Consider the following 55,942-nt stretch of genomic DNA (forward strand, 5'->3'; position numbering starts at 1 on the left):
CACCGACTGGTTTTCCGAGTTGCCGGTGGTGAAGTGGTTGAAGATCAGGTTCAGCAGGATGGCCATGATCGCCGCCGAACTGATGCCGGAGTGGAAGATGGTTTCGAACCAGCTCGGGAAGTTGTGGTAGAAGGTCGGCGCCGCGATCGGGATCATGCCGAAGCCCAGCGAGGCAGCGACGATGATCAGGTTGACGTTGTTCTTGTAGTTGACCTTGGACAGGGTGCGGATGCCGCTGGCCGCCACGGTGCCGAACAGCACGATGCCCGCGCCGCCGAGGACCGGGGTCGGTACCGCAGCGATGACCCGGCCCATGATCGGCAGCAGGCCCAGCACCACCAGGATTACCCCGCCGGTGGCCACCACATAGCGGCTCTTCACCCCGGTCACGGCCACCAGGCCGACGTTCTGGGCAAAGGCGCTCTGGGTGAACGAGCCGAAGATCGGCGCCAGGATGCTCGACGCCATGTCGGCGCGCAGGCCATTGCCCAGGCGCTTGGAGTCGACCTTGGTGTCGATGATCTCACCCACGGCGAGGATGTCAGCCGAGGTTTCCACCAGGGTCACCATGATCACGATGCACATCGACAGGATCGCGGCGATATGGAAGGTCGGCATGCCGAAGTGGAACGGCGTGGGGAAGGCGAAGATCGGGCCTTCGGTGACCTTGCTGAAGTCGGTCATGCCCAGCGCCCAGGCAATCAGGGTGCCGGCGACCATGGCCAGGAGGATCGACAGGCGCGAGATGCTCGCGCTGCCCAGCTTGCTCAGCAGCAGGACGATGGCGAAGGTCAGGGCCGCCAGGCCGATGTTGGCCACGCTGCCGAACTCCGGCGAGGCGCTGTTGCCGCCCATCACCCAGCGTGCGGCCACGGGCATCAGGGTCAGGCCGATGGTGGTGATGACGATGCCGGTGACCAGCGGCGGGAAGAACTTGGTGATGCGCGAGAACACCGGGGTGATCAGGAAACCGATGAGCGAGGCCGCCATCACCGCGCCCAGCACCGAAGGCAAGCCGCCACCGCTCTGGCTGCCGAGGATCGCGCCCATGGTCGCCACGCCGGCGAACGACACGCCCTGCACCAGCGGCAGCTGGCAGCCGAAGAACGGCAGGCCAAGGGTCTGCAGCAATGTCGCCAGGCCCCCGGCGAACAGCGAGGCAGCGATCAACAGGCCGATTTCCGCCGGGGCCAGGCCGGCGGCCTGGCCGAGGATCAGGGGTACGGCGACAATCCCTCCATACATGGTCAGGACATGCTGCAGCCCGTAGGCCAGGTTGGCGCCAAGGCCGAGGTTCTCGTCCTCGGGGCGCGGGGCGGGAGACGTGCTGGGGGACGTGGTCATTGGAGCAGGCTCTCTGTTTATTGTTGTGTCGCTACTGTAGACAACTAGCACAAAAAATTGCCACAAAAATTGTATACAAAGTTTTGATCGTAGCGACGGAACTGGTGCGTCCAGGGTGCCTGAAACCTGGATGCAGGTTGCGTTCCAACTTGCAGGATGCTGTTCCAGAGGGGTGTGTACAAAGAGCTTTGCAGGCGTATGAAAGCTGTCTGGCTGGACAGGAAAGCCGTCACAGCCAGATAGATAGCAAGCTAAGAGATATCAATCTTCGATGAGTTCGCGCAGCTCGCGCATCATTTCGGTGCTGTCGGCCAGGTTCAATTCCACAAGACGGTGCAGGTGGGTCATTGAATCGATGTCGATGTGCAGGCAGATGAAGCCCAGGCGGCTCGGCTCCTCGTGGCGCAGTTCGACCTGCATCAGCACTCGGGTTTTCTTGTCGTTGAGGTGGATGATTGCTTCGAAGTCCTGGGTAAGGTCGGCATCCCAGGGGTGGGGGCGTTCGATCAGCAAGCCCTTGAGCGACAGGTCGAGTAGTTTCACAGGCCAGCGACGCTCGCCCTGGCGCAGTTCGGTAGGGGCATCGAAGGCGATGCGCTGGAAACGGCGGCGGTCGTCTTGGGAGCTGGTCATGGCTGGATCCTCGTCAGATCTTCTGACTATAGCCCAGCCATGGCCGTCCCTTTCGGAGGATCAACCGGAGGCTATTTGCCGCCGACGATATTCACATCACTGCAATTGTAGAAGCCTTCGCCAGCCGGATCCACGCGCTGCCAGCGGCTGTAAATGACACGCTTGCCGCTGTGGTTCTTGAGATCGACCTCCAGCTCGTAGTACCCATTTACAGGTGGCACGTCGCCGATTTCCTGCACCAGTTCCAGGTCGTCCCACTTCAGCGCGCGCTCTGCGGGGTTGTAGCCAGGCTTGGACACATAGATCTCCCAGTAACTGGGATTGTGCACGGCCTGGATCTTGTAACGCATGTGCACTTTGTTGTTGGCGTCCTTGCGTAGTTCCTGAGTGGCCCACTCGGCGGGTTGATCCAGGCCGCTCTTGTCGTTGGCGAGGACCAACAGCTGCTTGTTGGGTGCGGAACGGTTGACCTCGCCCTGAGCCTTGCGTACCTCGGCAGCGTCCACGACATTGCCCGCCGAGCACAACTGGCCGTCGTGGATAGCTTTCTTGACTGCTTCGATATTCCGGTAGTCGGTTACGTTCTTCGACACTTCGTGCCACTGGTTGAACTGATAGACCGCCTGTTGAGCGTTGTTGTTGAACTTGCGGTAAACGTGCTGGTAAGCCGCTTTGCAGCCGGGACTCTTGATACCTGAGCCATCTTCTGGCCAGTTAAAATCCTGTGCGTTGTAGCAAGCCAGTTGGCGTGCCACGGGTACTTCCATGGCTCCATGCATTGGCGCTATGGGGGCGGCATCGGCGTGTATCGCCGCAGAGGCGAGCAGGCCGATGAACGAGGTGTGAAGCAGGCAATTGATCTTCATTGTGAACATCCTTGTGTATTCAAGACCTGTTCAAGATGCAACTGCGGTAGTGGTTTGACAACTGACAGAAATACCAGGGGAGTTGCGTTGGTGCCGCTCTAAGTCGGAGCACGTGGTGTAGGGATGCCGCTCATCTGGATATGGTAATGGAGGCGAGCAGGCCCTAGACTCAGAGGGCTGTCTATTCCAACCACTCAAGCTGGAAGCATGCCATGAACAACAATAACAGCCTGCTACGCCATATCCCGTGGCTGGCGCTGGCAGTCATAGGGGCCTGCGCGCTGGGTGTGGTCGCCCTGCGTCGCGGTGAGGCCATCAACGCCTTGTGGATCGTGGTCGCGGCAGTGGCCCTTTACCTGGTCGCCTACCGTTACTACAGCCTGTTCATCGCCACCAAGGTGATGCAGCTCGACCCCCGCCGGGCCACGCCCGCGGTGCTCAACAACGATGGCCTGGACTACGTCCCGACCAACAAGCACATTCTCTTCGGCCACCACTTCGCCGCCATCGCCGGCGCCGGCCCGCTCGTCGGCCCGGTGCTCGCCGCGCAGATGGGCTACCTGCCCGGCACGCTGTGGCTGATCGCCGGCGTGGTGCTGGCCGGCGCGGTGCAGGACTTCATGGTCCTGTTCCTCTCCACCCGCCGCAACGGCCGCTCGCTGGGCGACATGGTCCGCGAGGAAATGGGCCGCATCCCAGGCACCATTGCCCTGTTCGGCTGCTTCCTGATCATGATCATCATCCTCGCGGTGCTGGCACTGATCGTGGTCAAGGCCCTGGCCGAGAGTCCGTGGGGCATGTTCACGGTGATGGCGACCATCCCGATCGCGATGTTCATGGGCATCTACATGCGCTACATCCGCCCGGGCCGCATCGGCGAGATCTCGGTCATCGGCGTGATCCTGCTGCTGCTGTCGATCTGGCTGGGGGGCCAGATCGCCGCGGATCCGGTATGGGGCCCGGCGTTCACCTTCACCGGCGTGCAGATCACCTGGATGCTGGTCGGCTACGGTTTCGTCGCTGCCGTGCTGCCGGTTTGGCTGGTGCTGGCGCCGCGTGACTACCTGTCGACCTTCCTCAAGATCGGCACCATCGTCGGCCTTGCCATCGGCATCCTGATCATCGCGCCCGAACTGAAGATGCCGGCGCTGACCCAGTTCACCGACGGCACGGGCCCGGTGTGGAAGGGCACCCTGTTCCCGTTCCTGTTCATCACCATCGCCTGCGGCGCGGTGTCCGGCTTCCACGCGCTGATCTCCTCGGGGACCACGCCCAAGCTGCTGGACAACGAAACAAACGCCCGCTACATCGGCTACGGCGGCATGCTGATGGAGTCGTTCGTCGCCATCATGGCCATGGTCGCCGCCTCGGTGATCGAGCCGGGGGTGTACTTCGCCATGAACAGCCCGGCCGCGGTGGTCGGTGCCGACGTCGTCTCGGTAGCGCAAACTGTGAGCAGCTGGGGCTTCATGATCACCCCCGAGCAGCTCGAGGCCACCGCCCGTGATATCGGCGAGCACACCATCCTGGCCCGTGCCGGTGGTGCACCGACCCTGGCGGTGGGCATTGCGCAGATCCTGCACCAGGTATTGCCGGGTGAGAACACCATGGCGTTCTGGTACCACTTCGCGATTCTGTTCGAGGCGCTGTTCATCCTCACTGCGGTAGACGCCGGTACCCGTGCCGGTCGCTTCATGCTGCAGGACTTGCTGGGCAGCTTCGTGCCGGCACTGAAGCGCACCGAGTCATGGACCGCCAACCTGATCGGCACCGCTGGTTGCGTGGCGTTGTGGGGCTACCTGCTGTACCAGGGCGTGATCGACCCTCTGGGTGGCATCAACACCCTGTGGCCGCTGTTCGGCATCTCCAACCAGATGCTCGCCGGTATCGCATTGATGCTGGGCACCGTTGTGCTGATCAAGATGAAGCGCCAGCGCTACGTCTGGGTCACCCTGCTGCCGGCCGTGTGGCTGCTGATCTGCACCACCACCGCGGGCCTGATCAAGCTGTTCGACCCGAACCCGGCGGTCGGCTTCCTGGCCCTGGCCAAGAAGTACAGCACCGCGCTGGATGCCGGCCAAGTGCTGGCCCCGGCCAAGGACATCGGCCAGATGCAGCACGTGATCTTCAACGCCTACACCAACGCCGGCCTGACCGTGCTGTTCCTGGTGGTGGTGTTCAGCGTGCTGTTCTTCGCCGTCAAGGTCGGCCTCGCCGCCCTGGGGCGCAAGGAGCGCACCGACAAGGAAACCCCGTTCCAGGCCCTGCCTGACGCTTGAGAGGATCGCCGCGATGTTCAACGACCTGGGTCGACTGGGTAAGTACCTGGGGCAGGCCGCCCGCCTGATGGTCGGCATGCCCGACTACGACAACTATGTCGAGCACATGCGCAAGAAGCACCCGGACAAGCCGGTGATGAGCTACGAAGAGTTCTTCCGCGAGCGCCAGGAAGCGCGCTATGGTGGCAAGTCCGGGCCCAAGTGCTGTTGAACCCGCGACACGCGTGAACCAGTGGGAGCCCGGGCAACCGGGCTCCCACTTTCATTTTCAGCTGCAGGAGACAACCGCGTGCAAACGCCGATTCCCGTTACCGTGCTGACCGGCTTCCTTGGCGCCGGCAAGACCACATTGCTCAAGCATATGCTCAGGGCCGAGCATGGCCTGAAGCTCGCCGTGATCGAAAACGAATTCAGCGAGGCCGGCATCGACAGCCAGCTGCTGGGCGATGAACCGGTGCAGGTCATGACCCTGGCCAACGGCTGCGTGTGCTGCAGCATCCATGGCGACCTGACCCGGGCCCTGTACCTGTTGCTCGAGCGGCTGGATGCCGGTGAAATCGCCTTCGATCGCCTGGTCATCGAGTGCACCGGCCTTGCCGATCCGGCGCCGGTGGCGCAGACCTTCTTCATCGATGAAGAGCTGCGCGAGCGCTATATCCTCGACGGCATTATCACCCTGGTCGACACCGCCCATGCCGAGCTGCACCTGACCCAGGCCATCGCCCAGGCCCAGGTTGGCTTCGCCGACCGCCTGCTGCTGAGCAAGACCGACCTGGTCGAGCCACAGGTGGTCGACGCCCTGCGCGAGCGTCTGGCGCGTATCAATGGCCGGGCGGCAATCAGCGTGGTCGAGCACGGCCGCATCGACCTGGCCGAGCTGCTCGATGTGCGCGGCTTCAACCTCAACCCGGACCTGGGCATCAGCCTCAAGCCCACTTTGCGCCCGCTGCTCAAGCCGGCCACCCCTGACCGCATCTCGACGCTGGTGCTGCGCACCGAAACGCCGTTGGACATCGATCGGCTCAGCGACTTCATGAACGAGCTGCTGGAAGAGCACGGCAAGCAATTGCTGCGCTACAAGGGGGTGCTGAACATTGCCGGCGAGGACCGCCGCCTGGTGTTCCAGGGGGTGCTGAAGCTCTACGGCTTCGACTGGGATACCGAGTGGAAGGAGGGTGAGACGCGCGAAAGCGTGATGGTGTTTATCGCCGATGAGCTGCCGGAGGAGAAGATTCGTATAGGATTTGAGGCGTTGAGTTACTAGGAAGTCAGAAGTATCTGACTTGCTAATGCCGCCTTATGGCGGCATTTTTTACCTTTAATTACTCGTGCTGGGGCGAGTCGCCAACCAGGCGAGCGACGCCAATCCAGCGCAAATAATAACCAGCACAGTAGGGCTCGTGCCCATGGAGCTGGATATCAAGTTCGTCAGGGCAGCCAGCAGTTGGTGAACAAGAGCGATCAGTGCCATGGCAGGAGAGGCAGCGCCTGTTGACTGTCTGCTTGCCAGTGACAGACTCACTGGGTAGGCCATTCCCTGAGCTACAAGCATCAGGCAATAGGGTAGCCAGATCGCGTAAGCCGAATTTTTCAACAGTGATGATGCAATAAGCATGATGAGTGCGCCAAGTAACAGCAAAGCACCCGAAAATCGAAGCATCCTTACTTCGTTATGACCGGTTGCAAGGGCGCTCGCCAGACGAGTACCAAGCAGATAGGCAATGCTGATTGGCCACCCCAGTAGCCCATATTCCCACATGGACCAGTTGAAGGACTGCTGGAGAAGCACGGGCGCTGTACTGCTAAATACGACGATGATGGAGTACCCAAAACCTCCAGCAAGCACAGGCAGAATGAAGCGTGGTTGCACAATGAGCTTATGGAAACGGGCACTCTCACCTGTCCGGTGCGGAAGAACTATGTGCTGAGCTGCGATATTCCAGCCCTTCAGTGTTGCCATGAGTACACAGGGCATCGCGACGAGCAGCATCGCAATTCGCCAGTTCGTGAGCGTAGCAATCATCGCCCCGATAAACTGGGAGGCCCCGAGTGAGAGCACGAAGCAAAGTGAAAGGCTGCTATAGGCGCGTGTCAGATCCTTGCCATCATACTGCTCGACCAGCAACGCACGAGCGGCAACTGATATACCGCCTGCCAGGGCTCCCTGAAGCAGGCGTAGAACAAGAAATGCCCAGGCAACGGGTGATACTGCGAGCAGAAATGTACAGCAGCCGTAGAGGAGTAGCGTCCAGGTCAGCATACGGCTTGAACCGAGAGTGGCGCCCAACCGACCCCACAGCATTACGCAGGCCCCCATTGCTCCGAGAAACAGGCTCAGGCTGAGTGCAGCGAATTCATCTGTTGCATTCAGATCGTCAGCAATGGCCGGGAGCATGGGTAGGTAGAAGGTTATACCCGACTGGCACAACAGTACGGCTAAGCAACTGAAGTAGAGAATTCGCCGCTTGGTCATGGCCGAGTGTTCAGTAAATGGGCGATGGCAGGGTTGCTGTCCAGGTACTCAGCGAGACTCCGGCAGAAGCTCTCGATTTCACCAGGCTGCATATCTGCTCTGAGCGTAATGCGCAATGCTGCAGCATTCTTGGGGACGACAGGAAAGAAGACGGCTGAGGTGAGGAACCCGTTGTTGGCCAGGAAGGTCGACGCAGCAATGGCATCTTCAGCCTCTCCAAGCGGTATTAGCCTGATGGGAGATGTTGATCCAGCATGAGGTGTGGGCAAAAGCCTGTCGAACAGTTCGATGTTGTTTCTCAACGCTTGCTGCAGCGTATTCAGTAGAGGGCTGGAGTGAAGTCGGGCGGAGGCCCGGCCTGCACCTATAGCTGCGGCATTGAGACTTTGGGACCAGTTGGTAGGACCGCCATATCTTTGTACAAGACGTTTCTGTTGGGTATTTGCCAGCATGACCAAGCCACCGCTTGCGGCAAATGCTTTTCCCAAGGACGCTACAATGATGACCCCTTCATCCAGCTCCTGTAGTTGCCCTCTGACAAAGCCCTGCCCAAAAACACCTTCCGTAGAAAGGGCATGTGAGTCGTCCAAGTATAAGAACAGACCGTAGCGCTCCTTGAGATACAGCAAGGCGTCCATGTGTGCCGTCCCGCCCATGCTGTAGTAGCCGTCTGTGACATAGGCAACCCTTCCATGTTGCCTGCAGATGCTCTCGAGCTGGTCCATATCGTCATGGGGAAGCGTCTGGACCTCGGTCTCATCCGCACAAGCTGCTTTGATATGGTTCAGGGAGTAGTGGGCAAACTTGTCGAACACCATATGGGGCGACATTCCATCGGTGAAAATGCCTGCGGCAACAAGAGGCAATACTCCAGAGCTTGCTGCGCTGCATGACAATGTGGCCAGAGACGCGCATCCAAACAGTTCGGACAGTTCAGCCTCATATTGGTCTAGCACTTGAAGCTGGCAGCGATTGCGCGAGTTGGCGATACGCAGGGTGCGCGAATTTTCCAACTCTTCGATCGCCCCTTGGAGGATATCCGGGTGGTAGTCCAGCCCAAGATAGGAGGTCGTACAGAAGTGTTGCAGCGTCCTGCCGTGTTGGTCCTGAAGTAGATTTCTGGCAATGGGCTGCACCTGCAATCCGGAAAGATGCTTGGCATACGATGTCTGCCAGTCCGCCTCGGACTTCTGAATCATGCTCCTGTAATTGGTGAATCGATTTCGAGTGACTGCCATGTCAAACACTTCCTGCAATGGTTTGGAGCAGGCAGTGTGCATCGCAGGAAAGGGTCGGTATGTCCGAAGTCGGGTGTTTTGGCCGAGGTAATTCTCCGAGAAAAATGTCGGAGATACCTTGGAGTGTCGTGGAGGATTAAACACTCACGTTCAAGGTTTTGTAGGGCCTGCATGCGTCCAGAGCACAAGACACAAAAAAGCCCGGCACATGGCCGGGCTTTTTCACATCAGGCGTCTGCCAATCAGTTGCCGTACACCGGCAGCTTCTTGCAGATGGCCTTGACCTTCTCACGCACGGCGTCGATCACCGCTTCGTTGTTCAGGTCAGCCAGGATGTCGCAGATCCAGCCGGCCAGTTCGCGGCACTCGGCTTCCTTGAAGCCACGGGTGGTGACGGCAGGGGTGCCGAAACGCAGGCCCGAGGTGACGAACGGCGAACGTGGATCGTTCGGGACCGAGTTCTTGTTGACGGTGATGAAAGCCTTGCCCAGGGCGGCGTCGGCGTCCTTACCGGAGATTTCCTGCTTGATCAGCGACAGCAGGAACAGGTGGTTCTGGGTGCCGCCGGAAACGACGTCGAAACCACGCTCGATGAACACTTCGGCCATGGCCTGGGCGTTCTTTACCACTTGCTGCTGGTAGGCCTTGAACTCAGGCTGCAGCGCTTCCTTGAAGCAGATCGCCTTGGCGGCGATGACGTGCTCCAGCGGGCCGCCTTGGGCGCCCGGGAAGACCGCGGAGTTCAGCTTCTTCTCGATGTCGGCGTTGGCGCGGGCCAGGATCAGGCCGCCACGCGGACCGCGCAGGGTCTTGTGGGTGGTGGTGGTGACCACGTCGGCGAACGGAACAGGGTTCGGGTACACGCCGGCGGCGACCAGGCCAGCCACGTGGGCCATGTCGACGAACAGGTAGGCACCGACCTTGTCGGCGATTTCACGGAAGCGTGGGAAGTCCAGGACCTGCGAGTAGGCCGAGAAGCCGGCGACGATCATCTTCGGCTTGTGCTCCAGGGCCAGGGCTTCGACTTCGTCGTAGTTGATCAGGCCGTTGGCGTCGATGCCGTACTGGATGGCGTTGTACAGCTTGCCCGAGGAGGAGACGCTGGCGCCGTGGGTCAGGTGACCGCCGTGGGCCAGGCTCATGCCCAGGATGGTGTCACCGGCCGACAGCAGGGCCAGGTAGACGGCGGCGTTGGCCTGGGAGCCGGCGTGCGGCTGGACGTTGGCGTAGTCGGCGCCGAACAGCTCCTTGGCGCGGTCGATGGCCAGCTGCTCGACGACGTCGACGTACTCGCAACCACCATAGTAGCGCTTGCCTGGGTAGCCTTCGGCGTACTTGTTGGTCAGAACCGAACCCTGGGCCTCCATGACCGCCGGGCTGGTGTAGTTTTCCGAAGCGATCAGCTCGATATGCTCTTCCTGGCGCAGGGCTTCTTGCTGCATGGCTTCGAAGAGCTCGGCGTCGTACTTGGCAATGGTCAAATCACGGCTGAACATGGCGGTCCTCAAGGATCGGGCAGAATTGGGGGGGCATTCTAACCGATTGATTCGCCGCTGGCATATGAAGTGGCATCAAGTCGCGGACCAATGGCCCTCATGTTGCAGCCCGCGCCGTTTCTGGGCTGGAGTTGACTTTTGGGTCCGTTTTTCAAGGCTTGGCGCCGTGCACTGTGGGAGCGGCCTTGCGTCGCGAAAGGGCCGCAAAGCGGCCCCGGCGATCTTTGCGTTAACACTTAGGTCCTGGGGCTGCTGCGCAGCCCTTTCGCGACGCAAGGCCGCTCCCACGGAAACCGTCTCGTGTCACCGTCGTCACTGGAACATGAACAACGTCTCGTTGCTGAACTGCGCCTCGAACTGGTTGGCCGGCATCGGCCTGCCGAACAGGTAGCCCTGCACCTCGTCGCAGCCGTGCTCGCGCAGGAACTCCAACTGCTCGTGGGTCTCCACGCCCTCGGCGATCACCGCCAGGTTGAGGCTGTGGGCCATGGCGATGATCGCCCGGGCGATCTGCGCGTCCTGCTCGCCCTCGGGCAGGCCGTCGACGAAGGTGCGGTCGATCTTGAGCACGTCGATGGGGAATTGCTTGAGGTAGTTGAGCGACGAGTAGCCGGTGCCGAAGTCGTCGACCGCGATGCTCAGGCCGAGATTCTTCAGGCTGTCGAGGATCTGCATGGCCTCGTTGACCTCGCGCATCAGGATGCTTTCGGTCAGCTCAAGCTCCAGGCAGGCCGGGGGCAGCCCGGTTTCCTCGAGGATGGTGGCGATGCGCGTACCCAGTTGGCCGTCGGAGAACTGCCGGGCGGAAATGTTCACTGACACCTTCGGTACCCGCACCTTCTCCTTGTGCCAGGCCTTGAGCTGGCGGCACGCCTCGCGCAGCACCCAGTCGCCGACGTCGACCACCAGGCCCAGCTCTTCGATCACCGGGATGAAGTCGCCCGGCGGCACCAGGCCGCGGGTCGGATGGCGCCAGCGCAGCAGCGCCTCGGCTCCGGTCAGGCGCTTGCCGTCGCCGCTGAACTGCGGCTGGTAGTAGAGGATGAACTCGTTTTGCTCCAGGGCATGGCGCAGGTCGCTCTCCAGCTCCAGGCGCTCCAGGGCGCTGGCGTTCATGTCTGCCTGGTAGAACTGGAAGTTGTTCTTGCCGCGCTCCTTGGCGTGGTACATCGCCGTGTCGGCGTTCTTCATCAGTTGGCTGAGCTCGCTGCCGTCCTGCGGGCTCAGGGCGATGCCGATACTGGCGGTGACGAAGAACTCGCGGTTTTCCAGGACGAACGGCGTAACCAGCCCGTCGAGGATGTGCTCGGCGACATGGATCGCCCGGTTGAGCGCCTGCTCGCGGGTGGCCTTGGGCTGCAGCAACAGGGTGAACTCGTCGCCGCCCATGCGCGCCACGGTGTCGTCGTCGTCGACGCAGGCCAGCAGGCGCTCGGCCATGTCCTTGAGCATGCGATCACCCGCGGCGTGGCCGAGGGAGTCGTTGATCGGCTTGAAGCGGTCGAGGTCGAGGAACATCAACACCACCCAGGCCTTCTGCCGTTCGGCCTGCTGCAGGGCGGTGTACAGGCGGTCCTGGAACAACGTGCGGTTGGGCAGGTGGGTCAGGGCGTCGTAGTAGGCCAGGCGGTGGATGCGCTGTTCGCTGGCCTTGCGCTCGCTGATGTCGGTAAAGAAGCACACGTAGCTGGCCAGGTCGCCCTCGTCGTCGAGCACTGCGGTGATGCCCACCCACGCCGGGTAGTGCTCGCCGTTGCGGCGCTTGAGCCAGACCTCGCCTTCCCAGGTACCGCGCTGGCTCAGCTGCTTGAGCACGTAGCCCAGCTGGGCGCTCTGTTGCTGTTCGACGGTGAGCATGCCGGGCAACTGGTCGAGCACTTCGGCCACGGCATAGCCGCTGACCCGGCTGAAGGCCTCGTTGGCCTGGACGATATAGCCGGCCGGGTCGGTGATGAGGATCGCCGAGGTGGAGTGTTCGAACACCGTCGCTGCCATGCGCAGGTCTTTCTCGGCCCGGCGCTGTTGGCTGATGTCGCGTCCCACGCCGAGCACGCCTTCGAAGCGCTCGTGTTCGTCCCACACCAGCACCAGGCGCAGCTCGATGGGGATCTTGCGGCCATCGGCGCGCAGGCAGTCGAACAGGAACAGCTGGGTGGGCAGGGTGCTGCGCAACTGGGCCAACTGCTCACTGTCGCCCAGCACCTTGCTGACCCGCTCCAACAGGTTGTAGACGCCGCTGAGCTGGGCGGGGTTGGCGACGATCGACTGCCAGCCGTTGGCGAAGATCCAGTCGGCCTGGTAGCCCAGCACCGCCTGCACCGAGGGGCTGACGTAGTTGAGCTGCAACTGGCTGTCGGTGGAGAAGATCACGTCGCTGATGCTCTCGGCGAGCATGCGGTAGCGCTGCTCGCTGTCGCGCAGGGACTCGCTGGCCTCGATCTGCACGGTGACGTCCTTGCCCACGCCGATGATGCGGGTGACCTGGCCCTCGCTGTCGCGGGTCAGCACCTGCTCGCGGATGTCGTAGCAGCGCCAGCCGCCGTCACGGTGGCGGAAACGCAGCTGGCAGTGCAGCGACTCGCCGTGGCCGGTGTCGCGCTGTTGCTGGCGCAGGGCGCGGTAGTGCTCGGCGTCGCCGGGGTGCAGGAGCATTTCCCAGAAGCGGTCGCCCATCTGCGCCAGCTCCACGCGGTCGTAGCCCAGGGTCTGGCCGAGGTGGCGGTTGCTGAAGATCATGCGCTGGCTGTTGACGTCCTGCACGTAGAGCTGGTCGGGCACGGTGCGCACCACATCCGACCAGAAGCCTTCGCGTTCGAGCAGCGACAGCTCCACCTGCTTGCGGCTGGTGATGTCGCTGATGCTCAGGATCACCGCCTGGTAGTCGCGGCGCTGCTGGGGCAGGCGGGCCATCAGCCACAGGTGCAGTTCGCCACCCAGCGGGGCGGGCAGGCGCACCTCCAGTTCAAGCTGCTGGCGCTCTTCGATCAGCGCGTCGATCAGCTGCATGCCGATACTGTCGCGGCTGTCGCCGCTGCCCTCGATCAGGCGCTGCCAGGCGCCTTCGTGGCAGTCGACGTTGAGCAACTGGCGCGCCACCTGGTTGATCTCGGTGATCTTCAGTTCCGCCAGCAGCGCGCGGCGCAGCCTGGTGTCCAGCGCCAGGCTCTGCTTGAGCGCGGCGCGGTTGCGCAGGTGGTAACGGTCGAGCTGGCCGGGCAGGCTGGACAGGTCGAGCACGCACAGGGCCACGCCAGTGCCCTCGAAAATTTCCTGGTAGCGTCTGCGATCTTCCTGCAGGGCGCGCTGGCGGCGACGCATGTTGATCAGCGCCAGCACCGGCAGCAGGGCGCAGAACAGCACCAGTACACACTTGCCGATCAGCGCCGGCAGCAGTTTGTCGCGGGCCATGCCTGCGTCGAACAGGCCGCGCAGTTGCCAGGTGCTGTTGTCGATGAACGCGAGCATCACGCTTTGCAGCGGTTCGTCGCTGGCCTGGCGGTGGTCATGGTGCTGGATGATCTCGCCGCTGCGGCTGTTTTCCAGCAGCCACAGGGGGTGGGTGGGGCCGTCCAGGTGGCGGGTCAGCTCCTGATAGTAGTCCGGGCTCAGGCGCAGCAGCCAGTAGCCGCGGTCCTGCTCGGCCGGCTGGCGCAGCAGCAGGTACACCCGCTGGTTGTCGGTGCCGTTGCCATAGTAGAAGGCGCGGCCTTGGTTCAGTTGCAGTAGCTCGTCAATCAACTGACGGTCCGGCGTGCCGTCGAGGCTGTCGCTGCGTACCTGCCCGGCGGCGTCCAGCCAGGCCAGGTCGCGCAGGGCCGGCAGGCGCGCCTGCAAGGTGGTGAGCAGGCTCGGCAGGGCGGCGGGCGCCGGTGGATTGACGTAAGGCTGGACCAGGTTCAGCGATTGCTGGGCCTTCAGCGCCATGTTCAGGCTCAGGTGGTCGGCCAATTCGGCGCTGGCCGCCAGGCTGTGCTGGCGCAGGTCGGCCTGGGTATGGCGGAACTGGGCGAACAGTTGCCACAACAGCAAACCCAGCAAAACCAGGGCGAGCAGGGCCAGCGCCCCCTTGAGCGAGCCACGCAGGTGTGTGCCGGCCGAGGTGTCGGCAGGCCGCAGGGATGACGGTTGCGTGAGATTGGTCAAGCGTTGGGTCCTGCGATTTGGCTGGCGATGGCAGGGGTTGCGTCCTCGCAGCATGCACGGCGCGTGCCGTGGTCGCTGGGCGCACTATAAGGCGCACGCGAGAAGCCGACTAGCATGCCCGCAAACATGGCAAAGTGCCAGTCCGTATGTCCGCGTACCGCCCGGCAGCCGGTCATGTCGGTTCGGCAAGCCCCTGCAACCTGTGCGAGAATGCCGCCCGCTTCATAGTCAACGCAACGGAGATGTACGGTTTTGGTTACCCACTATTCCACCAATGGCCTCGATTCCGCCTGTGGGCGCAGCAGTCAGACCCTGGTCAGCACTGCCGTGACCGAGGACGTATCCTGCAAGACCTGCCAGCGTTCGCTGGCCAAGCCGGACACGGCTGCCGCCAGTGGCAACAAGACGCCGTCGCTGGCCGAACTGCGCAAGCAGGCCAAGCCTGCGGTCGAGGCCGTCACCCCGGCGCCCGGCAAGCCTGTTGCCGCGCCCGCCAAGGCCGCGAGCAAGCCCGCCGCCAAGGCTGCGGAAAAACCTGCCCGCAGTGGCGGCTTCAGTGTCAAGGCCGCCTGGGCCGCGCGCCTGGCCGAGCAGTCGGACCGTTGCCGCCTGCCGCGCGGCAAGGTCAAGCAAGCGCACGTCTGAGCCAGCGTCACCTCGATCGCGGGTCAAGTCCGCTCCCACGCAACAACACCGTGGCGTGGGAGCGGGCTTGACCCGCGATAGCCGCCGAACGGCGCCGCCATCTACCCATCTGTGCAACGTCGCGAGTTGGCGTAGAATGGCCCACTTTGTTCAACGACACCCCGTAATCACATCCCCCTGGCCCATGCCGGGGCGCGTGTCTTTACCTATCTGATAGAGGGCTTGGTTTTGGCTCAATACGTCTACACCATGCATCGGCTGAGCAAGGTCGTGCCGCCGAAGCGGGAAATTCTCAAGAACATTTCCCTGTCGTTCTTCCCTGGCGCCAAGATCGGCGTGCTGGGCCTGAACGGCGCGGGTAAATCGACCCTGCTGCGGATCATGGCGGGCGTCGACAAGGAATTCGACGGCGAAGCCCGTCCGATGCCCGACATCAACGTCGGCTACCTGCCCCAGGAGCCGCAGCTGGATCCGACCAAGACCGTGCGTGAAGTGGTCGAGGAAGCGGTCAGCGTGATCAAGGACGCCCAGGCCCGCCTGGACGAGGTCTACGCCGCCTACGCCGACCCCGACGCCGACTTCGACAAGCTGGCCGCCGAGCAGGCCAAGCTCGAGGCCATCCTGCAGGCCGCCGACGGCCACAACCTGGAGCGTCAGCTGGACGTCGCCGCCGACGCCTTGCGCCTGCCGGCCTGGGACGCCAGGATCGAGCACCTGTCCGGTGGCGAGAAGCGCCGCGTGGCCCTGTGCCGCCTGCTGCTGTCGGCTCCCGACATGCTGCTGCTGGACGAACCGACCAACCACCTGGACGCCGACTCGGTGGCCTGGCTTGAGCGTTTCCTCCACGACTTCCCCGGCACCGTGGTGGCGATCACCCACGACCGTTACTTCCTCGACAACGTTGCCGGCTGGATCCTCGAACTGGACCGCGGCGCCGGCATCCCGTACGAAGGCAACTACTCGGGCTGGCTGGAGGCCAAGTCGGAGCGTCTGGCCCAGGAATCCAAGCAGCAGAGCGCCCACGAGAAGGCCATGAAAGAGGAACTGGAGTGGGTGCGCAAAGGCGCGAAAGCCCGCCAGTCCAAGTCCAAGGCCCGTCTGCAGCGCTTTGAAGAGATGCAGTCGCAGGAATTCCAGAAGCGCAGCGAGACCAACGAGATCTACATCCCGGCCGGTCCGCGCCTGGGCGACAAGGTCATCGAGTTCAAGAACGTCACCAAGGGCTACGGTGATCGCGTGCTGATCGACAACCTGTCGTTCGCCATGCCCAAGGGCGCCATCGTCGGCGTGATCGGCGGCAACGGTGCCGGTAAGTCGACCCTGTTCCGCATGCTGATGGGCAAGGAGCAGCCGGACTCGGGCAGCATCGAGATCGGTGAAACCGTGCAGCTGGCCTGCGTCGACCAGAGCCGCGAGGACCTGGACGGCAGCAAGACCGTGTTCCAGCAGATCTCCGACGGTTCCGACCAGATCCGCATCGGCAGCTACGAGATTCCGTCGCGCACCTACGTCGGCCGCTTCAACTTCAAGGGTGGCGACCAGCAGAAGTTCGTCAAGGACCTCTCCGGTGGTGAGCGTGGCCGCCTGCACCTGGCCCTGACCCTGAAGGAGGGCGGCAACGTCCTGCTGCTCGACGAACCGTCCAACGACCTCGACGTCGAAACCCTGCGTTCCCTGGAAGAAGCCCTGCTGGACTTCCCGGGCGCCGCCATCGTGATTTCCCACGACCGTTGGTTCCTGGACCGTGTGGCCACGCACATCCTGGCGTACGAAGACGACTCGAGCGTGGTGTTCTTCGAGGGCAACTACACCGAGTACGAAGCCGACCGCAAGAAGCGCCTGGGCGACGCCGCTGCCCAGCCGCACCGTGTGCGTCACAAGAAACTGGCCCAGTAAGCCGGATTTCGCTGCACAGCCATGGGGCCCTTCGGGGCCCCATTTTTGTGCCTGGCATTCGAGCATCGGAGGGGCAAGGTGGAAGCGGGCTTGCCCCGCGATAGCCCGGTTCAAGCCGATCAGCCAAGCAAGATCCTGTGCCTCGAATTTTGTATACACTTATAGAAAACGCACCAAATAATTTCATAAAAACGACATTGCGCCCTGTTCCAGTGCGATTGGTTCTTGGTACATTCGGGAAAAAACCAAAAACAATCCCTCTTGGTGAGATGTCTACCATGATCGAATCTGTCGACGATTTCCTGGCCCGCCTGCAACAGCGCGACCCGGCCCAGCCCGAGTTCCACCAGGCCGTGGAAGAAGTGCTACGCAGCCTGTGGCCGTTCCTCGAACAAAACCCTCACTACCTCAAGGCCGGCATCCTCGAGCGCATGGTCGAGCCCGAGCGCGCGGTGCTGTTCCGCGTGTCGTGGGTCGATGACCAGGGCAAGGTGCAGGTCAACCGCGGCTACCGCATCCAGATGAGCAGCGCCATCGGCCCGTACAAGGGTGGTCTGCGCTTCCACCCGTCGGTGAACCTGGGCGTGCTCAAGTTCCTGGCCTTCGAGCAGGTGTTCAAGAACTCGCTGACCTCGCTGCCCATGGGCGGTGGCAAGGGCGGTTCGGACTTCGATCCGAAGGGCAAGAGCGACGCCGAGGTGATGCGTTTCTGCCAGGCGTTCATGAGCGAGCTGTACCGTCATATCGGTGCCGACCTCGATGTACCGGCCGGTGATATCGGCGTCGGCGCCCGTGAGATCGGCTTCCTGTTCGGCCAGTACAAGCGCCTGGCCAACCAGTTCACCTCGGTGCTGACCGGCAAGGGCATGACCTACGGCGGCAGCCTGATTCGCCCGGAGGCCACCGGCTACGGTTGCGTGTACTTCGCCGAAGAGATGCTCAAGCGTCAGGACAAACGCATCGACGGTCGCCGCGTGGCGATCTCAGGCTCCGGCAACGTCGCCCAGTACGCTGCGCGCAAGGTCATGGACCTGGGCGGCAAGGTGATCTCGCTGTCCGACTCCGAAGGCACCCTGTTCTGCGAAGCCGGCCTGAACGACGCGCAATGGGATGCGCTGATGGAACTGAAGAACGTCAAGCGCGGCCGCCTCAGCGAGCTGGCCGGCTCGTTCGGCCTGGAGTTCCGCAAGGGCCAGACGCCGTGGTCCCTGCCGTGCGACATCGCCCTGCCGTGCGCCACCCAGAACGAACTGAACGCCGAGGACGCCCGTACCCTGCTGCGCAACGGCTGCATCTGTGTGGCCGAGGGCGCCAACATGCCGACCACCCTGGAGGCTGTGGATATCTTCATCGAGGCCGGCATCCTCTATGCGCCGGGCAAGGCTTCCAATGCCGGTGGCGTGGCCGTGTCGGGCCTGGAGATGTCGCAGAATGCCATGCGCCTGTTGTGGACCGCGGGCGAGGTGGACAGCAAGCTGCACCACATCATGCAGTCGATCCACCATGCGTGCGTGCACTATGGCGAAGAGGCCAATGGCAGCATCAACTACGTCAAGGGCGCCAACATTGCTGGCTTCGTCAAGGTCGCCGATGCGATGTTGGCGCAGGGCGTGGTTTGATTCGAGGTCTTGGGGGCTGAAGTCTTGGCAAGACCGCTCCGTAGTCGCTTGTGCTAATGACTTAGCACTAATACTTGCGTCAGCAGGCTTCGTCTACTGGATGAAATCAGTTTGAGTTCATAGGTTTGCACAGCGCCCGCCGCCCTCTACCACAGGTACTAACACCAAGTTGTGAACTACCTGTTTCTACCTCCTCGGCTTTCACTGCTGGTTGTGAGTACAACAACCAGCAGCGGGAGTCTTCCCATGAACACTCAAGCGTGGATCAGGGCCGCAACGGCGCTGACGATGGTCATGTCCCTGGGCCTCACCGGTTGCAGCAGTGGCGGAGGTGGGCATCACAGTGAGGTCGATGGTTCCTCGGCCGACGGCGGTACGGGCGCGGGCACCGGTGCGGGTGCTGGAGACTCGGGCGGCGGGGCCGGTGGCGGTGGCACGGGCACCGGTGGTGGCAGCACCCCGGGCGATGGCAGCGCAGGCACGGGTGGGGGCGGTGGCGGCGGCACCACGCCCGGCGGCGGTGATGGCGGCACGGGCGGTGGCACCACCCCTACCGCCCTGGTCACCGGCCAGGTGGTCGATCAACTGGGCACCACCGTCTCCGGTGTCGGTGACGGCATGAGCAACCTGGGCCAGGTGATCGGTTCGCTGCCCATCGCCGGCGATACCTCGCTGACCGGCGGTGTGGGTGCGCTGGTGTCGTCCGCCGGCAACGCGGTGGACAGTGTCGGCAGCGGCTTGAGCGACGGCCTGGGGCAACTGGGCACCGGCAACAATGCCGTGGGTACCACGGTCGGCGTGGTCGGCGCGGCCACCGCCGACCTGGGCACGGGCGTCTCCGGCCTTGGCCAGGGCGTGACCGGACTGGCCAGCAACGGGCCGGTCGAGCAGGTGCCGGTGGTCAACCAGCTGGTCGCCGGGGCCGGGCAGGGTGTCGACCGGGTCGGCCAGGCGGTGACCATGCTTGGCAACACGCTCTCGCCGGTCGGCACCAGCGGCCCGCTGGCCGGTGCGACCCAAGGCGCGAGCGATGCCCTGGTGCCGGTGGTCTCGCTGGTGGAAAACACCACGGCCAACGTCACCCGGCAGACCGGGCTCGCCGGCCCGCTCAACCAGGCGTTGAATCAAACCGGCACGGTCCTGAACCAGGCCGGCGGGCAACTGGCGGGCTCGGGCAATCCACTGGGCACCACCCTCGGGCAGGCAGTCGCCAATACCGGCACCACCGTAAGCACCGCCAGCGGGCTGGCGCCGGTCACCGGCGGCGCGCGCACCGGGCTGCTGGAAACCGCTGGTGGGGTGGTGGCAGGTGCCGGTAGTGGCTTGGCCGCGAGCATTGGCAGCCCGACGGTTGGCGGTATCGGCGGCAGCATGGTGCAGGCGGGCAACAGCGTCGCCAGCCTGGGCCCGGTGCTCGGCGGCAACGGCGTGACCAACACGGCGGCAGGTGCTCCTGCCGCGGCACTCACCCAGCAGGTGGGCAGCGGACTCAGTCCGGTGGTCGCCGGTGTGTCCAGCGTGACCCAGCAGATCGGTGCCAGCACGGGCGCGGGAGCGCCGGTGGCCGGGTTGCTGAACCAGGTGGGTGGCGCGGTGGGTACCGTCGGCACGCAATTGACCGGCGCCACGGCCAACCCGACGGTCAGCCAGCTGGGTGCGACGGTGACAGCGGTGGGCGCAACGGTCGGCCAGGCCGGCACCCTGGTCAACGCCAATGGCGCACAGGGCAGCGGTCTCGGCGGCGCGCTGAGCGGCGTGACCGGCGCCCTGGCAGGCGGGCAGCGCTGACGCGACGGGCTACGCTCAAGGTGAGTGAGGCCGACCGGCGCGACATGCGCCGGCCGGTCACCCTGTCACCCTTGGATCATGGAGTGTCCGAATGCGCCGATTGCTGGTGACGATGCTGGCGCTGTCCGTGGCCAGCCTGGCCCGGGCCGAACCCCTGCCGAGTTTTCTCAACAGCAACGAGACCGAGCGCCGCCTGCCCACGCCGAACCTGCCGGTGGATGCCTATCGCCCCGGCCCCGCCGGCCTGCACGTGCCCACCGTGGACAGCGCGCGCCAATCGCCGCTGTTGATGAGCACGCAGGTGGCGGTGCGCAAGGTGCGCTTTGAAGGCGGCACCGTCTATCCATTGAGCGACCTGCGCGAGCATTTCCAGCCGTTGATTGGCCGTGAGGTGACACTCGCCGAGCTGATCGAGTTCACCCGTCGCCTGACCCAACGCTACCAGCAAGACGGGTACTTGCTTTCGTACGCCTACCTGCCGCCCCAGGACTTCGCCGATGGTCGGGTGCGGGTGGTTTTGGTGGAAGGCTACATCCACGACTATCAGGTACAGGGCGATATCGGCGCGGCGCGCGCCTACCTGGAGCAGTTGATGGACCGCCTCAAGGCCGAGCGTCCGCTGACCCGTGAGAGCTTCGAGCGCTACACCAGCCTGGCCGGGCGCATCCCCGGGGTGACCTTCCAGGCCCAGGTGCCGCCCCCGGCCACCACCGATGGCGCGACCCGGCTCCTGGCCGAGGTCTCGCGCAAACCGATCACTACCACCCTGAGCCTCAACGACGGCAGCCGCGACGACCTGCAGGCGTTGATCGGCGCCAGCAGCAACGCGCAAACGCGTTTTGCCGAGCAACTGAGCGCCAGCGTGCTGGTGCCGCCCGGCGAGGACAAGGAGCATTACTACCGCCTCGACTACAGCCAGTTCCTCGATGCCGAGGGCTCGAAGCTGCTGCTGTCGGCCTCGCGCTATCGCAGCGACCCCAAGGCGCGCATCCGCCTGGACAACGGCATCGACCTGACCCAGCACCGCGAGAACGATCGCTACTCGATGGGCATCAGCCAGACATTGATCGCCTCGCCCAGCGAATGGTTGGAGGTGGTCGGGCGCTTCTACGTGGTCAACGACCGCATCGACTACCAGGTGGTGGGCTTTCCGTTGCGGCTGGACAGCGAGACCGACATTCGCGCGCTGTCCTTCGAAGGCGACTGGCGCAAGGCCGAGGCGCGGCGCCTGCGCATCCTCAGTGCCGGGGTCTACCAGGGCCTCGACCGCCTGGGGGCGAACACCAATGCCGACTATGACCTGGATTTTTTGCGGTTGCGGGTATCGGGCGTGCAGAGCGACAACTTCACCGACAACTGGCAGGGCGTGGCGTCAGCGGCCGTCTACTGGAGCAACGACAGCCTGCCCGACAGCGAACGAGCGGTGTTCGGCGGGCAGAACTTCGGGCGCGGTTACCCCAGTGACCAGGGCTCGGGCGACAAAGGCTGGGGGCTGGCCTACGAGGTCAACTACAGCTTCCACCGCGACGGTGGATGGCTCAAGGTCGTGCAGCCGTATGTGGCGCTCGACACGGCGCGGGCCTGGTTCAACGAGCTGGACGTGAAGGACACGAAGATGTCATCGGCGGCGCTGGGGGTGCGGTTTGGCGATATGCGCTACTACAACATCGCGGTCGAGGTGGCCAAGCCGATGTCGGACATCGCCCTGGACAGCTTCAACCGGCGGCCACGGCTGAACCTGAGTTTCAGTTATCAGTTGTAGGAGCGCGCAAGCTATTTGACGGCCTGTATCAACGGCTTGGGAAACAGGTTCTCCAGCGTCTCAAGCAGGCGCGCGTGGTAGATCGGCTTGCGGAACAGGTCGAGCACCTGCAGCCGCAGCAGGTCGCTGACATCGTCCATGTCGGCATGCCCGGACATGACGATCACCGGCAGGTGCTGGCGCGCGGTGTGCTCACGCAGGCGCTGCACCAGGCCCAGGCCGCTTTCCTCGGGCATGCGCAGGTCGGTGATTACCAGGGCGACGTCGGGGTGGCGGGTCAGTTGCTGCAGGGCGCCGCGCACCGAGGTGGCGGTGTGGCAACAGAAGCCCTCGTTCTCCAGCAGCTCGGCCAGTTCCAGCAGGGCCTCTTCCTCGTCGTCCACCAGCAGGATCTGTTGACGCAAGGAAGAGGTCGGCATGGTCGGCTCCAGGCAGTGGGAATACACGTCATGCAGGTGCAGCGTCACTGGGTGATCGCGGTCTTGATGGTGGTCATGATGGCCGATACCTCGGTTGAGATCGGCGTGACGAAGCCGGCCAGCACCACCGCCACCATGGCCGCGATCACGGCGTATTCGATACCGGAGGCGCCGTCCTTGCGCTGGAGGAAAGCCTTTACATGGATGAGGATCTGTTGCAGCAGCATGGCACTACTCCTTGCGCTCGATGGCGCCGGTCGGCGGGGCTTGATAAGTGATACCCCTTTGCCATCAGAGCATTGCCAAGCTGTGGCGACCTGCAAATGTAAGAAAGCATTAATCCAAAAGTATTGGTTGTAATTAGCGATGCTAAGTTTTTGTTTTGCCGACGCGTCAATTTCATGGCTCTAAAAATGCGGTGCAGGTAATGGCGAAAGATGGCGGCTCAGCTACCGTCCAATAGCGAAATAGTTACCTTTTGCCATCATTGGTCCCAGGCGTGGGGGGAGAGCGCACATGAGCAGTCGCCTGACCATGATCCTCGCCGGCCTGTTCCTGATCGCGGCCTTGCTCGCCGGGTACTGGGGCCTGCGTTTGAGCCGCCCGGCCGAGCCCGCGCCAGCGCCATTGGCGCCTCCGAGCGAAGCGGCGATCCCCGCCGCGCCCGTCCCCGTCGCCCCTCCCGAGCCGCCGCGTTCGCCGATCGTGGTGTTGCGCAGGGCGGTGCCGGCCAACACCCCCTTGAGCGAGGACGATGTGCTGGTTGAACGCCTGCAGGTGGTGCCGGCCGGCGCCTTCCAGCAACTCGACCAGGTGCTCGGGCGCTTCAGCACCCGGCCCCTGGCGGCAGGCAGTTGGCTGGACGAGTCGAGCTTCCAGGCCGGCGGGCCGTTGGCGCGGATGATCCGCCCCCACGAGCGCGCCGTGGCGGTGGCCGTCGACGATGTGATCGGCGTCGCCGGGCAGTTGCGCCCGGGTGACTTCGTCGACGTGCTGCTGTTTCTGCGCGAGGAGAACAACAACCCGCAGTCCTCCGCCCAGGTGGTGCTGCCGGCCCTGCGCGTGCTCAGCGTCGACCAGCAGACCGGCCTGGCCAACGACGGGCGTCCGGCGCAGACGGCCGAAGAGCAGAAGGCCCGTCGCGACCAGCAATCGCTGAACAGCAACACCACCCGCACCGTGGGCCTGGCCGTGCCAGAAGCCCTGGCCAGCCGGCTGATGCTGGCGGCCCAGGCCGGGACCTTGCGCCTGGCGGTGCGCAGCGCCGACGAGCCACTGCTGGCGGCCTACTGGTCCGGCCAGGACGCCAGCCCGCAGTTGCAGAGCGCCAATCGCGACCTCTATCGCTTCAGCCAGCTGTCCCAGGTGCCCCTGGCCAGCCAGACGGCCGCTGCCGTGGCCGGCGCGCCGGCGATGCAGATCATTCGCGGCGCCCGGAGCGGCGATAACAACAAGACTCCCTGAACCGGCAAGGATGCGATCCATGCGTAGTTCTTTGCGTGTTACTCCACGAGGCGGATGGCTGGCCCCGGCGCTGCTGGCCCTGGCCCTGCTCGCACCCACGGCGCAGGCGGCGGCCAAGGGGTGCGCCGCGTTCGGCCAGTTGCCGTCGGTGATCGAGATGGACCAGGGCCTGCAGCAGGAACTGCGCCTGCCGGTGGCCATCACCCGGGCGGCGGTGGGCGAGCCCAAGGTGGCCGATGTGCAGCCCAGCGGCGAGCGCGCCGTGCTGCTGACGGCGGTGGGGCAGGGCACCACCAGCATCATGCTGTGGACCGACTGCGCCGTGCAGCCGCACCGGGCCATGCTGTTCGTCAAGGGCCGTGCCAGCGCCGACATGGCGGAAACGGCGCAGTTGCCTTCCGCCCAGGAGGACCTGCCGGTGCAGGTGCAGGCTGATATCCGCTTCGTCGAAGTGCGCCGCCTCAAGTACAAGGAGGCCGGGGCGCGGTTGTTCTTCAAGGGCTCGAACAACAGCCTGATCGGCTCGCCCGGCACCGTGCCCGACACGGTGGTGCGCCCGGGCTACGTGCCGAGTACCACCACTGCTCCGGGCTCGACCAACTACGCCGACGCGCGCCCCGGCATCCCCCTCGACAACAGCGTCTTCAACATCGTCTGGGGCGGTGGCAGCAGCCGCTTCCTGGCAATGATCAACGCCCTGGAGAACAGCGGCTTCGCCTATACCCTGGCGCGCCCCAGCCTCACCGTGCTGAGCGGCCTGACCGCAAGTTTCCTGGCTGGTGGCGAGATCCCCATCCCGGTGCCCAGCAGCGGCAGCGACAACGTGTCGATCGAGTACAAGGAGTTCGGCGTGCGCCTGGCGCTGACCCCTACCGTGGTCAGCCGCAACCGCATCACCCTGAAGGTCGCCCCCGAGGTCAGCGAGCTGGACTTCAACAATTCGGTGGTCATCGCCGGCACCCGGGTGCCGGGGCTCAGCGTGCGGCGTACCGATACCAGCATTTCCCTGGCCGATGGCGAGAGCTTCATCATCAGTGGCCTGATCAGCAGCAACGTGCGTTCGAACGTGGACAAGATGCCGGGCCTGGGCAACCTGCCGATCATCGGTGCGTTCTTCCGCCAGTCGGCGCTCAATCGCGAGGAGACCGAGCTGTTGATGATCGTCACCCCGCACCTGGTCCAGCCGCTGGCCGCCAATGCGCGCCTGCCGGAACTGCCGGGCGAGGCGCTGCGCACCTACGACCCCAGCTGGGGCCGTCTGTTCTTCATGGAAAACGGCAACTTCGAAGGCCGTGGCGGGTTGTCCCAATGAACGAAAGCCTGAACCAGACCTACCTGGCCCTGACCCGCACCGACGAGGACCTGCACTGGCTGCAGGGCGCGCTGGCGCCGCTGGGGCAGGTGATCGGCGCCAGCAGCCCGAACCTCGACGAGCTGCTGGCACTGGTCGACATGACCTTCAGCAACCTGGTGTTCATCGGCCTGGACCGCGAGCAGTTGATCGGCCAGTGCGCGCTGATCGAGGGCATGCTCGAAGCCAAGCCGATGCTGGCCATCGTCGCCCTCGGCGACGGCATGGACAACCAGTTGGTGCTGCACGCCATGCGCGCCGGCGCCCGTGACTTCGTCGCCTATGGTTCGCGGGCCAGCGAGGTGGCGGGGTTGGTGCGGCGCCTGGGCAAGCGCCTGCCGACGGCCACCAGCAACCCCAGCCTGGGCGGCCTGACCGTGCTCTTCGGCACCCAGCGCGGCGCCGACGGCGCGCTGCTCACCACGCACCTGGCGCGGGTGGTGCAGGAGAGCGGCCAGCAGACCCTGCTGCTCGACCTCGGCCTGCCCCGGGGCGACAGCCTCGCCCTGTTGGGCCTGGAGGCCTCGTTTCATTTCGGCGACGCCCTGCGTCACCTGCGTCGGCTCGACGCGACCCTGATCGACAGCGCCTTCACCCGCGACAAGGGCGGCCTGCGCATCCTGGCCTATGCCGACAACGACGAAGCCCTGGCACAGTCCAGCGCTGCCGAGCTGTACATGCTGCTCAGCGCCTTGCGCCAGCACTTCCAGCACATCGTCGTGAACCTCACCGGCCAGGCCGACAGCGAGGCCCTGCGCACCATCGTCAGCCACTGCGACAAGCTGATCGTCTACACCGACCAGAACATCATCGACTGCCGGCGCAACCTGGACGTGCTCGAACAGTGGCGCGACCGCGGCATCAAGCTCGAACACGCCAGCCTGCTGGTGGACCGCTACCTGCGCCATGTGGCGCCGGATGCCGACGCCCTGGCCAAACGCTACGGGCTGGCCTTGCTCAAGGTCATGCCCTACAGCCCGGAGGTGCGCCTGAACGCCAAGAACCAGGGCTTGAGCCTGTTCGAGCTGGCTCCGCGCGAAGGCCTGACCCAGGCCCTGCGCGGCCTGGGCGAGCGCCTGGCGCAGCGCTCGGAAAACCTGGCGCCGGCAGGCCAGGGCTGGCTCAACCGGCTGTGGGGCAACCGATGAGCAACGAAGAACCCTTTGGCGGGCCGCGCCATGCGGCCAGCGATCCGCAGGTGCTCAAGCGCGCCCTGCACCGGCACGTCATCGACGCCATCGAGGACAGCGGCCGCAACCTGCTCGAAGGGGCGCGACCGGTGCTGGCGCAGTTCGTCCTGGAACAGGTGGGCGACTATGTGGCGCGCCTGCGCCTGGCCCTGTCGCGCTACGAGATGGAGCGCCTGGCCGAGGAGATCGTCGACGAGCTGACCGGCTACGGCCCGCTGGAGGTGCTGCTGCGCGATCCGAGCGTCACCGAGATCCTGGTCAACGGCCCGTACCGGGTGTTTGTCGAGCGGGCGGGGCTGTTGCAACAAACCGACTTGCGCTTCATCGACGCGCATCATGTCGAGCGGGTGATGCAGCGCATCCTTGCGCCCCTCGGGCGGCGCCTGGACGAGTCGTCGCCGATGGTCGACGCGCGCATGCCCGACGGCAGCCGGGTCAACGCGATCATCCCGCCGGTGGCCCTGGACGGGCCATGCCTGTCGATCCGCAAGTTCCGCCAGGACATGCTCAAGAGCGCCGACCTGCTGGCCACCCGGGCCATCGACCAGCCGATCTACGACTTCCTCGAACGCGCCGTGGGCCGGCGCTGCAACATCCTGGTCAGCGGCGGCACCGGCACCGGCAAGACCACGTTGCTCAACATCCTCAGCCAGATGATCGCGCCCCAGGAGCGCCTGGTGACCATCGAGGACGTGGCCGAGCTGCAACTGCATCACCCGCATGTGGTACGCCTGGAGACCCGCCCGCCAAATGCCGAGGGCCATGGCGAGATCAAGGCCAGCGAGCTGATCCGCAACGCCCTGCGCATGCGCCCCGACCGCATCATCCTCGGCGAGATCCGCGGCGCCGAGGTGCTCGATGTGATGACCGCGATGAACACCGGTCACGACGGTTCGATGAGCACGGTGCACGCCAATACCGCCCAGGACGCGCTGCTGCGCCTGGAGACGCTGGTCGGCCTGACGGGGCGGCAGGTGGCCGAGAAGACACTGCGGCAGATGATCTGCGCGGCGCTGGACGTGGTGATCCAGCTGACCCGCCTGGCCGATGGCCGGCGCTGCGTCAGCGAGGTGCTGGAAGTGGTCGGCGTGCGCGATGATGTGTATGTGACGAACACCCTGTTCCGCCTCGACCGGCGCAGCGGCGACGGTTTCTTGCGCGAGGCGCCGAACCCCGCGGGAAACAAGCTGCGCCACGAGGGCGTGCTGTGATGGGCCCGCTGCTGCTGGCGCTGTCGCCCTTGTGCCTGGGCATGGCGCTGCTGCTGTTGCGCCTGGGCCTGTACAAGCGTGGCGAGGAGCGCATCCTCGAACGCCTGGGCCGGGCCTACCGCGCCGTGCGCAGCGGCAATGCCCGGCGCGACTGGCTCGACCCGTTGCTGCAGCGGGCGGGCCTGGCCCATGCCGAATTTTCCCCCAGGCCGTGGCTGTTCGCCTGGTTGGCGCTGACCGTGCTCGCCGGCCTGGTGGCGGGCTGGGTGGTGGCGTCGATGGTGCTGTTCGGCCTGCCGCTGCTCGGCCATTTCTTCCTGGCCTGGCGCTGCCGGCGGCGCCTGCAGCAGATCGTCCAGCAACTGCCTGGCCTGCTCGACTACAGCGTGCGCAGCCTCAAGGCCGGTCGCACCCTGAACGAGGCGGTGCTCGGCGGCGTCGACAGTACTCGCGAGCCGCTGCGCTCGGCGATGCTGAGGGTACGGCGCAACGTGCAGCTGGGTGTGCCGCTGGAGGATGCGGTCAATGAATTCGCCGAACTCTATGGCCAGGCCGAACTGCGCATGTTCGCCCTCGGGCTGCGCATCAACCAGCGTCACGGCGGCAATGCCAGCGAGCTGATGGAGAACCTGATCAAGCTGATCCGCGAGCATGAGCAGGGCGACCGGCAACTGCGCGCCATGACCGGCGAAACGCGCATTACCGCGTGGATCCTCGGCGCGCTGCCGTTGGCCATGGTTGGCTACTTCCTGTTCGCCAATCCCACCTATCTGTTGGCCATGTGGCACGACCGCAGTGGGCAACTGATGCTGCTGTTCGCCTTCGCCCTGCAGGCCGTCGGCTGCCTGGTGCTATGGCGCATGATGAGGAGCCTGTAAGCATGGCCTTGTTGCTCTGTGCGCTGTTCCTGTTCGCCGCGTTCGTGCTGCTGGCCTTGCAGGCCGGCCAGCAATGGCGGGCCCGGCAGCGGGTGGCGCGACGCCTGCAGGGACGGCTGGTCCGTGACGAGCGGCTCGGCGACTGGCTGCAGTGGCTGGGCAGCAGCCCGCTGGGACGGCGCCTGCAACGGCTGGATGGCGAGACCCAGGCGCTGCTTGATCGCCTGGGCTGGCGGCGCAGCCGGCAACGGGCGCTGTTCGCCGCCGTGCAGTTGGGCTTGCCGCTGCTGGCGGTGGGTGTGGCGCTGCTGCTGGCCCATGGCTTGCCCGGGGAAAACCGCGGGCACTGGGGCGTGCTGGTGCTCTGCGCGATGGGCGGGGGCTACCTGCTGCCCAAGCGCCTGCTGGTGTTGGCGGCGGCGCGGCGCCAGCGGCAGATCGCCCAAGAGGTGAGCCTGCTGATCCCGCTGCTGCGCATCCTCTTTGAAACCGGGCTGGCGGTGGAGCAGGCCCTGCGGGTGCTGGCCCATGAAGGCCGCAGCCTGGTACCGAACATCAGTGACGAATTGCGCCTGGTCCTGCAGCGAGTCGACTCCGGCCTGGCCCTGGGCCCGGAGCTGGAAAAGACCGCGCGCCTGCTGGCGGTGGACGAGTTGATCGACACCTGCGTCATTCTCCAGCAACTGCTGGTGCAGGGCAGTGGCTCGATGAAGTCGCTGCTGGCGCTCAAGGAGTTGCTTGACGACCGGCGCCTGACCGGCCTGCAGGAACGGGTGTCGAAGATGTCGGCGAAGATGTCGGCGGTGATGATGGTGTTCCTGTTCCCGGCGTTGCTGATCGTCCTGGCCGGGCCAGGTTTTTCCGCGCTGGCGCGGGCCTTGGGATCATGAGGGGATAAATGGATATGAAAGCGATCCTGACGTTCATCGGCCTGTTGCTGCTCACCGGCTGCGCCGGCCAGCCCCCCGAGGGCCTGGCCCGTCTGCTCGGCGGTGGCACCTGTGGCAAGCCCGATGCCGACCAGCAACTGAGCCTGGACATGGCCGACCAGATGATCAGCGAAGGCCGCCCGCACGCGGGCCTGGCCCACCTGGAACAGCTGCCTGACACCCTCGACCAGGTCCGCCTGCGCAAGGCCAAGGTACTGCGCCAGCTCGGGCGCGGCGAGGCCGAGCCGCTCTACCGCAGCCTGCTCGGCGGCTGCCTGGCCGCCGAGGGCGAGCACGGCCTGGGCCAACTGGCTTCGGCCCGTGGCGATGACGTCCAGGCCCTGCGCAACCTGCAGCGGGCGGTACGCCTGGCGCCGACCGACGAGAAGGTGCGCAACGACCTGGGTGTGGTGCAGATGAACCTGGGCAACCACGAACAGGCGCGCTTCGAGTTCCTCACCGCCATCGAGCTCAAGGACGACAACCCGCTGCCCGCGGTGAACCTGGTGACCCTGTCGCTGGTGCAGGACAACTGGCGGCAGGCGGAAGATTTGGTCAATCGCCTGCGCCTGAAGCCCGAGCAATTCGCCGAGGCCCAGGCCCGGGCCCAGCGCATCAGGTCCAACGGGCGCGGCCCACTGGCGGCGACCGAGTCTTCGGCCGCGGCCATCAACTGATCGGGAGGTGATCATGTTCAAGCCCTGGATTGTCCTGGCCTGCCTGGCCGCACCGCTGCTGGCGCAGGCCGAACAACCTGTGCGCCAGCCGCGCCCACAGACCGCCACCGAGGCGCTGCTGCAGGTACAGGCGAGCAATCGCCAGGCCTCCAGCGTGCGCCAGGAACAGACCGACAAGGAGCGCGACCAGGCCATGCAGCGTTGGCTGGACAGCTACAAGTACGCGATTCCGGATTTCTACCGCTGGACCAAGATCAGTTCGTCGAACAATTGAGCACTTGAAGCTGTGGCACGATCGTGTAGGAGCGGTATTCACAAGGTCAGTGCGTGGTAAACCGCTGATGCACCGGCGATGAACGCGGGGTCAACGCCAGCGCCAGCTGCGTGCGGTTGTGCATGTGGGTCAGGCGCAGCACCTGCGACACGTACAGCTTCACCGTGTTCTCGGTGATGCCCAGCTCGCAGGCGATCTGGTAGTTGGTCTTGCCCTTGCTTACCAGCCGGGCCACTTCAAGCTGGCGCGGTGACAGCTTCTCGAAGGCGGCGGGCAGCTCCGCCTCGCCGTCCTCGGCATCGCTGGCGCGACGGTGGGTGCCCTGGCCACGGGCTTTTTCCAGGTCCTGGTAGAGATCATCGATGGACTCGGCCAACTCCTGCAGACGCTGGTTGAGGCTGCCCAGCTCGCGGAAGTTGCGGCGCCGTTCGAGCAGCGCCGCTTCCTGGCGGCGCACGCCTTCGAGCAGTTCGTCGAGGTCCATGGGCTTCTGGTAGTAGTCGGCGAAGCCCTCGCGCAGGGCGCGGATCACGTCCTGCTTGTCGGCGCGGCCGGTCAGCATGATCGCCTCGAACATGCGCTGCGGCCCTGCGTTTTGCTTGAGGGTGCGGACCAGCTCGATGCCATCGCGCTCGGGCATGTGCAGGTCGCACAGGATCAGGCCGATGGTCTCGTCGGCCTTGAAGCAGTCGATGGCCTGGCCGGTGGAATGGGCGGGGACGCAACGGTAGCCCTCGCTTTCGAGAAATTCGCACAACTCTTCGACGATCACTGGCTGGTCGTCGACTACCAGCACTTTCACCTCACTGACGGACTTGTTCACGATCAACTCCCTGTTGTATCGGCTCTGCTCCCGGGCCAGAGGCTCTGGCAGGTAGAAAAGTAGTCGCACTTTGCAATTATGTACATGCATCTAGCTCATGGAAGCGACCCAGCGGCCGGTTATTGGATCCAGACGGCCGTCAACAGGAAGCCGGCCAGCACATACGGGGCAAAGGGCTGCTTGTCGCCGACCTGTTCGGCCAGCGCCTGCAGGCGCTTTTTCACCTTGGGATTGAGCAGGGTCCACAGACGCCGCCGGCCGAACATCCAGGCGAGCACGGTGACCCCGGCGCCGATGAAGGTGCCGAGCACGTATTGCGGGCTGGTGGCCAGGGCCAGGGCGCCCATCAGCTTGACGTCGCCGGCGCCGAAGCGGCCGAGCATGTAGCCGGGCAGGGTGAGCAGCATGACGATGGCCAGGGCCCAGCCGGCTTCGCTTGCGTCGGCGCCGATCCAGCTGCGCCCGGTGGCGAACAGCCAGGCCAGGGCGCACGCCGCGACCCCGAGGGTCAGGGCGTTGGAGATTTGCCGTTCACGGACATCTTGTTCGGTGCACAAGGCAAGCCACATCAGGAGAACAATGCTTTGCATTGGCAAATTGCCATCCCTATTCGTTGAACGGTTCTATGCTTTCAGACAGGTCTCACAGTCAGGGTAGACGCGATCATGAAAGCAAGCCCGGCGGGACAGCAAAAAGGCGCGGCAGCCATCGAGTTTGTCGCCGTATTCATGGTGTTTTTCGCGGTGTTCTACGGGCTGGTCAGCTACGCCTTGCCGATGCTGATGCTGCAGTCGTTCAACCAGGCCAGCAGCGAGGCGGTGCGTCGCTGCGTGGCCGTGGACCCAGCCAGCCAGACCTACGAGCTGGACGTGCAGGGGCTGGCCCGCCAGGTGATCAGCCAGCAGTTGGCGTGGATGCCCAGCGCGCTGGGATTCAACGTGCTCACCGACACCCGGGTCACCGTCGGCGTGGACAAGGTGCTCACGGTGGTGATCGACTACCCGCGCTCGCGCCTGACGCGGGTGCTGCCGACCCTGGTGCTGCCGGTGGTCGGTGACGTACCGAAGCTGCCCGCGCGGCTGCAGGCCCAGGCGAGCCTGCAACTGTGAGTGGTGGCCTGTTCGATCGTTGGTTCGCCGTGCCGGTCCCGGTCCAGGCGCCCGAGGTGACGCCGGCCATCGGCCTGCAACTGTGGCTCGACGACCAGGCGCGGGTACTGCGCCTGGCCGGTCCGCTGCGCAGCCTGCTGGCACTTCCCGCTCAGGCGGGCGCGCGGGTGCACGATTATCTGGAGCGTCACAGCTGGCTGGTGCTCGAAGGGCAACCCGCCGACTGGCAGGGCCAGCCCCTGGACCTGGACTTTCACACCGTCATGGGCCATGCGCTGCACACCCGTGGCTGGCTGCAGCGCCACGAACAGGGCTGGATGCTGCAGCTTTTCGACATCGGTGACCTGCTGCGCGAGCAGCGCTGGGACCGCCAGCGCCCCTTGCTCGGCGAGATCGGCCACGCCCTGCGCGAATGTGGCAGCGAGCGCCTGCTACAGACGGCCTGCGAACAGTTGCACAGCCTGGCCGAGCACTGGCAGGCGGCCGCGTTGCGGCTGATGCTGCGCGAACCAGGAGGCTGGCGCCACTACGCCAGCAGCGACGAGACCTGGCCCTGGCCCGACGATCGCAGGCTGCGCGAGCGCCTGGACCGCTGGCCGGCCCATACCCTGGTCGAGGTCGATGACGACCCCGAGCTGCTTGCCCTGTGCGGTGCTGCGTCGTTGTTCCTGGTGCCCTATCGTCAGGGCCTGGAGGCCGAGGCCTGGGTGCTGTGCGCCGGGGCGCGGCAGGCGCCTGCGGTCGACATGGCCCTGGCGCTCGTACGGACCTTGACCGAGCCGCTGCTGGTGCGCCATCGCCGCCAGCAACTGCAGCACCAGGCCCATCACCTCGATGACCTGCAGCGCCAACTGGGCGCGGGATGGTGGGAGTGGCCGGCGCACGGCGAGCTGCAGTTGGACCCGGCCCTGGCCGCGACCCTCGGGCTGGCGAATCGGGTCAGCCTTGGCCAATGGCTCGCCCGCCTGCACCCGGCGGACCGCGAGCCGGCGCAACTGGCCCTGGACCAGGCCCGTGACGGGCAGGCGCTGAGCCTCAGCGTGCGCCTGCCGGGTCACGATCCCCTGGCGCCGCCGCGCTGGTTCCATTGGGCCGGCCAGGGCCAGGCCGGCCAACTGCGCGGCTTCCTGCTCGATATCAGCGCCCTCAAGGCCCAGGAGCAGCAGGCCGGCGCGGCCCGTGCGCGGCTGGAGAATCTCATCGCCCGCTCGCCCGCGGTGATCTACGTGCAGCGCTATGCCGAAGGCGCGCTGCACAGCGACTTCTACAGCGCCAGCCTGGCGCCGTTGCTCGGCTGGGCGGCCGATAGTGAACTGGCGCGCCAGCCGGGCCTGGCGGTGCACCCGGACGACCGCCCGCTGTGGCTGGAGCGCACCCGCGGCCTGTTGCGCGATGGCCAGGTACGTTGCCGCTATCGCCTGCGCGATCACCTTGGCGGCTATCACTGGATGCTCGACGAGGCCCGCCTGCTGCGCGATGACCTCGGCCAGCCGCTGGAGGTGGTCGGCCTGTGGCTGGACGTCAGCGAGGCCACGGAAGCTGCCGAGCGCATGCGCCAGAGCGAGGAGCGCTACCGCGTGCTGGTGGAAGACTCGCCGGCGATGATCTGCCGTTATCGCCCGGACCTGACCGTGCTGTTCGGCAACCGGCCCCTGGCCGACTACCTGGGCTGCACACCCGAGCAGTTGCAGGGCGCGGACCTCGGGCAGTGGTTATCCGCCGGCCAGCGCGAGGCCTTCCTCCTGCGCCTGCGGGCATTGACGCCGGAGCAGCCGGTGAGCAGCGCGGAGATCTGCCTGCAACTGCCCGACCGCGAGCATGCCTGGTGGGTCTGGGCCGACCGTGGATTGTTCGACGCCGAGGGCAACCTGCTGGAGGTCCAGGCCGTGGGCCGTGACAACACCGAAGTGCGGCGCAGCCAGCAGCAACTGCTGCAGGGCGCGAAGATGGCGACCCTGGGCGAGCTGGCCACCGGTTTGTTGCACGAGATCAACCAGCCGCTCAACGTGATGCGCATGGCGGTGGCCAACACCCTCAAGCGTCTGGAGAACGGCGCTGCCGATCCTGTCTATCTGGAAGACAAGCTGCGCCGTATCGAGGCCCAGATAGAGCGCGCCGCCCGCCTTGTCGATCATATGCGGGTGTATGGCCGGCGTTCGGCGGTCGAGCGCGAGCGCTTCGCCGCCTGGGCCGCGGTGGAAGGCGCCCAGGCGTTGCTTGAGGAAGGCCTGCGCGGCAAGGGCGTGGCACTGCGCCTGGAACCGCCCGAGGCCTTGGCCCAGGTGCTCGGGCATCAGGACCAGCTGGAACAGGTGCTGATCAACCTGATGGTCAATGCCCGTGACGCCTTGCTGGAAAAGCAGGTGGCGCAGCCGTGGATCCGGGTACGCCAGGCGCTGCATGGCGGGTGCCTGTGGCTGCTGGTGGAGGACAATGCCGGCGGGATCGATCCGCAACTGCACGAGCGGATCTTCGAACCCTTCTTCACCACCAAGCCGGCCGGGGTCGGCACCGGGCTGGGGCTGTCGGTCAGCCATGGCATCGTCAGCCAGATGGGCGGCCGCCTGAGCGTGGACAACGGCGTCGAGGGCGCGTGCTTGCGGGTCGAGTTGCCCCTTCACAGCACCAGTTGAGCGTGGCCGCTGGCGCAACTGAGGTTGGTGCCGACCTGGGCATCGAGCAGGTCGATGCCCAGCACCTTGAGCAAGCCGTTGACCAGGGGATCGAGCAGGGGGCTGAGCAGGTTCTTGATGACCGGCTCGAGGATGTTCTTCACCCCGTCCAGCAGCCCGGCGGTGAGTACCAGCACCTGGCCGAGGCCGCCATTGCCGGTGGGCCTGTAGGCTTCCAGGTGGATGCCTGCCAAGGTGTCGGACAGGCTCGCCACCACCTGGGCCTGGTCGCTGTCCATGGGTAGGTAGGCAGGTTCCTGGCCGATTTCGGTCGGGGCGTGGGCGCCGCTGAACAGCAGCGTTTTTTCCACCGGACCACTGCCCAGCAGCTTGCTGTCCACCCGCAGGCCAATGCCGCCGCCGGCATAGGGCACCCGTGTACCGCAGGAGGGCGGCAGGATCAGCAGGCGGCTGCAGACATTGGTGCCGATATCGATGACCGGCAGGGCCTTGACCACGGTGGTGCCGTTGCTGAGGAAGTCCGCCGGGGAATCGAACCTGCCGATGGCGATTTTCGCCGCCGAGCGCTGGGTGAGGGTGGTCAGGCTCTTCGGGGTGCAGGTGTAGTTGTCTGGCGGTGCCGGGCGCAGGCGGCTGCTGCCTTCGGCCACTTCGATGCCGATATCGATATGCACCTGGCCGTCCAGCAGCTTGATGTCGCTGACCTTGCACGGAATGCCCAGGGCGCAGGTCAACGATTGCACGGTACCCAGCAGGTTCAGGCTGAGCAGGTTGTTGAGCACGTTGGTCAAGGGGGCCGCGAGGTCCAGCACCGCATTGAGCAGCCCGGCGATGCCGCTCAGCAGGGGCAGGTCGAGGGAGACCAGGGCGCGGATCTGGGCGGTATGAACGCGCAACTCGTCCGTGCGCGGGTCACCCACCGCCGAGATCTGCGGGGGCTCGATCACCCGCAGTTGCACGCGGCCATTGACCAGCCCGAGCACATTGATCGGCAGGTCGGCGTTGACGGCGTTCTCGCTGGCTGCCAACTGGATCACCCCTTGCACAAGTTGCAGCAGCTGGATGCTGGCGTCCAGGCCAGCCTGGGCCGTGCCGTTCTGCAGGTCGAGCAGCTCGCCCAGTTGCAGGCCGCCCACCGGCAGGTCCGCCGCCAGCTTGCCCAGGTTGGTGATCACGTCGACGGCGGCGCCGCTTTGCTGCAACACCTTGACCGCGGCCTGCAACAGGACGGTGGCGCTGGTGTCGGCGTTGAGCAATTGCTGGTAGTCGCCAATATCCAGGTGCAGGTCCACCGCCAGTTGGTCGAGGTACTTCAGCAGGTTTAGCTGGGTGTTGGCGATGCCCTGCCAGCCCAGCACATCGAGCTGCGCCGAGCCGCCCAGGGCCTTGAGCAGGGCGTTGAGCACCGAGCCCTGGGTCGAGTTGACGGTGGCCAGGGTAGTGCGGATGCTCAGCCGCGCCTGGGGCGTCCCGGGGGTGGCTGCCACCGCGCTGGCACGCAGGGTGGTGGTGCGGGCGATGGCGCCACCCTGGACCAGCGCGTACACCCCGCCGGCGACGCTGGTGACCACCTCGTTGCTGACCTCGACCTTGATCGCCTCGTGACGCACGTTGTCGGCGGTGAACGTGCGCAGGTTGTCGATGCCGGTGCGCAGGTAGCCGCAGCTGGCAATCAGTGGGTTGAGAGGCGAGTGGCCGTTGCGGGTGGCCGCAGTGCGGGCCAGGGTGGAGGCCAGCGGGCCGCTGCCGCTGCAGACGCCGCCGTGCTCGGCGGCTTCCAGGGCGGCCATGTCGGCGATGCGCTGCAGCTTGCGTTGTTCGAGGTAGAGGCGGCCGCTGTCGACGGTCAGGAGCATGAACACCAGGGCCAGGCCCATGGTCAGCGCGGCCATCAGGCCGATCGCGCCGCGTTGGCGCACAGCGGAACGGGGAACCACGGGCACTCCTTTGCCGGCCTGTGGCCCGGCAGCGCGGCGGCGGTGCAAGGAGTGTAGTCAAGGTGATGGCAAGTTGCCTTGTCTGCTGCACGCGATCTCTGTGGGAGCGGCGCGCAGGCTTCAGTGCGGCGGATAGTTGCTCAGCACCTGGGTCACGGTCTTCTGGATCGCAGCATTACGCTCCTGCGGGCTGGGCGGGTAGTTGTTCATGATCTGCTCGGCGCTGCCGCGCCATACCAGCTTGCCGTCACGGCCGTCGAACAGGTCGACCTGGATGGTCGCCACCTTGTAGTCGACGCTGCGCGTCTCGTTGTACATCGGCCCGCCCCAGTAACCGCCCCAGTAGCCACCCCAGGCGCCGCCGTAGTTGGTGGTGATCTGCTGCTGGCGGTCCTCGACGATCAGGTAGGCGCGCACCTTCACATCCGCCCGGGCATTGCCCTGGACCGGGCGCAGGCCGCGCTGGTCGAGCTGGTCGGCGACCGCCTGGCGAATGCGTTGCTCGGTCAGGTCGCTCTTGATCCGCGGATCGTCCGGGCGATATTGCAGGCCCGGTTCCTGCCAGGCCCAGCTGCGATAGGCGGCGAAGTCGCGGCTGGCATCGAAATCGTGCTGCACGTTGTTGCTCGAACAGGCGGCCAGCAGCAGGGCGAAGGACAGTAGAACGAGACGGCGCAACATGGTGGTTCTCCGTTGAACGTTAGCTGGGAGGATAGCCGCTCATCGCCTTGGTCACCGACTCACGCAGGGCGCTTTCGCGCTCACGCGGCGAGTCCTTGTCGCTGCCGCTTTCGGCGCTGGCGCTCCACACCGGCTGGCCGTTGCGGGCATCGAACAGGTCGATGCGCACCACCATCACCTCGACTTCGTAGGTGCGCACGATCGGCACGCTGGCGTAGCCGCCATAGCCATTGCGATAGCCGCCGTAGCCGACGCCGCCGTAAGGGTAGGGGCCGTAGTAGGGATCGTAGTCGTAGTCGCGCACCTGGCGCAGGCGCCGCTCCAGACGCACGTCGGCGCTCACCAGCAGGTCGGCGGGCGCATTGCGTGCCGGGCGCAGGCCGTGCTGGTCGAGGGCACCGCTCACCGCGTCGGCCAGCTGGCCCGGCGTCGCGTTGGCCAGGCCCCCGGGTGGCTGGTTGTTGCGCCAGCTCCAGCTGCGGTAACGGCCGTAGTCGCGTGTCGGCGCGGGGTAGGCGCTGGCATCGAAGGTACTGGCGGCCTGGGGCGGCGCCGGCGGCAGCGGCTTGCCGCTGGCGACATAGGGGTTGCTGCCCTGGCAGGCGGCCAGGGCGAGGGGGAGCAGGGCCAGGCAGAGCAGACGATACGGCATGGATCCTCCTGGCGAGCGGGTCAGTGGGGGCGGCACATCCAGTGCAGGTAGCGGCCCAGGCCGGCGAAGCTGGGGTGGCGGCGGTGCGCCAGTTCCATCTCCAGCAGGTCGATCAGCTCGGCCTTGTCCTGGAACTCCTTGGGCATGTAGTCGTGGAACACCCGTACGCCGCTCTCGCTTTCGACCTGCCACAGAGCTTCAAGTTGCGCCTTGAGCTCGCGTGGATCAAGTGGTTTCTGAGGCGTGAGGCTCTGCTTTTCGCCGGCCAGCCGATTGTGCCGCAACTTGCGGAAATGGCCCTTGAGCAGGTTGCGGTAGACCAGCGCGTCGCGGTTGTAGAAGGCCAGCGACAGCCAGCCACCCGGCGCGGTCAACTGGTGCAGCACCGGCAGGATGCTCTCGGGCTCGGCCAGCCATTCGAGCACGGCGTGGCACAGCACCAGGTCGTAGGGTTCGGTGAGCTGGCCGAGCAGGTCCTGCCACGGCGCCTGGATGAAGGTCGCCTGCTGGCCGGCCTCGGCGAAGCGCGCTCGGGCGCCGTCGAGCATCGGCGCGGCGGGTTCGGCAAGGGTCACCTGGTGGCCGCGCTGGGTCAGCCACAGGGCCATGTGACCGAGGCCCGCGCCGATATCGAGCACCCGCAGGGGGCGGTCGGGCAGGGCCTCGGCCAGGTCGGCCTGGAGCACCGCCAGGCGAATGGCGCCCTTGGCGCCGCCGTAGATCTTCTCGGCGAAGCGGCTGGCCAGCTCATCGAAATGACGGTCGTTCATTTGCCGAAGCGCCTCTCGCTGTCGGCGAGCTTGGCCCGCACCACTTCGTCCATGTCCAGTCCCAGCTCACTGCACAGCAGTAACAGGTAAAGGACGATATCGCCGACTTCCTGGCCGGCGTGGGCGAGCTTGTCGGCGGGCAGCCGGCGGGACTCGTCCTCGGTCAGCCACTGGAAGATCTCCACCAACTCGGCCATTTCGACGCTGGCGGCCATGGCCAGGTTCTTCGGGCTGTGGAATACCCGCCAGTCGTTGGTGTCGCGGATGCGGTGCAGGCGTTCGGTCAGTTCTTGCAGGTTCATCGGGGTCTCCTCGTGGCGCATAGCTTCCGGCGAGGTGCCTTGCAAAGCAAGCCCGATCAGAGCGTGCGCCAACTGCCGAGCATGTGCAGCAGCCCGCCGTGGCCATCCAGGCGCAGCTCGCCGCTCGGCCCCGCCTGGCTGGCGCTCAGTATCACCTCCGAAGGCAGGCGCACCGGTTTGTGAAAGTCCACCGCGAAGGCATACCCGGCCTTGGGCAGGTGTCCCTGCAAGGCCGCCAGCGCCATGGCCTTGCTCCACATGCCGTGGGCAATGGCCCTGGGGAAGCCGAACAGGCGTGCCGTGAGGCTGCTCAGGTGGATCGGGTTGTAGTCGCCGCAGACCCTGGCGTAGCGCCGGCCGATATCGCCGTCGGCATACCAGCGGGTGGCTTCGGGCAACGGGGCGGGCGTTGTCTCGGCGAGTTCCGCGGCCGGTGCGTCGAGCTTGAGGCCGCGCACCAGCATGCGGCTGGTTTCGCGCCAGAGCAGGCCGAGGCCGTCCTCGGCCTCGGTCACCAGGTCGAAGGTGCCGCCTTTTTCATGGGGCTGCAGGTTGTCGGCATACACCGCGAAGCGCAGCCCGTCGATGCCGCCCAGGGGGCGCAGGACCTGCAGGCTGTTGTGCAGGTGCACCAGCCCCAGCAGCGGGAAGGGAAAGTCTTCGGCGGTGAGCAATTGCAGCTGCAGGCTGAAGGCCATGATGTGCGGGTAGGTGCCTGGCAGACGGCCATCGTCGGCGAAGTGGCAGAGCCGGCGGTAGGCCGCCAGGTTGGCGGGATCGACCCGCAGGAAGCAGCGCAGTCCCTGCTCCGGCAACTGGCTGCCACGGATCTTGCGTTTGCCGAGGGCGCGCATGTACAGGCTCGGTCGTGAGTCGGGGTTGTGCAGGTCGTGCCAGGGTCGGGTCATGGTCAGGCTCCCATCAAGGCCTGGCCACAGACCCGCAGGGCCTGGCCATTGACCGTGCCCGAGCCCGGCTGGCTGAGCCAGGCGATGGCTTCGGCGACGTCCTGCGGCAAGCCGCCCTGGCCCAGCGAACTCAGGCGTCGGCCGGCCTCGCGCAGGCCCATGGGCATGGCCGCGGTCATGTGCGTCTCGATGAAGCCCGGCGCCACCGCGTTGATGCTGGCGCCCTGATCGGCCAGGCGTGGCGCCCAGGCCTGGGCGAAGCCGATCAGCCCGGCCTTGCTGGCCGCATAGTTGGACTGGCCGCGGTTGCCGGCGATGCCGCTGACCGAGGCGAGGAGGGTGATGCGCGCACCCGCGTGCAGCTTGCCGCCCTCGAACAGTGCCTCGGTCAGCACCTGGGGCGCCTTGAGGTTGACGGCCAGCACCGCGTCCCAGTACTCCGGGGTCATGTTGGCGAGGGTCTTGTCGCGGGTGATGCCGGCGTTGTGCACGACGATATCCAGGCCCTGGGGCAGGGCCTCGAGCAACTGCGCGGCGGCATCGCTGGCGCAGATGTCCAGCGCCAGGGCTCGACCGCCCAGGCGCGCGGCGAGGGCGTCAAGGTCGCGCTGGGCCTGGGGCACGTCGAGCAGCGTCACCTCGGCGCCGTCTCGGGCCAGGGTTTCGGCAATCGCCGCGCCGATGCCCCGGGCGGCGCCGGTGACCAGGGCGTGGCGGCCGGCCAGCGGCCGGGTCCAGTCCTGCACCTGGGCGGCGCAGGGCGCCAGGCGCAGGACTTGGCCGGAAACGAACGCGCTCTTGGGCGAAAGGAAGAAGCGCAGCGCGCCCTCGAGCTGGCTTTCGGCGCCTTCGGCGACATACAGCAGGTTGGCCGTGGCGCCATTGCGCAGTTCCTTGGCCAGCGAGCGGCTGAAGCCTTCCAGGGCCCGCTGGGCAACGCTGGCCTGCGCATCGGCCACGCCTTCTGGCGCACGCCCCAGGATCACCACGTGGGCGCTGGAGGCCAGGCTGCGCAGCAGGGGTTGGAAAAATTCGCGCAACTGCTTGAGGTCATCGCTGTCGGACAGGTGACTGGCATCGAACACCACCGCCTTGAGCTTCGGCCCCAGGCCCGCGACCCAGGCAGGGACCTCGAGCGCGTCGCTGGCGAAGCCGTAGCAGTCGGCGGTCAGGCGTGGAGCGATCGCCGCCACCTGGGCTGCCAGCGGCCCGCCGCCCAGTACCAGCGCGCCCTCGATGGGGCGCAGGCGCCCGGCCTGCCAGCGCTCCAGTGGCACCGGGCGGGGCAGGCCGAGGGCATCGACCAGTTTTCGTCCGAGGGTGGAGTTGGCAAAGCCCAGATAGCGGTCGCTCATGTACGGTTCTCCCTGAAGGCAAGCATGCAAGTGTGGACCAAGTTTGTGGCAGGGTCGTTCGAATGCGCGAAAAGAACCTAGGCTTAAGGCTCAAATTGTTTCAGGAGGAATACAGGCATGCAGTCAATTCGCCGGGTCGCAATCCTGGGGGGCAACCGGATTCCCTTCGCCCGCTCCAACGGCGCCTTCGCCAAGGCCAGCAACCAGGCGATGCTCACGGCGGCCCTCGAAGGCCTGGTGGAGCGTTACCGGCTGCACGGCCTGCGCCTGGGCGAAGTGGCGGCCGGCGCGGTGCTCAAGCATTCGCGTGACATGAACCTGACCCGCGAGTGCGTGCTGGGCTCGAGGCTGTCGCCGCAGACGCCGGCCTACGACATCCAGCAGGCCTGTGGCACCGGCCTGGAAGCGGCGTTGCTGGTGGCCAACAAGATCGCCCTCGGGCAGATCGACAGCGGCATCGCCGGGGGCGTCGACACCACCTCGGACGCGCCCATCGCCGTGAGCGAAGGGCTGCGGCAGATCCTGCTGCAGGTCAACCGCGGCAAGACCCTCGGCGAACGTCTCAAGCCCTTCCTGAAACTGCGCCCGGGCCTGCTCAAGCCCGAGTTGCCGCGCAATGGCGAGCCACGCACCGGACTGTCGATGGGCGAGCACTGCGAACGCATGGCGCAGACCTGGCAGATCGGCCGCGAGGAGCAGGACGAACTGGCCCTGCTCAGCCATCAGCACCTGGCGGCGTCCTACCGCGAGGGCTGGCACGACGACCTGCTCACGCCCTACCTTGGCCTGACCCGGGACAACAACCTGCGCGCCGACCTGACCCTGGAGCAGTTGGCCAAGCTCAAGCCGGTGTTCGAGCGCAGCGGCCTGGGCACGCTCACGCCGGGCAATTCCACGCCGCTGACCGATGGCGCCTCGCTGGTGTTGCTCGGCAGCGAGGCCTGGGCCGAGACGCAGGGCCTGAAGGTGCAGGCCTACCTGGTGGACGGCGAGGCGGCGGCCGTCGATTTCGTCCATGGCCAGGAGGGTCTGCTGATGGCGCCGGTGTACGCGGTGCCGCGGCTGCTGGCGCGCAATGGCCTGACCTTGCAGGATTTCGACTTCTACGAGATCCACGAAGCCTTCGCCGCCCAGGTGCTTTGTACCCTCAAGGCTTGGGAGGATGCCGACTACTGCCGCACGCGCCTGGGGCTCGAAGGGCCGTTGGGGGCGATCGATCGCGCCAAGCTGAATGTGAAGGGCAGCTCGCTGGCCGCCGGGCATCCGTTCGCGGCGACGGGAGGGCGGATACTGGCGAACATGGCCAAGTTGCTGGGCGAGCGTGGCAAGGGGCGTGGCCTGATCTCGATCTGCGCGGCGGGTGGGCAGGGGGTAACGGCGATCGTCGAACGCTAGGCGGCGATGGCTGGTACCCTTGTCCGACCCGAGACACCAGGCCTTAGCATGTCGATCACCGGACCACGTCCCATCCCCGCCCTGGAGCAGCTGCCCAGGCCGCTCTACGCCCGCGCCGAGAGCCTGGGCGCCGGGTCCTGGACCACCCGTCACCGGCATGACTGGGTGCAATTCTCCTATGCCATCAGCGGCGTGCTTGGCGTGTACACCAGTGACGGCAGCTACTTCGCCCCGCCGCAGTGGGGCGTGTGGATCCCGGCCGGCACCGAGCATGAAGTGCTGACCTCGATGCAGGCCGAGATGCGTAGCCTGTATGTGCGCCGCGACGCCTGTCCCTGGGCACCGGGCGAATGCCGGGTGCTGGAGGTCACGCCGCTGGCGCGGGAGCTGATCAAGCAGTTCTGCACCTTCGCGGTGAACTACCCGGAAGGCGACAGTGCCGAGGCGCGGTTGGTGGCCGTATTGCTGGACCAGCTGCGCACCCTGCCGCAGGTGGGGTTCTCGCTGCCGCTGCCGCGCCACCCGGGCTTGCTGGCGTTGTGCAACGGCTTGATCGCCGCCCCCGACCGGCCCCAGACCCTGCAGCAGTGGGCGGTGCAACTCGGGGTGTCGGAAAAGACCCTGATGCGCCTGTTCCAGCGCGAGACGGGGCTGAGCTTTCGCAACTGGCGCCAGCGCATGCGCCTGCTGTCGTCGCTGGCGCTGCTGGAGGCCGGAGAGAGCGTCACCCAGGCTGCGCTGGGCTGCGGGTATGACTCGACTTCGGCCTACATCGCCGCCTTTCGCCAGCTGTTCGGCGCCACGCCAGGGGAACTGCGCCTGTAGTAGCGGCTGGTGTTTCGGTCAGTGACAGCACCCGCTGCCATTGGCCAGGTCCTTGAGGATCGGACAGTCCGGCCGGTCGTCGCCCTGGCAGTGGGCCACCAGCTCGCCGAGGGTGTCGCGCAGGCTCACCAACTCCTCGATGCGCTTGTTCAGCGCCTCGATATGCTGCATGGCCAGGGCCTTCACGTCGGCGCTGGCGCGCTGGCGGTCCTGCCACAGGGTCAGCAGCTTGGCGACTTCTTCCAGGGAAAAGCCCAGATCACGTGATCGCTTGATGAACGCCAGGCTGTGCAGGTCCTCCTGCTGGTACAGCCGGTAGCCGCTTTCGCTTCGCGTGGCGGGGCGCAGCAGGCCGATGGACTCGTAGTAGCGGATCATCTTGGCGCTCAGCCCGCTGCGGCGGGCGGCCTGGCCGATGTTCATGGGGCCTCCTGGTCGATGGCGGTGGGTTTCCAGGTCTTCAGCCACAGGGCATTGCTCACCACGCTGACGCTGGACAACGCCATGGCGGCGCCGGCCAGCACCGGATTGAGGTAGCCCAGCGCGGCCAGGGGGATGCCGATCAGGTTGTAGATGAATGCCCAGAACAAGTTCTGGCGGATCTTCGCGTAGGTCTTGCGGCTGATTTCCAGTGCCGCGGGTACCAGGCGCGGATCGCCGCGCATCAGGGTGATGCCGGCCGCCTGCATGGCCACGTCGGTGCCGCCGCCCATGGCGATGCCGATGTCGGCGGCCGCCAGCGCCGGGGCGTCGTTGATGCCGTCGCCGACCATGGCCACCACGCCCTGTCGCTTGAGCGCGGCCACCGTGGCGGCCTTGTCCGCCGGCAGCACTTCGGCGTGCACGTCGTCGATGCCGAGCGCCTCGGCCACCACCTTGGCGCTGCCGCGGTTGTCGCCGGTCAGCAGGTGGCTGCTGATATGGCGCGCATGCAAGGCGGCGATGGCCTGGTCGGCGCCGGGCTTGAGACTGTCGCCGAAGGCGAACAGGCCCAGCACGCTGGGTTGGCTGCCGAGTTCGATCAGCCAGGACAAGGTGCGGCCCTCGGCCTCCCAGGCTTGGGCGCTGGCGGCCAGCTCGCCCGGTACCAGCCGGCTCTCGTCGAGCAGGCGGCGGTTGCCCAGGGCCAGCTCGCGGCCCTCCACCTGGCCGGCGATGCCACGGCCGGTGAGGGACTGGCTGTCGGCCACTTGCGGTACGTCAAGATCGCGTTCGGCGCAGGCATCGAGCACCGCCTTGGCCAAGGGGTGCTCGCTGCCACGCTGCAGGGCGCCGGCCAGGCGCAGCAGTTGGTTATCGTCAGCGCTGCTGGCCTGCTGGTGGACGATGCGCGGGCTGCCGGAGGTGAGGGTGCCGGTCTTGTCGAACACCACGCGGTTGACCGCATGGGCGCGCTCCAGCGCTTCGGCGTCCTTGATCAGGATGCCGTGGCGGGCGGCGACACCGGTGCCGGCCATGATCGCCGCGGGCGTGGCCAGGCCCAAGGCGCAGGGGCAGGCGATCACCAGCACGGCGACGGCGTTGATCAGCGCGGTTTCCAGCGGTGCGCCGGCCAGCCACCAGCCGACCAAGGTCACCAGGGCCAGCACCAGCACGGCGGGGACGAACACCTGGCTGACCCGGTCGACCAGCTTCTGGATCGGCGCCTTGGCCGCCTGGGCGTCCTCGACCAGGCGGATGATGCGGGCCAGCACGGTCTCGGTGCCCAGCGCCAGGGTCTTCACCAGCAAGCGGCCTTCGCCGTTGATGGCGCCACCGGTCACCGCGTCGCCGGGCTGCTTGGGCACCGGCAGGCTTTCACCGCTGATCAGGGCTTCGTCGGCGTGGCTGCTGCCTTCGAGCACCTGGCCATCGACCGGGAAGCGCTCGCCGGGCTTGACCAGCACCACATCGTCCAGGCGCAGCTGGCTGATGGCGACATCTTCCTCGTGCCCCTCGATCACCCGCACGGCGCGTTCCGGACGCAGGGCTTCCAGTGCCCGGATGGCGCTGGCGGTCTGGCGCTTGGCGCGGCTTTCCAGGTACTTGCCCAGCAGCACCAGGGCGATCACCACCGCCGAGGCTTCGAAGTACAGGTGCGGCGCCATGCCGGCGTGGGCGTTGGCCCATTGGTACAGGCTCAGGCCGTAGCCGGCGCTGGTGCCCAGGGCGACCAGCAGGTCCATGTTGCCGGCACCCGCGCGCACGGCCTTCCAGGCGGCGACGTAGAAGCGCGCGCCAAGGATGAACTGCACCGGGGTGGCCAGCAGGAACTGCGCCCAGGCCGGCAGCATCCAGTGCAGGCCGAACGGTTGCACCAGCATCGGCAGCACCAGCGGCAGGGCCAGCAGCAGGGCCGCGGCGACCGCCAGGCGTTCGTTGCGCAGGCGGCGTCGGGCCTGTGCCTGGTCATCGTGGCTGGCCAGCGGCAGGGTGGCGCTGTAGCCGGCCTTCTCGACCGCGGCGATCAGCGCGCCGTCGTCGACGCCCGCGAGCACTTCGAGGTGGGCGCGTTCGCTGGCCAGGTTGACGCTGATCTGCTCGACCCCCGGCAGTTTGCCGAGGGCACGCTCGACCCGGCCGGCGCAGCTGGCACAGGTCATGCCGCCGATCTGCAGTTCGAGGGTACGGGTGGGGACGCTGTAGCCGGCGTCGCGCACCGCGTCGACCAGCGCCGGCAGGCTGTCGGCCGGGGCCTGGACCCGGGCCTGCTCGGTGGCGAGGTTGACGCTGACGTGTTCGGTACCGGTGACCTTGCGCAGGGCGCGTTCGACCCGACCTGCGCAGCTGGCGCAGGTCATGCCGCCGATCGGCAGGTCGAAGGTGGTGGATGCGGGCATGGCTCTCTCCTCCGTGGACAGGCCTCCAGCATCAACCTTGCCATGCGGGCAAGGTCAATAGCCCAGGCCGGCTCTCTTGAGCACCAGGCCATTGTGCCCCATGGCGATCCGGTATTTGTTGATCTGGCCCGCCTGCAGGGTCAGGCGCGTGCTGCGCTGGTCCTCGACGCCGGGCGCGCAGCCGGGCACCTGCCCGGGCAACAGGCGCAGGCGCACATCGACGGGGCCCGGCGGCAGGTTGAACGAGGTTGACTGCTCCTGGAACAGGCGGCCGGACAGCTGGTCGTTGAGGTAGATGCCGATCTCGCAGCTGGTGGCCACCTCCAGGCGTTCCCGGGAAATGATCAGCACGCTGTAGTCCGAATTGCCCTCGGCGCTGGCCGATGGCACGACGGCCAGCGCGCCCAGCAATCCGACGAGGCCCAATGCTGCCCTGATCATGAAAAATCTCCTGCTTGCCAAAATCATCAAAGGCGCAGCTTGGCCGAGGCGCGCGCGGATTTCCAGCCCGGCCGTTTTCTGCGGAACTTGACCTTGCCCCGATGGCAAGGCTGAGACTGGGCAAAACCCACAAGGAGGCAACCTCGATGCAAGTGTTCAATGTACAAGGCATGACCTGTGGCCATTGTGTGAAGGGCGTGACCCGGGCGGTGCAGGAGCAGGATGCGGCGGCACGCGTGGAAGTGGACCTGGCGGCGCGCCAGGTGCGGGTGGAAAGTGCCCTGGCGGCGGATCAGATCCTGGCGGCGATTCGTGAAGAGGGGTATCAGGCCGAGATGGCCTGAGTTATCGCGGTGTGCATGGCGATGGTCTTGCGGCGCCGATGAGATCGAGCGCCGCGCGAGCGGTGCTCGGTCTGACTGACGGTGCACAGTTTCCGTGGTGCACCTACAAAATCAATACAAAGGTTTTCAGGTAGACTAGCGGACTTGCTTAGCCTGCTATGGATTTTCCATGAACCTGCGAACCTTGCTGATTCTCGGCGCCCTCAGTGCGTTCGGGCCTCTGGCGATCGACTTTTATCTGCCGGCCTTCCCGGCCATGGCGCATGCCTTCGGCACCGACGAAAAGCATGTGCAGACCACCCTGGCCGCCTATTTCCTCGGCTTGTCCCTGGGCCAGCTCGCTTACGGGCCGGTGGCCGACCGTTTCGGCCGGCGTCTGCCGCTGCTGTTCGGGGTCGGCCTGTTTACCGTGGCGTCACTGGCCTGCGCCTATGCCCCAAATCTCGACAGCCTGATCCTGGCGCGGTTCGTCCAGGCCCTGGGTGGCTGCGCCGGCATGGTGCTGTCGCGGGCGATCGTCAGCGACAAGTGTGACGCGGTGGCCTCGGCCAAGGTGTTTTCGCAACTGATGCTGGTGATGGGCCTGGCGCCGATCCTCGCGCCGATGCTCGGTGGCGTGCTGGTCAACGTGGCAGGCTGGCAGTCGATCTTCCTGGCCTTGGGCCTGTTCAGTGCGGCATGCCTGCTGGCCGTCGGCCTGGGCCTGCCGGAGAGCCTGCCGGCCCATGTACCGCGCCAGCCGCTGTCGGGCGCGCTGCGCCAGTACCTGAGCCTGTTCGGCGACCGGGTATTCGTCGGCCATGCGCTGACCGGCGGCATCGCCATCGCTGGGATGTTCGCCTACATCGCCGGTTCGCCGTTCGTGTTCATCAAGCTCTATGGCGTGCCGCCCGAGCACTACGGCTGGCTGTTCGGCACCAACGCCGCCGGCTTCATCCTGATGGCCCAGGTCAATGCGCGGCTGCTGGCCAAGCGCGGCCCGGCGTTCCTGCTGGCGCGAGCGGTGTGGTTGTACCTGGTGGCGGCGCTGGCGCTGCTGGTGGTCGCGGCATTGCGCCCGGCACAGCTCTGGCCATTATTGGTGCCGCTGTTCGTGTGCATCGCCAGCCTCGGCTGCATCATCCCCAACGCTTCGGCCTGCGCCATGAGCGGGCAAGGAACGCGGGCGGGCAGTGCCTCGGCCCTGATGGGCTGCCTGCAGTTCAGCGTCGCCGCGGGCGCGGCGGCGCTGGTCGGGGTGCTGCACGACGGCAGCGCGGTGCCCATGGCGCTGGTGATCAGCCTGTGCGGCGCGCTGGTGGTCAGTGTCGCAATGCTGACCCGGCGCCTGCAGGCCAGCCGGCCTGCGTGAGCGGGTGGGGCGCGTTGAGACGCGCCTCCAGCAGGGCAACGAACGATCGCGCCTCGGCCTCGCTACGGAAACTCACCACATGCTGGTCGAGCTGGACCTGCCAGGGGCAGGTGGGGTTCCGGTTCGACGCACTGACGACAATCTTCATCGCGATCCACCTCAAGTGAGCGGGAGCGGATCTAGTGTAGCGCTGCCCCCGGCTCGCGCCATGACCGCGATCAGTACCCAGACTGACGGTCATGACGGTCTGACGCTGGGAGACGTTCTGTTTTGCAGGGCGGAAATCTTCCCTCTTCCCGTCGGACATATCGGTCCCCTGGGGCGCGGCTTTCAGCTGCGTTCCCGCTAGAGCCACGGTAGTACGGGGGATGGGCAGAATCAGTCGTCAGCCACTCTGACAGACGCATCTTTAAGAACGATTTTGGGAAGGCGAATACCGACCCATCTGGGGCATGCCTCCCTCACGGCGAGCGCCCTCCAGCGGCTTATACTGCCCCCTGGCGACCGGCGAAGGGTGAGCGTTTCCCAGGGCTGGCGACCACCATCCGGCACACGAACCATCCCGCGCTTGCCCACACCGGAGGCAGGGCATCTGCGGCGTTCGCCAGCAGGCGGGATTCATCAGGGAGCTTCAGGTTCATGAACGCAGTCCGCAGCATCAGTCAGGTCGCCAACCTGATGGCCGATCCCAAGCGCAGCGCCATGTTGTGGGCGTTGATCGATGGCACCCCGCGTGCGGCGGACGAGCTTGCCGTGCTCACCGGGCTGAGCACGTCGTCGGCTTGTGCGCACCTGTCGCTGTTGTCCAGTGCCGGGCTGCTCAGGCACGAGGCGCGAGGGCGCAAGCGCTTCTTTCGCCTGGCCACGCCGGAGGTCGGCACTGCGGTGGAAGCCTTGGCCAGCGTGCAACTGGCGACGCGCTCACCTGGAGAGCAGGGCACGACACTGCAGATTCCCCTGTCGATGCGCAAGGCACGCCTGTGTGGTGATCACCTGGGCGGCGAAGTGGCCGCCGCGCTGCTCCACCGCCTGCAGGTGGCCGGTTGGCTGGAGGGCAGCGAGCAGTACCTGTCGGTGAGCCAGGAGGGCAAGGAGCACCTGGAGGCTCTGGGGGTATTCATTGACGCGATGGCCGCCGGTGACCGGCGCGGCTGCGTGATTTGCCACTGCAGTAAATGGAACGATCAGGGCCCGCACCTGGGCGGTTGCCTGGGCAAGGCCTTGCTCCGCTTGTTCACCCAGTCGGGTTGGGTGCGTGAGCAGGAGGGCAGCCGGGCGGTGCAGCTCACACCGCTCGGCCAGCAGCAGATCAACGCGATCGCCTGCCTCCCGGCCCGGCAGGTCGGCTAGCGGACCAGTCGCGCATCCAGGCTGTTCTGCGCCAGGCGGCGTGCCTGGTCCTGGGTCATGCCCAGGTGCTGGTGCAGGGCGTTGAAGTTCTCGGTGACGTAGCCACCGAAGTAGGCCGGATCATCGGAGTTGACCGTAACCTTCACCCCACGCTCGAGCATGTCGAGGATGTTGTGCTGGCCCATGTGTTCGAACACGCACAGCTTGGTGTTGGACAGCGGGCAGACGGTCAGCGGGATCTGCTCGTCGATGATGCGCTGCATCAGGCGTTCGTCCTCGATGGCGCGCACGCCGTGATCGATCCGCTGGATCTTCAGCAGGTCGAGGGCTTCCCAGATGTACTCGGGCGGGCCTTCCTCGCCGGCATGGGCCACGGTCAGGAAGCCTTCGCTGCGGGCGCGATCGAAGACGCGCTGGAACTTGCTCGGCGGATGGCCTTTTTCCGAGCTGTCCAGGCCCACGGCGACAAAGGCATCGCGGAAGGGCAGGGCCTGGTCCAGGGTCTTCTGTGCCTCGTCTTCACTCAGGTGGCGCAGGAAGCTGAGAATCAGGCCGCTGCTGATGCCCAGCTGCTCGCGACCATCCTTCAAGGCCCGGTTGATGCCATCGAGCACCACCTCGAACGGGATGCCCCGGTCGGTGTGGGTCTGCGGGTCGAAGAACGGTTCGGTGTGGATGACGTTCTGCGCCTTGCAGCGCTGCAGGTAGGCCCAGGTCAGGTCGTAGAAGTCCTGCTCGGTGCGCAGGACATCCGCGCCCTGGTAGTAGAGGTCGAGGAATTCCTGCAGGTTGTTGAAGGCATAGGCGCTGCGCAGGGTCTCGACGTCCGCCCAGGGCAGGGCGATCTTGTTGCGTTCGGCCAGGGCGAACAGCAGTTCGGGCTCCAGCGAGCCCTCCAGGTGCATGTGCAGTTCCGCCTTGGGCAAGGCGTTCAGCCATTCATACATGTGTGCAATCTCGATCAGGTACGGTTGGCCGCCATTCTACAGGGCCTGGCCGGGCAATGCGCCCACCCAGGCCCGCAACGCCCGGGGTTACCAGATGAGCGCTTCACCCTTGTAGTTGATGAAGCGCAGGCCGCCTTTGCCGCTCTGGGCCTTGACTTGCTCGAGCATGCCACGGGTGCTGGTCAGCACGTCGATCTCGGCGTTCTCGCCGCCCATGTCGGTCTTCACCCAGCCCGGGTGCATGGCCAGCACGGCCAGGTCGGGGCGCTGCAGCTCGACCACGAAGCTGTTGATCATCGAATTGAGCGCGGCCTTGCTGGCCTTGTACAGGCAGACTTCGCCACCGTCGGGGATGGTCACACTGCCCAGGATCGAGCTCATGAACGCCAGCACGCCGCTGCCTTCGCGCACCTGGCCGGCCAGGCGACGGGCCACACGGATCGGCGCCACGGCGTTGGTCATGAACAGCTCGCCGACCTGCTGTACCTGCACGCTTTCCAGGTCCTGCGGCAGCGGGCCCATCACCCCGGCATTGACGAACACAAGGTCGAATACTTCGCCTTGCAGGCGCTGCTTGAGCCCGTCGAGCTGGGCCGTGTCGTTCATCTCCAGGCGCTCGATGCGCACCCCGGGGACTTCGCCCAGCGCACCCGGCTGTTGCGGGTCGCGCACGGTGGCGACGACGTTCCACCCATCTTCGCGCAGGCGTTGTACCAAGCCCAGGCCGAGGCCTCGGGAGGCGCCGATGATCAGGGCGGTCTTGTTGGCGTTCATAGCGATACTCCATATCAAGGGCGCGGCGAGCGGTGCTGTGCACAAGTTCGCTCGTCGCGCGACAACGTGGCGGTTGCCCTCCACAAGGAAAGGCCTGGGTGACGAGCATAAACCAGGTGGCGGGCGGCCGCCCTGTCGCGACTGGTCAAAAAATGATCGATGGTCTGAAAGGCCGGTGGGGCCGGGGCCTGGCGGGGTGGCTCACGGGTTATCCACAGGCTGCTCCACAGTAATTGTGTGCAAGCGCGGCGGCCTGAAACTGCTCGTTTCAGGGAACGCGGGCGCTGATGACTGGGGATAACTCATAGGCTTTCAGTGACTTGGGCCGGTGTCACACAAATGTGATCAAAATATGCTCAACACGCTGCAAGCCTTGCCGAGCAAGGCCTGCAGCGGAGTGCCCAAAGCTTATCCACAGGCAGGCCCACAGCAGTTGTGGGCAACCCTCAGGCCCGTTCCAGCAGGATGCGCCCGCGGCTCAGGTCGGCGAGCTGCTGCTGCAGCACCTCGAGGTGGCTGTCACCCAGGGCGATGCGCAGGTCGACGCCGTTGGCGGTGAACTGCTCGTCCAGCACCAGGCCGTCGACTTCGCCCAGGCGCAACTTCACCAGCGCCAGTTCGCTGAAGGTGCAGCTGCAGGCGAACTCGCTGCGCTGTACCAGCAAGCGCTTGGGCGCCTGCTGCAGGCATTTGTTGGCGCCGCCGCCGTAGGCCCGGGCCAGGCCGCCGGTGCCCAGTTGGATGCCGCCGTACCAGCGGATCACCAGAACCACCACCTGGTCACAGTCCTGGGCCTCGATGGCGGCAAGGATCGGGCGCCCGGCCGTGCCGCCGGGCTCGCCGTCGTCGCTGCTGCGGTATTGGCCGCCGAGCTTCCAGGCCCAGCAATTGTGGGTGGCCGCCAGGTCGCTGTGGCGTTCGATGAAGGCCATGGCCTCGGCCGGGCTACTGATCGGGCCGGCGAGGGTGATGAAGCGGCTCTTGCGGATGTCCTCGCGGAACTCGCAGAGCTCGAGCAGGGTAGAAGGCATAAGTCCGGGTCAGGCGGGCGTGCTGATGCCGCAGCCTTTGAGAATGATGTGGATAAGGTTGTTGCTGGCGTCTTCCATGTCTTGCTTGGTCAGCCGGCTGCGGCCGGTCACCTGGCAGATCTGGGTGGCGAAGTCGGCGTAGTGCTGGGTGCTGCCCCAGAGCAGGAAGATCAGGTGCACAGGGTCTACCCGGTCCATCTTGCCGGCGTCCATCCAGGCTTGGAACACTGCGGCACGGCCGCGGAACCATTCGCGGTAGTCGGCGCTGAAGTACTCGCTCAGGCATTCGCCGCCGCTGATCACTTCCATGGCGAATATTCGCGAGGCCTGCGGGTTGCGTCGGGAAAACTCCATCTTGGTGCGGATGTAGTGGCTGAGCGCCACGGCCGGGTCGTCTTCCACGCTCAGGGCGTTGAAGGTGCTGTCCCACAGCTCGATGATGTTGCTCAGCACCGCGATGTACAGGCCCAGCTTGTTGGTGAAGTAGTAGTGCAGGTTGGCCTTGGGCAGCCCGGCCTTGAGCGCGATGGTGTTCATGCTCGTGCCCTTGTAGCCGTGGCGGGCGAATTCGTCTTCGGCGGCCTGGATGATGGCCTGCTCGTTCTTCTGGCGGATGCGGCCGGCGGGCTTGCCCGAGGCGGGGGAGCGATGCGCAGGGACTTCTAGGGTCATGGACGATTCCGGGCGGGTCGTTACAGATGTCCGACAGATTACCTGCCTGTGCCGAAGTGACAAGCATTAGCGGTAGAGATACGTATCAACGTGTCGCAGCCAGGCTCTCGAGGAAGCTTTCCAGCACCAGGTTCGGCCGACGGCCCTTGCGCGTCACCCAGCTCAGGCTCAGGTCATAGAAGCGCTGGGCGGGTTTGAGCGCACGCAGGCGCCCCTGCTGCACCCAGAGCATCGCGTAATGGTCGGGCAGGTAGCCGATGTAACGTCCGGTGAGGATGAGGAAGGCCATGCCTTCGCGGTCCGAGGCACTGGCGGTGCAGCGCAAGGCCTGGTAATGGGCCTGGATGTCGGCTGGCAGGCGGAAAGTTGGGGCGATCGCATCCTGGTCATTGAGGCGGTCGTCGTCGATCTGCTGGTCATCGGCATAGAACAGCGGATGGCCGACCGCGCAGTAGAGCAGTGAGCGCTCGCTGTACAACGGCTGGTACTCAAGCCCCGACAGTGGGCTGGTCTGCGGCACCACGCCGACATGCAGGCTGCCGTCGAGCACGCCCTGTTCGACCTGGCTTGGCGCGATCATGCGAATCTGGATGTGCACGTCCGGGCCGCGGTCCTTCAGTTCGGCCAGGGCATGGGTGATGCGCATGTGCGGCAAAGTCACCAGGTTGTCGGTGAGGCCGATGTTCAGTTCGCCGCGCAGGTGCTGGTGCAGGCCGTTCACCTCGGTGCGAAAGGTCTCCAGGGCGCTGAGCAACTGCAACGCCGAGTGATAGACCTCGCGGCCTTCCTCGGTGAGCGAAAACCCGGCGCGCCCCCGTTGGCACAGACGCAGACCCAGGCGTTGCTCGAGGTCGTTCATCTGCTGGCTGATCGCCGAGCGGCCGATCCCCAGCACGTTCTCCGCCGCCGAGAAACCGCCGCATTCGACGACGCTGCGGTAGATTTTCAGCAGGCGGATGTCGAAATCGCTGACTTGGGCGAGGGGATCGGGACGTCGGCTCATTAGTTTAGTTATCCGCTGACTGAAGATTAGAAATGCTGGGTTTTTCGAACTTTATCGCCGTGACAATTTAGCTGCAACAACACCCATCGTTGCCTAATCGTCTTCCGAGGAATCGCCCGATGAACATGCCCGAAACCGCCCAGGTCGGTCTGGCCAGCCAGCTCAAGCTGGACGCCCACTGGATGCCGTACACCGCCAACCGCAACTTCCAGCGCGACCCGCGCCTGATCGTGGCGGCCGAAGGCAACTACCTGGTCGACGACAAGGGCCGCAAGGTGTTCGACGCCCTCTCGGGCCTGTGGACCTGCGGTGCCGGGCATACCCGCAAGGAGATCAGCGAGGCGGTGGCCCGTCAGGTCGCCACCCTCGATTATTCGCCGGCCTTCCAGTTCGGCCACCCGCTGTCGTTCCAGCTGGCCGAGAAGATCGTCGACCTGGTGCCGGGCGACCTGAACCATGTGTTCTTCACCAACTCCGGCTCCGAGTGCGCCGACACCGCGTTGAAGATGGTCCGCGCCTACTGGCGCCTGAAGGGCCAGGCCACCAAGACCAAGATCATCGGGCGTGCCCGTGGTTACCACGGCGTGAACATCGCCGGCACCAGCCTGGGTGGCGTCAACGGCAACCGCAAGCTGTTTGGCCAATTGCTGGACGTCGATCACCTGCCTCACACCGTGCTGCCGGCCAACGTGTTCAGCAAGGGCATGCCGGAAGAGGGCGGCATCGCCCTGGCCGACGAGATGCTCAAGCTGATCGAGCTGCATGACGCCTCGAACATCGCCGCAGTGATCGTCGAGCCGCTGGCCGGTTCCGCCGGTGTGCTGCCGCCGCCGAAGGGCTACCTCAAGCGCCTGCGCGAGATCTGCAGCCAGCACAACATCCTGCTGATCTTCGACGAAGTGATCACCGGTTTCGGCCGCATGGGCGCGATGACCGGCGCCGAAGCCTTCGGCGTCACCCCGGACCTGATGTGCATCGCCAAGCAGGTCACCAACGGCGCCATCCCGATGGGGGCGGTGATCGCCACCAGCGAGATCTATCAGACCTTCATGAACCAGCCGACCCCCGAGTACGCCGTGGAATTCCCCCACGGCTACACCTACTCGGCGCACCCGGTCGCCTGCGCCGCCGGTATCGCCGCGCTGGACCTGCTGCAGAAGGAAAGCCTGGTGCAGTCTGCCGCCGAGTTGGCGCCACACTTCGAGAAGCTGCTGCACGGCATCAAGGGGACGAAGAACGTCGTCG

At 65.8% G+C, this 55,942-nt stretch carries 50 protein-coding genes and 1 pseudogene (2 of these 51 running past the window's edge); 24 read left to right on the forward strand and 27 right to left on the reverse strand.

Annotation, left to right across the window (positions count from 1 at the left end; genetic code table 11):
• The 3 genes from ACVWZ5_RS20775 to ACVWZ5_RS20785 all read right to left on the reverse strand — a co-directional run.
• A protein-coding gene (locus ACVWZ5_RS20775) for a nucleobase:cation symporter-2 family protein (RefSeq protein WP_028691345.1) crosses the window boundary here: on the reverse strand, positions 1–1,344 show its 5' portion. The gene continues 174 nt to the left of window position 1, outside the view; the window shows 1,344 of its 1,518 coding nt (coding positions 1–1,344); it begins with the start codon at positions 1,342–1,344; its stop codon lies beyond the left edge, outside the window.
• A gap of 261 nt (positions 1,345–1,605) precedes the next feature.
• Positions 1,606–1,977 (reverse strand): PilZ domain-containing protein, encoded by a 372-nt coding sequence (locus tag ACVWZ5_RS20780; RefSeq protein WP_062575228.1) that lies wholly within the window; start codon positions 1,975–1,977, stop codon positions 1,606–1,608.
• A gap of 71 nt (positions 1,978–2,048) precedes the next feature.
• Complete coding sequence (locus ACVWZ5_RS20785) at positions 2,049–2,843, reverse strand: lytic polysaccharide monooxygenase (protein WP_062575227.1); 795 nt, start codon at positions 2,841–2,843, stop codon at positions 2,049–2,051.
• A gap of 212 nt (positions 2,844–3,055) precedes the next feature.
• On the opposite strand from ACVWZ5_RS20785, the gene ACVWZ5_RS20790 reads away from it, so the two are divergent.
• The 3 genes from ACVWZ5_RS20790 (at position 3,056) to yjiA (ending at position 6,386) form a co-directional block, all read left to right on the forward strand.
• Positions 3,056–5,122, forward strand: a complete 2,067-nt coding sequence (locus ACVWZ5_RS20790; protein WP_062575226.1) for a carbon starvation CstA family protein — start codon at positions 3,056–3,058, stop codon at positions 5,120–5,122.
• 13 nt (positions 5,123–5,135) lie between these two features.
• Complete coding sequence (locus ACVWZ5_RS20795) at positions 5,136–5,333, forward strand: YbdD/YjiX family protein (RefSeq protein WP_028691348.1); 198 nt, start codon at positions 5,136–5,138, stop codon at positions 5,331–5,333.
• Positions 5,334–5,411: 78 nt separating this feature from the next.
• Positions 5,412–6,386 (forward strand): GTPase, encoded by a 975-nt coding sequence (gene yjiA / locus ACVWZ5_RS20800; protein ID WP_280070907.1) that lies wholly within the window; start codon positions 5,412–5,414, stop codon positions 6,384–6,386.
• Positions 6,387–6,440: 54 nt separating this feature from the next.
• Here yjiA and ACVWZ5_RS20805 read toward each other — a convergent pair whose 3' ends face one another.
• From ACVWZ5_RS20805 to ACVWZ5_RS20820, 4 genes and pseudogenes are all read right to left on the reverse strand, one after another.
• A complete protein-coding gene (locus tag ACVWZ5_RS20805; RefSeq protein ID WP_084940822.1) occupies positions 6,441–7,595 on the reverse strand; it encodes an MFS transporter in 1,155 nt (384 codons plus the stop codon).
• The gene (locus ACVWZ5_RS20810; protein ID WP_425049097.1) at positions 7,592–8,842 is read right to left on the reverse strand and encodes an aminotransferase class I/II-fold pyridoxal phosphate-dependent enzyme; all 1,251 of its coding nucleotides are present in this window, start codon (positions 8,840–8,842) and stop codon (positions 7,592–7,594) included. The genes ACVWZ5_RS20805 and ACVWZ5_RS20810 overlap by 4 nt, the downstream gene beginning before the upstream one ends.
• 233 nt (positions 8,843–9,075) lie before the next feature.
• Positions 9,076–10,329 carry a serine hydroxymethyltransferase gene (glyA, locus tag ACVWZ5_RS20815; protein WP_028691350.1) on the reverse strand — a complete coding sequence of 418 codons (1,254 nt, stop codon included), beginning with the start codon at positions 10,327–10,329 and terminating at the stop codon, positions 9,076–9,078.
• Positions 10,330–10,641: 312 nt separating this feature from the next.
• Positions 10,642–13,626 (reverse strand): annotated as a pseudogene (locus ACVWZ5_RS20820) (EAL domain-containing protein); the annotation flags it as partial.
• Between the two features lie 1,098 nt (positions 13,627–14,724).
• Here ACVWZ5_RS20820 and ACVWZ5_RS20825 point away from each other — a divergent pair.
• The 5 genes from ACVWZ5_RS20825 (at position 14,725) to ACVWZ5_RS20845 (ending at position 22,182) form a co-directional block, all read left to right on the forward strand.
• Positions 14,725–15,117, forward strand: coding sequence for a hypothetical protein (locus tag ACVWZ5_RS20825; RefSeq protein ID WP_062575221.1), 393 nt, complete (start codon positions 14,725–14,727; stop codon positions 15,115–15,117).
• Between the two features lie 228 nt (positions 15,118–15,345).
• Complete coding sequence (ettA, locus tag ACVWZ5_RS20830) at positions 15,346–17,013, forward strand: energy-dependent translational throttle protein EttA (protein WP_050706900.1); 1,668 nt, start codon at positions 15,346–15,348, stop codon at positions 17,011–17,013.
• 278 nt (positions 17,014–17,291) lie between these two features.
• The gene (gene gdhA, locus ACVWZ5_RS20835; RefSeq protein WP_028691354.1) at positions 17,292–18,632 is read left to right on the forward strand and encodes an NADP-specific glutamate dehydrogenase; all 1,341 of its coding nucleotides are present in this window, start codon (positions 17,292–17,294) and stop codon (positions 18,630–18,632) included.
• A 246-nt stretch (positions 18,633–18,878) separates the two neighbouring features.
• A complete protein-coding gene (locus tag ACVWZ5_RS20840; RefSeq protein WP_457340819.1) occupies positions 18,879–20,420 on the forward strand; it encodes a collagen-like triple helix repeat-containing protein in 1,542 nt (513 codons plus the stop codon).
• A gap of 91 nt (positions 20,421–20,511) precedes the next feature.
• A complete protein-coding gene (locus ACVWZ5_RS20845; protein ID WP_062575219.1) occupies positions 20,512–22,182 on the forward strand; it encodes a ShlB/FhaC/HecB family hemolysin secretion/activation protein in 1,671 nt (556 codons plus the stop codon).
• Between the two features lie 11 nt (positions 22,183–22,193).
• Here ACVWZ5_RS20845 and ACVWZ5_RS20850 read toward each other — a convergent pair whose 3' ends face one another.
• Together ACVWZ5_RS20850 and ACVWZ5_RS20855 are read right to left on the reverse strand one after the other, a co-directional pair.
• A complete protein-coding gene (locus ACVWZ5_RS20850) occupies positions 22,194–22,601 on the reverse strand; it encodes a response regulator (RefSeq protein ID WP_062575780.1) in 408 nt (135 codons plus the stop codon).
• A gap of 44 nt (positions 22,602–22,645) precedes the next feature.
• The gene (locus ACVWZ5_RS20855; protein ID WP_062575218.1) at positions 22,646–22,828 is read right to left on the reverse strand and encodes a Flp family type IVb pilin; all 183 of its coding nucleotides are present in this window, start codon (positions 22,826–22,828) and stop codon (positions 22,646–22,648) included.
• Positions 22,829–23,117: 289 nt separating this feature from the next.
• Between ACVWZ5_RS20855 and cpaB the strand changes: the two genes are divergently transcribed.
• The 8 genes from cpaB to ACVWZ5_RS20895 are packed head-to-tail and all read left to right on the forward strand — an operon-like array spanning position 23,118 to position 30,575.
• The gene (gene cpaB, locus ACVWZ5_RS20860; RefSeq protein ID WP_457340820.1) at positions 23,118–24,065 is read left to right on the forward strand and encodes a Flp pilus assembly protein CpaB; all 948 of its coding nucleotides are present in this window, start codon (positions 23,118–23,120) and stop codon (positions 24,063–24,065) included.
• A gap of 19 nt (positions 24,066–24,084) precedes the next feature.
• Entirely contained in the window at positions 24,085–25,377 is a 1,293-nt protein-coding gene (locus tag ACVWZ5_RS20865; protein ID WP_260270472.1) for a type II and III secretion system protein family protein, read from the forward strand.
• Positions 25,374–26,564, forward strand: a complete 1,191-nt coding sequence (locus ACVWZ5_RS20870) for a pilus assembly protein (protein ID WP_028691361.1) — start codon at positions 25,374–25,376, stop codon at positions 26,562–26,564. Before ACVWZ5_RS20865 ends, ACVWZ5_RS20870 begins: the two co-directional genes overlap by 4 nt.
• Entirely contained in the window at positions 26,561–27,817 is a 1,257-nt protein-coding gene (locus tag ACVWZ5_RS20875) for a CpaF family protein (RefSeq protein ID WP_028691362.1), read from the forward strand. The genes ACVWZ5_RS20870 and ACVWZ5_RS20875 overlap by 4 nt, the downstream gene beginning before the upstream one ends.
• Positions 27,814–28,695 carry a type II secretion system F family protein gene (locus tag ACVWZ5_RS20880; RefSeq protein WP_028691363.1) on the forward strand — a complete coding sequence of 294 codons (882 nt, stop codon included), beginning with the start codon at positions 27,814–27,816 and terminating at the stop codon, positions 28,693–28,695. The genes ACVWZ5_RS20875 and ACVWZ5_RS20880 overlap by 4 nt, the downstream gene beginning before the upstream one ends.
• 2 nt (positions 28,696–28,697) lie before the next feature.
• Complete coding sequence (locus tag ACVWZ5_RS20885; protein WP_062575213.1) at positions 28,698–29,585, forward strand: type II secretion system F family protein; 888 nt, start codon at positions 28,698–28,700, stop codon at positions 29,583–29,585.
• Positions 29,586–29,599: 14 nt separating this feature from the next.
• On the forward strand, positions 29,600–30,301 hold the full coding sequence (locus ACVWZ5_RS20890; protein ID WP_062575779.1) for a tetratricopeptide repeat protein: 702 nt from the start codon (positions 29,600–29,602) through the stop codon (positions 30,299–30,301).
• A gap of 13 nt (positions 30,302–30,314) precedes the next feature.
• Positions 30,315–30,575 carry a DUF3613 domain-containing protein gene (locus ACVWZ5_RS20895; protein ID WP_186600594.1) on the forward strand — a complete coding sequence of 87 codons (261 nt, stop codon included), beginning with the start codon at positions 30,315–30,317 and terminating at the stop codon, positions 30,573–30,575.
• 46 nt (positions 30,576–30,621) lie between these two features.
• Here the strand turns inward: ACVWZ5_RS20895 and ACVWZ5_RS20900 are convergent, their stop codons facing one another.
• Both ACVWZ5_RS20900 and ACVWZ5_RS20905 read right to left on the reverse strand, forming a co-directional pair.
• Entirely contained in the window at positions 30,622–31,404 is a 783-nt protein-coding gene (locus tag ACVWZ5_RS20900; RefSeq protein WP_189660374.1) for a response regulator, read from the reverse strand.
• Positions 31,405–31,517: 113 nt separating this feature from the next.
• Complete coding sequence (locus ACVWZ5_RS20905) at positions 31,518–31,988, reverse strand: A24 family peptidase (protein ID WP_028691368.1); 471 nt, start codon at positions 31,986–31,988, stop codon at positions 31,518–31,520.
• A 75-nt stretch (positions 31,989–32,063) separates the two neighbouring features.
• Here ACVWZ5_RS20905 and ACVWZ5_RS20910 point away from each other — a divergent pair, with 75 nt between their 5' ends.
• Complete coding sequence (locus tag ACVWZ5_RS20910) at positions 32,064–32,507, forward strand: TadE family protein (RefSeq protein ID WP_084940836.1); 444 nt, start codon at positions 32,064–32,066, stop codon at positions 32,505–32,507.
• Complete coding sequence (locus ACVWZ5_RS20915) at positions 32,504–35,140, forward strand: ATP-binding protein (RefSeq protein ID WP_457340821.1); 2,637 nt, start codon at positions 32,504–32,506, stop codon at positions 35,138–35,140. Before ACVWZ5_RS20910 ends, ACVWZ5_RS20915 begins: the two co-directional genes overlap by 4 nt.
• Here ACVWZ5_RS20915 and ACVWZ5_RS20920 read toward each other — a convergent pair.
• The 7 genes from ACVWZ5_RS20920 to ACVWZ5_RS20950 all read right to left on the reverse strand — a co-directional run bounded on the left by ACVWZ5_RS20920 (position 35,125) and on the right by ACVWZ5_RS20950 (position 41,745).
• A complete protein-coding gene (locus ACVWZ5_RS20920) occupies positions 35,125–37,077 on the reverse strand; it encodes a pilus assembly protein TadG-related protein (protein ID WP_457340822.1) in 1,953 nt (650 codons plus the stop codon). The genes ACVWZ5_RS20915 and ACVWZ5_RS20920 overlap by 16 nt on opposite strands.
• Before the next feature lie 120 nt (positions 37,078–37,197).
• A complete protein-coding gene (locus ACVWZ5_RS20925; RefSeq protein WP_062575209.1) occupies positions 37,198–37,758 on the reverse strand; it encodes a DUF4136 domain-containing protein in 561 nt (186 codons plus the stop codon).
• Between the two features lie 19 nt (positions 37,759–37,777).
• Complete coding sequence (locus ACVWZ5_RS20930) at positions 37,778–38,410, reverse strand: DUF4136 domain-containing protein (protein WP_084940838.1); 633 nt, start codon at positions 38,408–38,410, stop codon at positions 37,778–37,780.
• 20 nt (positions 38,411–38,430) lie between these two features.
• On the reverse strand, positions 38,431–39,180 hold the full coding sequence (locus tag ACVWZ5_RS20935; protein ID WP_062575207.1) for a methyltransferase domain-containing protein: 750 nt from the start codon (positions 39,178–39,180) through the stop codon (positions 38,431–38,433).
• The gene (locus ACVWZ5_RS20940) at positions 39,177–39,482 is read right to left on the reverse strand and encodes a MazG-like family protein (protein ID WP_062575206.1); all 306 of its coding nucleotides are present in this window, start codon (positions 39,480–39,482) and stop codon (positions 39,177–39,179) included. Before ACVWZ5_RS20940 ends, ACVWZ5_RS20935 begins: the two co-directional genes overlap by 4 nt.
• Positions 39,483–39,538: 56 nt before the next feature.
• Positions 39,539–40,390: a MaoC family dehydratase gene (locus ACVWZ5_RS20945; RefSeq protein WP_457340823.1), complete on the reverse strand. Its 852-nt coding sequence runs from the start codon at positions 40,388–40,390 to the stop codon at positions 39,539–39,541.
• A gap of 2 nt (positions 40,391–40,392) precedes the next feature.
• The gene (locus tag ACVWZ5_RS20950; RefSeq protein ID WP_084940841.1) at positions 40,393–41,745 is read right to left on the reverse strand and encodes a 3-oxoacyl-ACP reductase; all 1,353 of its coding nucleotides are present in this window, start codon (positions 41,743–41,745) and stop codon (positions 40,393–40,395) included.
• A gap of 117 nt (positions 41,746–41,862) precedes the next feature.
• Here ACVWZ5_RS20950 and ACVWZ5_RS20955 point away from each other — a divergent pair, with 117 nt between their 5' ends.
• Together ACVWZ5_RS20955 and ACVWZ5_RS20960 are read left to right on the forward strand one after the other, a co-directional pair.
• Positions 41,863–43,140: an acetyl-CoA C-acetyltransferase gene (locus tag ACVWZ5_RS20955; RefSeq protein WP_336197933.1), complete on the forward strand. Its 1,278-nt coding sequence runs from the start codon at positions 41,863–41,865 to the stop codon at positions 43,138–43,140.
• Positions 43,141–43,188: 48 nt separating this feature from the next.
• A complete protein-coding gene (locus ACVWZ5_RS20960) occupies positions 43,189–43,965 on the forward strand; it encodes an AraC family transcriptional regulator (protein ID WP_062575202.1) in 777 nt (258 codons plus the stop codon).
• An 18-nt stretch (positions 43,966–43,983) separates the two neighbouring features.
• Here the strand turns inward: ACVWZ5_RS20960 and cueR are convergent, their stop codons facing one another.
• Genes cueR through ACVWZ5_RS20975 form a run of 3 tightly spaced genes read right to left on the reverse strand, consistent with a single transcriptional unit; the run spans position 43,984 to position 47,225 of the window.
• Positions 43,984–44,388 (reverse strand): Cu(I)-responsive transcriptional regulator, encoded by a 405-nt coding sequence (gene cueR, locus ACVWZ5_RS20965; RefSeq protein ID WP_028691380.1) that lies wholly within the window; start codon positions 44,386–44,388, stop codon positions 43,984–43,986.
• Positions 44,385–46,784 carry a heavy metal translocating P-type ATPase gene (locus tag ACVWZ5_RS20970; protein ID WP_457340824.1) on the reverse strand — a complete coding sequence of 800 codons (2,400 nt, stop codon included), beginning with the start codon at positions 46,782–46,784 and terminating at the stop codon, positions 44,385–44,387. Before ACVWZ5_RS20970 ends, cueR begins: the two co-directional genes overlap by 4 nt.
• Before the next feature lie 54 nt (positions 46,785–46,838).
• The gene (locus ACVWZ5_RS20975) at positions 46,839–47,225 is read right to left on the reverse strand and encodes a hypothetical protein (RefSeq protein WP_062575200.1); all 387 of its coding nucleotides are present in this window, start codon (positions 47,223–47,225) and stop codon (positions 46,839–46,841) included.
• Positions 47,226–47,371: 146 nt separating this feature from the next.
• Here ACVWZ5_RS20975 and ACVWZ5_RS20980 point away from each other — a divergent pair, with 146 nt between their 5' ends.
• Both ACVWZ5_RS20980 and ACVWZ5_RS20985 read left to right on the forward strand, forming a co-directional pair.
• The gene (locus tag ACVWZ5_RS20980; RefSeq protein WP_062575199.1) at positions 47,372–47,569 is read left to right on the forward strand and encodes a heavy-metal-associated domain-containing protein; all 198 of its coding nucleotides are present in this window, start codon (positions 47,372–47,374) and stop codon (positions 47,567–47,569) included.
• 169 nt (positions 47,570–47,738) lie between these two features.
• Positions 47,739–48,920 carry a multidrug effflux MFS transporter gene (locus tag ACVWZ5_RS20985; RefSeq protein ID WP_028691384.1) on the forward strand — a complete coding sequence of 394 codons (1,182 nt, stop codon included), beginning with the start codon at positions 47,739–47,741 and terminating at the stop codon, positions 48,918–48,920.
• Here the strand turns inward: ACVWZ5_RS20985 and ACVWZ5_RS20990 are convergent.
• Positions 48,871–49,068, reverse strand: a complete 198-nt coding sequence (locus tag ACVWZ5_RS20990; protein ID WP_081100345.1) for a hypothetical protein — start codon at positions 49,066–49,068, stop codon at positions 48,871–48,873. The two genes, ACVWZ5_RS20985 and ACVWZ5_RS20990, sit on opposite strands and share 50 nt — an antisense overlap.
• Before the next feature lie 491 nt (positions 49,069–49,559).
• On the opposite strand from ACVWZ5_RS20990, the gene ACVWZ5_RS20995 reads away from it, so the two are divergent.
• Positions 49,560–50,270 (forward strand): ArsR/SmtB family transcription factor, encoded by a 711-nt coding sequence (locus ACVWZ5_RS20995; protein WP_062575197.1) that lies wholly within the window; start codon positions 49,560–49,562, stop codon positions 50,268–50,270.
• On the opposite strand, the gene ACVWZ5_RS21000 is transcribed toward ACVWZ5_RS20995, so the two are convergent.
• The 5 genes from ACVWZ5_RS21000 to ACVWZ5_RS21020 form a co-directional block, all read right to left on the reverse strand.
• A complete protein-coding gene (locus ACVWZ5_RS21000; RefSeq protein ID WP_062575196.1) occupies positions 50,267–51,217 on the reverse strand; it encodes an adenosine deaminase in 951 nt (316 codons plus the stop codon). The genes ACVWZ5_RS20995 and ACVWZ5_RS21000 overlap by 4 nt on opposite strands.
• A gap of 87 nt (positions 51,218–51,304) precedes the next feature.
• Positions 51,305–51,991, reverse strand: a complete 687-nt coding sequence (locus tag ACVWZ5_RS21005; protein ID WP_062575195.1) for an SDR family oxidoreductase — start codon at positions 51,989–51,991, stop codon at positions 51,305–51,307.
• Between the two features lie 446 nt (positions 51,992–52,437).
• A complete protein-coding gene (locus ACVWZ5_RS21010) occupies positions 52,438–53,022 on the reverse strand; it encodes an IMPACT family protein (protein ID WP_028691388.1) in 585 nt (194 codons plus the stop codon).
• A gap of 9 nt (positions 53,023–53,031) precedes the next feature.
• Positions 53,032–53,694 (reverse strand): TetR/AcrR family transcriptional regulator, encoded by a 663-nt coding sequence (locus ACVWZ5_RS21015; protein WP_028691389.1) that lies wholly within the window; start codon positions 53,692–53,694, stop codon positions 53,032–53,034.
• 85 nt (positions 53,695–53,779) lie between these two features.
• Positions 53,780–54,697 carry a LysR family transcriptional regulator gene (locus ACVWZ5_RS21020; RefSeq protein ID WP_062575194.1) on the reverse strand — a complete coding sequence of 306 codons (918 nt, stop codon included), beginning with the start codon at positions 54,695–54,697 and terminating at the stop codon, positions 53,780–53,782.
• A 119-nt stretch (positions 54,698–54,816) separates the two neighbouring features.
• Here ACVWZ5_RS21020 and ACVWZ5_RS21025 point away from each other — a divergent pair, with 119 nt between their 5' ends.
• On the forward strand, positions 54,817–55,942 hold the 5' portion of the coding sequence (locus ACVWZ5_RS21025; protein WP_062575193.1) for an aspartate aminotransferase family protein. Its footprint extends 221 nt past the window's final position; only the first 1,126 of its 1,347 coding nucleotides appear in the window; its start codon is at positions 54,817–54,819; the stop codon falls past the right edge of the window.

It is taken from the genome of Pseudomonas sp. TE6283, assembly GCF_054060555.1.

Coding starts and splice junctions, on each gene's coding strand:
- ACVWZ5_RS20985 (WP_028691384.1), top strand. CDS start 47,739: ATGAACCTGCGAACCTTGCTGATTCTCGGCGCCCTCAGTGCGTTCGGG.
- ACVWZ5_RS20780 (WP_062575228.1), bottom strand. CDS start 1,977: ATGACCAGCTCCCAAGACGACCGCCGCCGTTTCCAGCGCATCGCCTTC.
- ACVWZ5_RS20850 (WP_062575780.1), bottom strand. CDS start 22,601: ATGCCGACCTCTTCCTTGCGTCAACAGATCCTGCTGGTGGACGACGAG.
- ACVWZ5_RS20905 (WP_028691368.1), bottom strand. CDS start 31,988: ATGCAAAGCATTGTTCTCCTGATGTGGCTTGCCTTGTGCACCGAACAA.
- ACVWZ5_RS21000 (WP_062575196.1), bottom strand. CDS start 51,217: ATGTATGAATGGCTGAACGCCTTGCCCAAGGCGGAACTGCACATGCAC.
- ACVWZ5_RS20895 (WP_186600594.1), top strand. CDS start 30,315: ATGTTCAAGCCCTGGATTGTCCTGGCCTGCCTGGCCGCACCGCTGCTG.
- ACVWZ5_RS20950 (WP_084940841.1), bottom strand. CDS start 41,745: ATGAGCGACCGCTATCTGGGCTTTGCCAACTCCACCCTCGGACGAAAA.
- ACVWZ5_RS20925 (WP_062575209.1), bottom strand. CDS start 37,758: ATGTTGCGCCGTCTCGTTCTACTGTCCTTCGCCCTGCTGCTGGCCGCC.
- ACVWZ5_RS20840 (WP_457340819.1), top strand. CDS start 18,879: ATGAACACTCAAGCGTGGATCAGGGCCGCAACGGCGCTGACGATGGTC.
- ACVWZ5_RS20805 (WP_084940822.1), bottom strand. CDS start 7,595: ATGACCAAGCGGCGAATTCTCTACTTCAGTTGCTTAGCCGTACTGTTG.
- ACVWZ5_RS20795 (WP_028691348.1), top strand. CDS start 5,136: ATGTTCAACGACCTGGGTCGACTGGGTAAGTACCTGGGGCAGGCCGCC.
- ACVWZ5_RS20945 (WP_457340823.1), bottom strand. CDS start 40,390: ATGACCCGACCCTGGCACGACCTGCACAACCCCGACTCACGACCGAGC.
- ACVWZ5_RS20990 (WP_081100345.1), bottom strand. CDS start 49,068: ATGAAGATTGTCGTCAGTGCGTCGAACCGGAACCCCACCTGCCCCTGG.
- glyA (WP_028691350.1), bottom strand. CDS start 10,329: ATGTTCAGCCGTGATTTGACCATTGCCAAGTACGACGCCGAGCTCTTC.
- ACVWZ5_RS21005 (WP_062575195.1), bottom strand. CDS start 51,991: ATGAACGCCAACAAGACCGCCCTGATCATCGGCGCCTCCCGAGGCCTC.
- ACVWZ5_RS20870 (WP_028691361.1), top strand. CDS start 25,374: ATGAACGAAAGCCTGAACCAGACCTACCTGGCCCTGACCCGCACCGAC.
- ACVWZ5_RS20865 (WP_260270472.1), top strand. CDS start 24,085: ATGCGTAGTTCTTTGCGTGTTACTCCACGAGGCGGATGGCTGGCCCCG.
- ACVWZ5_RS20910 (WP_084940836.1), top strand. CDS start 32,064: ATGAAAGCAAGCCCGGCGGGACAGCAAAAAGGCGCGGCAGCCATCGAG.
- ACVWZ5_RS21015 (WP_028691389.1), bottom strand. CDS start 53,694: ATGACCCTAGAAGTCCCTGCGCATCGCTCCCCCGCCTCGGGCAAGCCC.
- ACVWZ5_RS20890 (WP_062575779.1), top strand. CDS start 29,600: ATGAAAGCGATCCTGACGTTCATCGGCCTGTTGCTGCTCACCGGCTGC.
- ACVWZ5_RS20995 (WP_062575197.1), top strand. CDS start 49,560: ATGAACGCAGTCCGCAGCATCAGTCAGGTCGCCAACCTGATGGCCGAT.
- gdhA (WP_028691354.1), top strand. CDS start 17,292: ATGATCGAATCTGTCGACGATTTCCTGGCCCGCCTGCAACAGCGCGAC.
- ACVWZ5_RS20785 (WP_062575227.1), bottom strand. CDS start 2,843: ATGAAGATCAATTGCCTGCTTCACACCTCGTTCATCGGCCTGCTCGCC.
- ACVWZ5_RS20935 (WP_062575207.1), bottom strand. CDS start 39,180: ATGAACGACCGTCATTTCGATGAGCTGGCCAGCCGCTTCGCCGAGAAG.
- ACVWZ5_RS20845 (WP_062575219.1), top strand. CDS start 20,512: ATGCGCCGATTGCTGGTGACGATGCTGGCGCTGTCCGTGGCCAGCCTG.
- ACVWZ5_RS20970 (WP_457340824.1), bottom strand. CDS start 46,784: ATGCCCGCATCCACCACCTTCGACCTGCCGATCGGCGGCATGACCTGC.
- ACVWZ5_RS21010 (WP_028691388.1), bottom strand. CDS start 53,022: ATGCCTTCTACCCTGCTCGAGCTCTGCGAGTTCCGCGAGGACATCCGC.
- ACVWZ5_RS20790 (WP_062575226.1), top strand. CDS start 3,056: ATGAACAACAATAACAGCCTGCTACGCCATATCCCGTGGCTGGCGCTG.
- ACVWZ5_RS20940 (WP_062575206.1), bottom strand. CDS start 39,482: ATGAACCTGCAAGAACTGACCGAACGCCTGCACCGCATCCGCGACACC.
- ACVWZ5_RS20885 (WP_062575213.1), top strand. CDS start 28,698: ATGGCCTTGTTGCTCTGTGCGCTGTTCCTGTTCGCCGCGTTCGTGCTG.
- ACVWZ5_RS20960 (WP_062575202.1), top strand. CDS start 43,189: ATGTCGATCACCGGACCACGTCCCATCCCCGCCCTGGAGCAGCTGCCC.
- ACVWZ5_RS21020 (WP_062575194.1), bottom strand. CDS start 54,697: ATGAGCCGACGTCCCGATCCCCTCGCCCAAGTCAGCGATTTCGACATC.
- ACVWZ5_RS20855 (WP_062575218.1), bottom strand. CDS start 22,828: ATGCTGCTGCAACAGATCCTCATCCATGTAAAGGCTTTCCTCCAGCGC.
- ACVWZ5_RS20955 (WP_336197933.1), top strand. CDS start 41,863: ATGCAGTCAATTCGCCGGGTCGCAATCCTGGGGGGCAACCGGATTCCC.
- ACVWZ5_RS20975 (WP_062575200.1), bottom strand. CDS start 47,225: ATGATCAGGGCAGCATTGGGCCTCGTCGGATTGCTGGGCGCGCTGGCC.
- cpaB (WP_457340820.1), top strand. CDS start 23,118: ATGAGCAGTCGCCTGACCATGATCCTCGCCGGCCTGTTCCTGATCGCG.
- ACVWZ5_RS20980 (WP_062575199.1), top strand. CDS start 47,372: ATGCAAGTGTTCAATGTACAAGGCATGACCTGTGGCCATTGTGTGAAG.
- ACVWZ5_RS20875 (WP_028691362.1), top strand. CDS start 26,561: ATGAGCAACGAAGAACCCTTTGGCGGGCCGCGCCATGCGGCCAGCGAT.
- cueR (WP_028691380.1), bottom strand. CDS start 44,388: ATGAACATCGGCCAGGCCGCCCGCCGCAGCGGGCTGAGCGCCAAGATG.
- ACVWZ5_RS20930 (WP_084940838.1), bottom strand. CDS start 38,410: ATGCCGTATCGTCTGCTCTGCCTGGCCCTGCTCCCCCTCGCCCTGGCC.